The following is a 57,671-nucleotide window of genomic DNA, read 5'->3' as shown; positions in this document are numbered from 1 at the left end:
TACGATTTCACCGCCCATCTCGAAGACGAGCTCGACGCAGTGTCGCGCGGTGAAAAAGACTGGGTGCCGCTCCTGCGCGACTTCTGGACACCCTTCAAGGCCCAGGTCGACACTACTGAAGAGAACGTTAAGCGCCAGGATGTCACTCAGGAGGCGCTGGACGAAGCCTGCCCCAAATGCGGCAAACCGCTTTCAATCCGCCTCGGAAAACGCGGACGGTTCATCGGCTGCACCACGTACCCGGAGTGCGATTACACCCGCAATCTCAATGAAGAAGCGGGCGCTGCGACAGAACCCGAAGTCGTGGAAGGCCGCACCTGCCCCAAGTGCGAATCTCCGCTTATCTTCCGCCAGGGCCGCTATGGCAAGTTCATCGGTTGCAGCAATTACCCTGCCTGCAAACACATCGAACCCCTGGAGAAACCCGCCGACACGGGTGTGGAATGCCCACAATGCCACAAAGGCAGCCTGCTCAAGCGCAAGTCACGCTACGGCAAGATCTTCTACTCTTGCTCCACCTACCCGGATTGCAACTATGCGGTGTGGAACGAACCCCTCAGCGAACCCTGCCCAAAATGCCAATGGCCGGTGATGACCATCAAAACTACCAAGCGCCGCGGCACGGAAAAGGTCTGCCCGCAGAAGGAATGTGGCTATGCTGAGCCGTATGAGGTAGGGGAAACGGCGGAATCTTGAACCTGCAACAGCAGCTCACTCTTCGTGGCAATGCACGGACTCACCTGCTTGGTGAGTCCGCTACTGGCAGATGAGACGCTACCGTCGCACAGCCGGCATTATCCTGCCTACGGCAACAATCGCAACCACAGAGAAGGGAAATAAAATGGCGCAACTTTCCTAGCCCAGCTAGAATTGCCTCACCAGAACTGCCAATTTCCGGAATAGATCACCCAGATGCCAAGCAGGCCGTTGGTGATGGCATGTGAAAATACAGGAACCCAAAGATTGGCGCTGCGCTTGTATAGCCAACCATAGGCAATGCCGGCAATGATGCCAGCCAGCCACAGATTGTGCTCGATACCAAAAAGTACCGAGGTAATCACAAATGACTTAATGCTTATCTGATCTGGATTGAGGCGAAGAAAATCCGGATTATCTATCCAGCGCATCACAAACGAACGCCAGAACAACTCTTCCATGATGGGCACTATCAGGGCTGCGCCCATCAGACGAAAAGCCACCAGCATCCAGTCAATCTCACCCCCTTCGGAGACCGGATTGAACCCGCGCGACTCGCTGCCCATCGTCGCCCACGTTTGATCCAGGTTAATCCAGATCACAAAAACCACAATACCCGTGATCCCCGCAGCGGCCCAGTCACTCACCTTTGCGCTGACTGGCCTGGAAAGCTCAGAATAATGGCGCCATAGCCAGAGCAGTGCCAGCAACACCAACCCCACCTTGACAGGATATAGCCAGCGCAAATCCCAGTCTTTGATATAGCCCATATCCTGCAAAGTGGACATGCCGGAGGCAATGGTCAAAAAGGCAATATAAATCGCAAAGGGAAAAATACGGCTAAAGGCGGGGCGCGAAATTGGACTCATGAATGCGTTTTATCAGGGTGACGGTGAGGTATTATGTCACTCAACCTTCAGTGTTTTCTATCTCCCTTTGCCTGGGCTGGCTTTTTCCATTCTCTGGCTTTCAAGCGGTTGATGTGAGGAGTTCCAGCTCTTCTGGAGTTCCAGCTCTTCTGGAGTTACATCTCGTCCTGTTGGGTAGGCAAATTTCTAGGCAACTGGTGTACGAAGACAACGCGATCGAAGATTGAGCCGATGAAAAAAGTTGCGCGGATGCTGCGCAATCATCGGGCGCTGTTGCTCAACTGGTTCCGAGCCAAAGAGCAACTCTCCAGCGTGTCGTGGAGGGATTCAATGCCAAGGTAAAACTGACCTCCAGAAAGGCTTCAGCTTTCGAACGTTCCATGGTGCAGAAATCGCTTTGTATCATACGCTTGGCGCTTTACCCGAACCTGAATTTACCCACATATTTTGCTGAGGAGCCCAATATTATTCCATCGTTATCCACTATTCGCCGAACGCTTTTTCAGGTGTACCAGCAGCAATGACACCGCCGCTGGTGTGACACCGGGGATGCGCGCGGCCTGGCCGAGGGTGGCCGGGCGCTGTGTGGTGAACTTCTGGCGCACTTCGTTGGACAGGCCGCGCACCTTGCTGTAATCAATGTCTTCGGGCAGGGTTGTCTCTTCATTGCGGCGGCTGCGTTCGATCTCGTCGTACTGGCGGTCTATGTAGCCGGAATATTTGGTCTGGATTTCTACCTGTTCTGCTACTTTGGCGTTTGTCACTGAAGGTCCGGCCCCAGGCAGGGTCATCAGGGTATCATAGGTCACTTCCGGGCGGCGCAGTAGGTCCAGCAGGCTGTATTCGCGCGCGAGCTGTCCACCTATCACCCGTGCTGCATCGGCTTGCGGCAGCGTTTCCGGGCGCAGCCAGGTGGATTGCAGGCGCAGCGTTTCGCGTTCGATGGCTTCGCGTTTTTCCTCGAAGGCGCGCCACCGCACGTCGTCCACCAGGCCCAACTCACGCCCTGCGGTGGTGAGACGCAGGTCGGCATTGTCTTCGCGCAGCAGCAGGCGGTATTCAGCGCGGCTGGTGAACATGCGGTACGGCTCGCTGGTGCCGCGCGTGATCAGGTCGTCGATCAGCACGCCGACATAGGCCTCATTGCGGCGTGGGCACCACGGCTCTTGATCCTGTACCTGCCGCGCGGCATTCAGGCCCGCGATCAGGCCCTGTGCCGCAGCCTCTTCATAGCCGGTGGTGCCGTTGATCTGCCCGGCGAAGAACAGCCCGGAGAGGTGTTTTGTCTCAAGCGAGGGTTTGAGATCGCGCGGGTCGAAGAAGTCGTATTCGATGGCGTAGCCGGGGCGTGTGATATGCGCGTTCTCGAAACCACGGATGGAGCGCACCAGATCATGCTGCACGTCGAACGGCAGACTGGTGGAGATGCCGTTGGGGTAGACCTCGTGCGTGGTCAGCCCTTCTGGCTCGACAAAAATCTGGTGCGAGGTCTTATCGGCAAAGCGCACCACCTTGTCTTCCACCGATGGGCAATAACGCGGGCCTATGCCTTCGATCACGCCGGTATACATCGGCGAACGGGACAGCCCGCCGTGGATGATCTCGTGGGTGCGTTCGTTGGTGGCGGTGATATGGCACGGCACCTGGCGCGGATGTTCGGAAGGCGAGCCAAGATAGGAAAACACCGGTACGGGATCGTCGCCGGGCTGGGCGACAAGTTTGCTGTAGTCGATGCTGCGCCCGTCAATGCGCGGCGGCGTGCCGGTCTTGAGGCGCTCGACGCGGAACGGCAACTCACGCAGCCGCCGTGACAGCGCGTTGGCGGGCGGGTCGCCGGCGCGCCCGCCTTCATAATTGGACAAACCAATGTGGATGCGCCCGCCGAGGAAGGTACCCACCGTTAGCACCACCGCGCGCGCCGCGAAGCGCAGACCCATCTGCGTCACCACACCTGTCACCCGTCCATGCTCCACGATCAGGTCATCCACTGCCTGCTGGAACACGCGCAAGTTGGCCTGCTGCTCGACCGCCATGCGCACTGCCTGCCTGTATAGCACCCGGTCGGCCTGGGCGCGCGTGGCGCGCACCGCTGGGCCCTTGCTGGCGTTAAGGATGCGGAACTGGATACCGGCGAGATCCGCGGCATGTGCCATCAGTCCGCCCAGCGCATCGATCTCCTTGACCAAGTGGCCCTTGCCAATGCCGCCAATGGCAGGGTTGCAGCTCATTTGGCCCACGGTTTCGATGTTGTGTGTCAACAGCAGGGTGCGCATGCCCATGCGCGCGGCGGCCAGGGCCGCCTCGGTTCCCGCATGGCCGCCGCCGACGACGATGACATCAAAGGTGTCTTGGTGATTCATGGCTGATGTTCCAGCGTAGTGATTAATTTAAGCATTTTACCATTTTTGAGAGAAATGCCTGCTGCTAGATTTTGCGCAACAGGATGTATCTGAACCAGCCCTGTGCCATCGCCGACTATCGCCCCCCGATTGTTTTCGCTGATCGGCAGCAATAATTTTCAAAACCAAAAAATAATGTATTGCTGTTTCGTAGGGTTTTTTCTTTAGCGTTGATACCGAACGATAACCAACGGTGTCATACGCTGAGTGACACGAATTGGTGGAAGTTCAGCTCCAAAGAAGTACAATGATGCAAGGTGATGCAATCCGGTGAAACCATGAAATCCGTTCGAACCACTGTCTCTCTTTCGCAAGACCAACATAAGCAGCTTCTGGCCTTGGCTGAGGCCAATGGACTCTCTGTTGCCTGGATGGTTCGTCAAGCGGTAGGGGAATTCCTGGACAAAGTGGGTAAAGAGCAGAAATTTAGCCCGCTAAATGTCACGCCCAAGGAGAACCACCCTTGAACTTTACCCCCTACCAATCAGCCTACCTCGCACATTGGCTATCGCTGGAGGGCAAAGCAGAAGAGTCGCTCACGCAGACCATTGCCAGCGCCAAGGTGGATATGAACCCTCACCAGATTGAGGCGGCGCTCTTTGCACTGGAGTCCCCGCTCTCTCAAGGTGTCATTCTTGCCGACGAAGTAGGCTTGGGGAAAACCATCGAAGCCAGCCTGGTCATTAGCCAAAAGTGGGCAGAACATCGCCGCAAACTGCTATTGATTGTTCCCGCCACCCTGCGCAAACAGTGGAGCCAGGAGCTGGAAGAGAAGTTCTCGCTACCCACTCACATCCTCGAAGCCAAAAACTTCAACCAAGCCCGAAAAGATGGTGCAGGCAACCCGTTCGACGTGGAAATCGCCTTTGATCAGCAAGCAATTGTTATCTGCTCCTATGAGTTTGCATCACGCAAGGACAAAGAGCTTGCCATGATCCTCTGGGATCTTGTGGTGTTTGATGAAGCCCACAAACTTCGCAACATCTACAAAAAAGAGGGGGCCAAAACAGCTAAAAGACTCAATGACGCGCTTACCACCCGCCAAAAGGTGCTGCTCTCAGCCACGCCATTGCAGAATAATCTGCAAGAGCTATATGGCCTAGTGTCTGTCGTTGACCCTCACTTTTTTGGTGATCTCAACTCCTTCCGTTCGCGCTACTGCAAACCCAAGCTGGACGAAACCGAATTTGCACTGCTGCGCTCGCGGCTTACCAAGGTTTGCCACCGCACTCTTCGCCGACAGGTCCAGGAAGAGGGTGGTATCAACTTTACCCGCCGCTTCTCCATGACCGAAGATTTTCGCCCATCCAGCGATGAACTGGAACTCTACCGGCAGTTTTCCGAGTATCTGCAAGGCGATACTCTGGCAATCAAGAGCGGTGCTCGCCATCTGGTATCGCTCGTCATTCGCAAGATTCTGGCTTCATCCAGCTACGCCATTCAGGGCACCCTGGAAACCATGATTACCCGGCTGGAAAACAAACTCTCCGTGGCTGAAGCGCTGGAAGATTTTGATACGCTGGATGACCTGCTGGATGAAAGTGACATGGAGGAGCAGGAACTCATCGACCCCGAGATGCTGCAGGACGAGATCAACCAACTCAAAGACTTCAAATCCCTGGCCAGCAACATCTCCCGCAATGCCAAGGCCGACGCACTGTTGCGCGTATTGGGCCGCGCCTTTGATATGACCGAACGCCTGGGCGGTCAACGCAAAGCGGTTATTTTCACCGAATCTGTCAGGACCCAATCCTGGCTATTCAACCTGCTCGCTAACAATGGCTATCAAGACAAGATCGTCATGCTCAACGGCAGCAACAGTGACTCTACCTCCAAACAGATCTACAAAGAGTGGGAAGAGCGCCATCGCGGCTCCTCGCGCACCTCCGGCTCAAAAACGGCTGATATGAAGGCGGCGCTGGTAGACAAATTCCGTGACGATGCCGCCATCATGATCTGTACTGAAGCGGGGGCAGAGGGTATCAACCTGCAATTCTGCTCACTATTGATCAATTATGACCTCCCCTGGAACCCGCAACGGGTAGAACAACGCATTGGCCGTGTACACCGTTACGGGCAGAAGCACGATGTGGTCGTAGTGAACTTCATCAACAAAGGTAACCGTGCTGACGAGCGGGTATTTGAGCTGTTAAGCGAAAAATTCAGCCTGTTCGAAGGGGTGTTTGGTGCCTCCGACGAAATCCTCGGCTCCATCGAATCGGGTGTTGATATCGAGCGGCGCATTCTGGAGATCTACCAACAGTGCCGGAATGATCAGCAGATAGAGTTTGAGTTCAATCGTCTGCAGGAAGAGCTAAAAGAGGAGATTGAAGCCCGCACCAAGGAGACCCGAAAATCACTCTTCGAAAAGCTTGACGCCACTGTCATCAAGCAGCTCAACATCACCCGCGAAAAAACCAAACAGAAGCTGAGTGAGTACCAAGACAGATTGCTGCACCTCGCCCGTATGGCGTTGCCGCAGGCCCAGTTCAACCACAGCCGGGTTACTCACCAAGGCCAAAGCTATGACGTGGATTGGCGTAACGCTGCCGACACCGACGCCCAGTTTTTTCGCCCCTACGATGGCTTTGGCAAGACACTCATTGATCAGTGCGCAGCACAACTCAAATCGCTCAGCAGCAACCCTGAGCTGCTGTTTACCTACCAACCCCATGAAGATGGCCAATTCTCCGATCTGCTCAGCCTGGTGGGTAGCTCTGGTGAACTGGCAGTGGAAAAACTCACCTACACCATGCAAACCCAACAGCTGGAACATCTGCTGCTGGTGGCAATTACCGACAGCGGAGAGAGCCTGCCCAGCGATACGGTTGATCGACTGTTACTGCAACCCGCGCAGCAGGCCGGCACAGCCACTACGTTGCATCACGAAACAGCGCTGATCAACTTGCTCAACGAACAGGAGCATCAAGTAAAAACCCGCGTCGACCAGGATCTGAACCGCTACTACACCGATGAAACCGAAAAACTGGAGCGCTGGGCCGAGGACCGCCGCCTGGCGCTGGACATCCGCATCAAACAGCTCGACCAGGAGATAAAAGAGCAGCGCAAGGCCATCCGTCAACTGCCCACACTCGCGGAAAAACGTGACGCACAACGGGCACTCAAACAATTAGAGCGCGAACGCGACAATGCCATGCTCAACTATCATGAAGAGAAAAAACAGATCGAAGCTGAAGAGGATCGCCTGCTGGATGAAATTGATGACAAGCTGGCCATGACCCAACAGCGCGAACGCCTCTTTACGCTGCGTTGGAAACTAAACGGGTAAACAACGATGATGGAAAGAGAACGCTTGGTCAGAGAACTGCTCTACCAGATTCGCCTGGGTGAAGATTCCCGTTACGAATTCAAACGGGTCACATTTAAAGGCAATAAAGTCGATGGCCCCGAACAAAGTGACCTGGCCAGCGAATTTGCCGCCTTTGCCAACGCCAAAGGCGGCTATGTCATTCTCGGAGTGGATGATAAAACTCGTGAAGTTCTGGGTATCCCTGAAGATAAAATTGATGCTGTGCAAAAACGGATAACAGGCGCCTGTCAGGACAATATCACCCCACAACTTAACGTCTATACCCGCATCATCGAACTGCCCGATCACCAAGGCAACCAGCACCCAGTAATTTATGTGCAGATCGACAAAAGTCTATTTGTCCATACCAGCCGTGGCCGCTATTACCACCGCATCAACGAATCAAAGCGTGAAATGACCCCCGACTACCTGGCACGCTTACTGATGCAACGCAGCCAAGCCCGCATGATCTGGTTTGATGAACAACCCGTGCCCCGCACCACAGAGACCGATCTGGACCAGCCGCTGGCCCATCGTTTTTTACGTGGTGACCAACCCGCTGCCCTGCAACTACGCAAACTCAAGCTGCTAACCGAGGATGACGACAAAAACACCCGCCTCAGTGTCGCCGGCGTGCTCATGGCCACCACCACTCCCGAGCAATGGTTGCCAGGCGCCTATATTCAAGCGGTCTGTTATCGCGGCCAACACCGTGACGCCAATGACCAACTGGATGCACAGGATCTCTGCGGCCCACTGGATCAGCAGGTAATTCAGGCACTCGCCTTTGTTGAACGCAACATGAAAACCGCCGCCACCAAAATTATTGGCCGCAAAGACATCCCACAGTACAGCCTCAAGGCATTGTTCGAGGCTCTGGTCAACGCCGTCGCCCATCGCGACTACGCCATACCTGGCAGCAAAATCCGTCTTCACATGTTTAGTGACCGGCTGGTGATCGCCTCTCCCGGTGCACTGGTCAACACCCTGGAAGTGGATGATTTGGAGCTACGCCAAGCCACCCGCAACCAACTCATCGCCACCCTGCTGGCCCGCTGCACCATCGACAACCCCAATGTAGAACGCGCCATGATGATGGACAAACGAGGGGAAGGCGTGCCTCTTATCGTACGGGAATCAGAACAACTCTCTGGTAAAAAGCCGGAATACCAACTCGTGGGGGAAGAGCTGCAACTGACTATCTATGCTGCTACCACCCCTGGAGTCGGCGCATGACCATTGATCGTCCGACAGAATACCTCCTCAGCATCCTCCAGGAGCTGCGTAAACTTCCGAATGAAACTGAATGGGTGGAGTTCAAACATAATAACGACGAACCGGATGAGATCGGCGAATACATCTCCGCCCTATCAAACTCAGCCGCCTTGCTGGGGAAAATCAGTGCCTGGCTGGTATGGGGTGTAGATAACGACACCCACGACATCATTGGCACAATCTTCAAACCTGCATCGACAAAGATTGGCAATGAAGAACTGGAAAGCTGGCTGCTGCGCCTGCTCAACCCCAAAATCAATTTCCGCTTTCACACCCTGCAAGTGGGTGAGCAACCTGTGGTGATGCTGGAAATCAGTGCAGCCTCACGTCACCCCGTACAATTCAAAAACAACGAGTTCATCCGCATAGGCTCCTACAAGAAAAAACTCAAGGAGTTTCCTGAAAAGGCACGTGAGCTATGGCGCATCTTTGATCGAACACCGTTTGAGTTGGAAATCGCAGCTGAGAACATCAGTAGCGATGACGTGCTACGTCTGCTCGACTATCCAGCCTATTTCGACCTACTCTCACTGCCACTCCCTGAAGGACGGGACGGCATCCTCGCCGCATTAAAAGCAGATGAGATGATTACCACGGGCCAAAGCGGCAAATGGAATATCACTAACCTGGGTGCCGTGCTCTTTGCCAAACGGCTCGGGGATTTTCGCCATCTCAAACGCAAGGCGGTGCGGGTAGTGCTGTACAAAGGTGAAAACAAGGTCGAAACCATCCGCGAACAGGAGGGGACAAAAGGCTACGCTGCCGGATTTGAGGGATTGATCGACTTTGTTACCAACCTGCTACCCAGCAACGAAGTCATCGGCCAGGCACTGCGCAAAGAGATACCCATGTTCCCGGAGCTAGCCATCCGCGAGCTGGTGGCCAACGCCATCATCCATCAGGACTTTCACGCCACCGGCACCGCGCCGATGGTCGAGATATTCTCCAATCGCATGGAGATCACCAACCCCGGCCTGCCCTTGGTCAAAACCGACCGCTTTCTGGACAGCCCACCCAAATCCCGCAACGAAGCACTGGCTTCGTTCATGCGCCGAATCGGGGTCTGCGAAGAGCGCGGCAGCGGTGTAGACAAGGTGGTCTTCCAGACCGAATTCTATCAACTGCCCGCGCCGCTGTTTGAAACCACAGACGAGCACACCCGCGCCATCCTCTTCGCCCACCGCGACCTGAAAAATATGGACAAAGAGGACCGCATCCGCGCCTGTTACCTCCATGCCTGCCTGAAGTATGTGCAACGGGACTATATGACCAATACCACCCTGCGGGAGCGGTTTGGCATAGAGGACAAAAACCGCGCCACAGCCTCCCGAATCATCAAAGAGACATCAGATGCCGGATTGATCCGCTGCTATGACGAGACCGTTGGCACCAAAGCAAAAAAATACCTGCCATGGTGGGCCTAGCCATGAAAAAGCATTTGCTTGACGGGTGCTTGACAGAGCGAGGGGCTGGCCGCCCCTTGCAGAGCCGCTTTTTCTTCTATTTCAATAAGTTAATGACAGACAACTTGCTTGATGTCCATTTAATTCATAATGCCAAGAACCCACATCGAATCAGTAGGAATTTGCTTGATGGGTGCTTGACCAGCGCAGGGAACGGCCTTTCCTAAAATAGATATTCACACTAAAAATCAAAATGTTAACGTGTATTATTTTGGTTGATGGTTATTTGATAGAACGCCTATTACGCCACGGCTATAGCCAGTGGCCAAGAGAACGACTAAAAGCATGAGCACCAATAAACAGAAACTCGAACTCACCTGGATCGGCAAACACAAACGCCCACGCCTGGAGCCGCGCATCCTGCTGGAGGATAAAAGCCTCTCCTACCATGCCGAAGCGCCCAGGGCGATGGTGGATGACCTATTCGCCGAACCCGGCGACCTGCCCCAGCCTCATGACGACAACCTGCTGATCCACGGCGACAACCTGCTGGCGCTCAAGGCGCTGGAGCAGCAGTATGCGGGCAAGGTGAAGTGTGTCTTCATCGACCCGCCCTACAACACCGGCAGCGCCTTTACCCACTACGACGACGGCGTGGAGCACTCCATGTGGCTATCGCTGATGCGGGACCGGCTGGAGGTGATTCGTCGGCTGATGAGTGATGATGGTTCGTTGTGGATTACGATTGATGACAATGAAGCGCACTATTTGAAGGTGCTTTGTGATGAGGTGTTTGGGCGGCAGAATTTTATTTCAAACGTAATTTGGCAGAAGAAATTTTCTCCTCAAAATGACGCAAGATGGTTAAGTGATAACCACGATCACATTCTTGTTTATGCGAAACAAAAAGATCGTTGGGCTCCTATCCAGCTTCCTAGAACTGAGCAAATGGATCAAAGATACAAAAATCCGGATAACGATCCAAGAGGACCATGGGCATCAACTGACATAACACGGGCAGAGCACCGCGACCGTGACTATTGGGGAATGGAAACTCCTTCAGGAAAAGTCATTTTTCCCGCAATGGGCAGAAGCTGGAGTAGACCCAAAGAGAACATCGAAAAACTGGCAGCAGATAACCGCCTTTGGTTTGGCCCAAAAGGGGACAGGATGCCACGATTAAAGAAGTTTATTAACGAAGTTAAAGATGGGGTTACACCAATGTCCGTCTGGCTTCACAATGAGGTGGGCCACAATCAAGAATCAAAAAAAGAAATCGTTGCACTATTTGGAAGAGATGTTTTTAGCACCCCCAAACCTGAGCGCTTAATCGAGCGAATACTCCACATTGCCACCAACCCCAACGACCTCGTCCTCGACTCCTTCGCCGGTTCCGGCACCACTGGCGCGGTCGCCCACAAGATGGGCCGCCGCTGGATCATGGTGGAGCTGGGCGAGCACTGTAAAACCCACATCGTGCCGCGTCTGAAAAAGGTAATCGACGGCGAGGATCAGGGCGGTATCAGCAAGGCGGTCAATTGGCAGGGCGGCGGCGGTTTCCGCTATCTGCGCCTGGCGCCGTCGCTGCTCAAGCGCGACAGCTGGGGCAACTGGATCATCAACAAGGAGTACAACCCGGAGATGCTGGCGGAGGCGATGTGCAAACACATGGGCTTCAGCTACGCCCCCAGCCGCCAGCACTTCTGGATGCACGGCCACAGCACCGAGAGCGATTTTATCTATGTGACCACCGGCAGCCTCAGCCACGACCAGCTGCGTAAACTCAGTGATGAAGTCGGCCCCGAGCGCACCCTGATGATCTGCTGCAAGGCCTTTATGGCCGAAGGCGACTTCCCCAACCTGACGCTGAAAAAGATCCCCCAGGCGGTGCTGAAGAAGTGCCAGTGGGACCACGACGACTACAGCTTTACCCTCAACGTGCTGGGCGATGATGAGGAAGAGGGCTGGGAGCATGAGTCGCTGGATGATGACAACGAAGAGTAAACACAACCGTAGCCTGGATGGAACGAAGTGGAATCCGGGAGGCCGCTGGCGCCAACCCCCGGATTACGCCTCTGGCTTCATCCAGGCTACGAATAAAAATAATCACGTGGGCATTCCCACGCAGAGCATGGGAACGAGGATTTAAGAGTCATGATTGATAGTGGACAGAAGATCGCCAACCAGCTTACTGCCCGTCTTTCGTTGCGCGACCCGCAGCGGGATTCGCTGGACATTCTGGTGGATATTCTTGAGCAGCTGAATCTGAGCAAAGCCCCGGACCTGGCGCGCTGGTTATCTGTTATCCAGCCGCAATACCCGACGGTGAAGGCGTTTGAACGCAGCTTCCCCTCGCTCTGTTTTGCGCTGGCGACCGGCGTGGGCAAGACACGGCTGATGGGGGCGATGATCGCCTGGCTCTACCTCACTGGCCGCAGCAGCCACTTTTTTGTATTGGCCCCCAACCTCACCATCTACGAAAAGCTGAAGCAGGACTTTACCCTGGGCAATGCCAAGTATGTGTTTGCCGGTATCCCGGAGTTGGCGCAGACGCCGCCGGTGATTATTACCGGCGAGGACTATGGCGATGGCCGTGGCGTGCGGCTCGACTATGCGGTGCCGCAAACCCTCACCGCCGATATCTTTGCCTATGAGACTGCGCCCCATATCAACATCTTCAACGTCTCCAAGATCAACGCTACCGACAACAAACAGGGGGCCGCCAAATCCAAGGTGGCCAAGGTGCGGCGTTTGCAGGAGTGTATCGGCGACTCTTACTTCAACTATCTGGCGGAGCTGCCTGATCTGGTGGTGCTGATGGATGAGGCGCACCGCTACTACGCCAGTGCCGGGGCGCAGGCGATTAACGATCTGAACCCGGTGCTTGGCATCGAGCTGACCGCTACACCCAAAACGGTGGGCGCCAAGCCACGTGAATTCAGCAACATTATTTTTCACTACCCGCTGGCCAAGGCGCTGGAAGATGGTTATGTGAAGATCCCCGCCGTGGCGACACGTCGCGATTTTCGCGCCAGTGATTACAGCCAGGAGCAGCTGGAGAAGATCAAACTGGAGGACGGCATTCACCATCACGAATATGTGAAGGTGGAGCTGGAGACCTACGCCCGCAACAGCGGAGCCAAGCCGGTGAAACCATTTATGCTGGTGGTGGCGCAGGATACCCAGCACGCCAGCGAGTTGAAACAGCGGGTGGAGACGCTGTTCGAGGGGCGCTACAAGGGCAAGGTGATCGAGGTGCACTCCAATCAGAGCGGCGAGGAGTCGGACGAGGCGATGCAGCGGCTACTGGCGGTAGAGCACGATAACAACACCGAGATCGTCATCCATGTGAATAAACTCAAGGAGGGGTGGGACGTGACCAACCTCTATACCATCGTGCCGCTACGCGCCTCCGCCTCGGAGATTCTGACCGAACAGACCATCGGTCGTGGCCTGCGCCTGCCTTATGGCAAGCGTACTGGCGTAGAGGCGGTGGACCGTCTCTCCATCATCGCCCATGACCGTTACCAGGAGATCATCGACCGCGCCAATGATGAGGGGTCGATCATCCGCAAGACGGTTTATATCGGTAGTGATGAGGATGATTCCGGCATTCCCGACACCCGGCCGCAGATCATTACTACGCCCTCTTATGCGGTGATGGCGGCCACCGGCCAATCCGCCACCAACAATGATGTTGCGATTGCGGAAGAGCATGGCCAATACCGCAAACCATTCACTGCCGAACAGACCAAGGTCGCCGAGATCACGCTAAAAGTGGTGCAGGAGGAGGCGGCCCGCCTCACCTCATCCAGACAACTACAAGATGAAGGGGTGCGCCAGAAGGTGGTCGAACGGGTGCAGCGGGTGGTCCGTGAGAACATCCCCACTCAGAATGCTTTGCCCGGCATGGAACTGGAAGACGCTCTCACCGATGAGAAAGTGGCAGAGATTGTTCACAACGTCACCGAGCGGCTGGCGGAGCTGACTATCGATATCCCGCAGATCACGGTGCTGCCTACCCGTGAGGTCAATTATGGCTTTAAGGATTTTAATCTGGGTGGCCTTGAGAAGATCAACTTCCAACCGGTCACTCAGGAGATTTTGTTGCAACACCTGGAGGACAATCGCATCACCCGCATCAAGTGGGGTGCGGACGAAGCCAGAGAGGAGATTCTGGAGAACTACATCGTGCGTAATCTAATGGCGATAGATGCCATCGACTACGATGAACATGCGGGACTGCTCTACAAACTGGCCGGTCAGGTGATTGCGCGGCTTGGCAGTTATCTGGGCGGTGAGCGCGCCAAGATCGAAAACGTGCTGATCTATTGGCAGAAGCAGATCAGCGACTTTGTCTGGGCGCAGATGAAGGCCAACAGCTGGTCTACCCCCACGGACTACATCGGCCGGGTGACTCAGGGCTTTGATATCCTCCGCCCCACCACCTACATGCTGGCCGCCGGGGAACAGCCACGGGATTTCCGCGCCCCCATTACTAATAAATCACAGATCAAGCAGATGGTGTTCAAGGGCTTTAAGCGTTGCTGTTATCCCTACCAAAAGTTTGATTCCGTTGACGGTGAGTGGCGCTTGGCGCAGTTGTTGGAAAGCGATGACGACGTGCTGCGCTGGATGAAACCCGCACCAGGACAGTTTCGCATCGAATACATCAATGGTAAAAATTATGAACCCGACTTTGTGGTGGAAACCAAAAGCTGTTGCCTCCTGATCGAGCCAAAGCGCGCTGATCAGATTCCGCTGGAAGAGGTTCAACAGAAAGCCAAAGCGGCGGTGCGCTGGTGTCGTTTTGCCAATGAGAGCGCAGAAAAAACCGGCACTAAAAAATGGCACTACCTGCTGGTACCCGATAATGCGATTGAGCTGGGGCGGAGTATTGCGGCGTTGCAGTCTGAGTTTGTTCACATGTAGTGGCGCCATGGGCGTGAGAACTCGATTAATTGGGCTTCATTAGATTTTTTGCAAAAGAATGCACCTGAACCAGCCCTGTGCCATCGCCGGTGTGTCACTGACTACCGCCAATTGAGGGCACCCCGCCAGCAGGTCTTCAAATACCACATCGGTGCGCGTGGCAAGCTGGCCCAGCAGGGGGCTGATCAACCGCCGCAGCGGCGCGGCCTGTCCGGGGCGCAGGAACTTGTCGAGTATGAATATTCTGCCGCCCGGCTTGAGCACACGCGCCGCCTCCGCCAATGCCTGTTGCGGTTTTGGCACTACGGCCAGGATGAGATGCATGATAACGGCATCGAAGGTGCCATCGGCATAAGGCAACGCCATAGCATCACCCGCATGTAGTGCGACGCTTTTGCCAATACACTTCTCACGAGCGCGGCGCAGCATGGCAAGTGTGTAGTCCACCCCGATATATTTGGCGCCCGATGGCAGCAAAGGAATATCCAGGCCGGTACCGATGCCGTCGATGAGGATGCTCTGCCCGGTAACATCGCCCAGAGTGCGTAAACTGGCAGCACGCGCCGTACGCGTTGCGGCGCTGATCATAAGATCGTAAAGGGGAGCGAATAGGGTATAGCTGTGGCTTAGGCTCATATTTTCAACCGGGAAAGGTTTCACGAGTATAAATAAAGAGTCTACCATCGAATTTTCAGATGAAGTCCATCAGCGAGGAGCGTAGCATAATCCCGGCAAATCCAGCGGCGCGGGCTATCCGTAAAAAGGGCGATGCTGGGGTTCTGCGCATGTACGGATAGACGGGCACGCCACGAGTGGCCGTGCCAGCATCCAGAAACCGCGCACTAAGCGCTGATTCATTTGTTACGCCACAGAGAAATAGGCTTGACGCCTGCCGTTACATTCGGCAAACATGTATCGAATTTGAATAAACATCGTAGCTGCAGCGCAAAGCCGGGCATTACCATAGCCAAAGGAAACCATCAAATGATACGCAGCATGACCGCCTTCGCGCGCCAGGAACGGAATACCGAATGGGGCACCCTCGCGTGGGAGCTGCGCTCGGTCAATCACCGTTTTCTTGAGGCATCCATCCGCCTGCCCGAGGAGCTGCGCGGGCTGGAGCCGCAGGCCAGGGAACACGTTGCGCTCCGGCTCAACCGCGGCAAGGTAGAGTGCCATCTGCGGTTTCAGTCAGCGTCTCAGGCGCCCACTGAGCTTGTGCTCAACAAGGAATTTGTCAGTCGCCTGGTGCAAACCAGCCGCGAGGTGGATCGCCTGCTATACAGCTCGGCCCCTGTCAACTCCCTGGATATCCTGCGCTGGCCCGGCGCGCTGCAAGCGGTCGAGATCAATCTAGAGCCAGTATGCGAGGCCGCCCTGTTATTACTGGATGAGACGCTAGCAAGCCTGACGGAAGCCCGTGCCCGGGAAGGAACCAGGCTTAAGGTGATGCTTGAGCAGCGTTGCGATGCCCTATCGGCGCTGGTGACGCAAGTGCGGGCGCGCCTGCCGGAGATCAGGGCGCGGTTTCGTGAGCGGCTAGCCGGCCGCCTGGCCGAAATCAAGGCCGAGCTGGACCCAGCGCGTCTGGAACAGGAGATGGCACTGCTGGCCCAAAAAATAGATGTAGACGAAGAAATGGAACGGCTGGGCAGCCACGTCGAAGAAATGCGCCGAACACTGAGTCAGAACGAGCCCGTCGGGCGGCGCCTGGATTTCCTCATGCAGGAGCTAAACCGCGAAGCCAACACCTTGGGTTCAAAATCGGCGGATATCGAAACCACCCGCGCCTCGGTGGAGATGAAAGTGCTTATTGAGCAGATGCGCGAACAGATACAGAATATTGAGTAGCAATTTTTATTGAGCCTATTAAGCCGGGATTTATGTCAAACACCAACAACGTCCCTGTACCCCAGGGAACTTTATACATCATATCCGCACCCTCCGGCGCGGGAAAAACCAGCCTTGTTAAGTCTTTAGTTGAGAAGACTGCGGGGATCAGCGTATCCATATCACACACCACCCGCCCGATGCGCCCAGGCGAACAGGATGGCGCACATTATCATTTCGTTGATCAGGCCACGTTTGGCGCCATGATCGAGGCTGGAGCCTTCGTCGAATATGCCCGTGTATTCGACAATTTTTATGGCACCTCGCTGACCGGCGCGCTGGATAAAGTGCGCGAAGGCGTCGACGTAATCCTGGAGATCGACTGGCAAGGCGCGCAGCAGGTGCGGCGGAAAATTCCGGAGAGTGTCGGCATCTTTATCCTGCCGCCGTCGCGTGCCATCCTGGAACAGCGCCTGCGCGCGCGGGGCCAGGATAGTGATGAGGTCATTGCGCGGCGCACACGCGAAGCGGTCGCTGAAATGTCACATCACGCCGAATTTGATTATCTGGTGGTGAACGACGACTTCGACACCGCCCTGGCGGATTTGCAGTCCATCGTCCGGGCGCGGCGGCTCAGAATGGCAGCGCAGACCGCGCGCCAGGAAAAGCTTTTGGCGGACCTACTGACGGCCACCTGAAAATACATGCGCGCCACACACCGCAACATAGTATAATTTTAGACCCACAACCCTTTAGGAGTCCTGCTTATGGCACGTGTAACGATAGAAGACTGCCTTGCCAACGTCGATAACCGTTTTCAGCTTGTGCTGGTGGCAGCCAGACGCGCACGACAGCTCGCCTCGGGCGCGCAGTCGATGGTCGCCTGGGAAAACGACAAGGCGACAGTGGTGGCGCTGCGCGAAATCGCCGCAGGCCGGGTAGACCGCTCTATTCTGGATGAGGTTGTCGCCGCAGAGCACGCTGGTGTATCCCAGGTCCAGGAAGAGGAGCTGCAGGGAGAAGTATAGGTTCAGTGTGTCAATAAACACGCCCAGATCAACGTACGATTTTCCACTTACCGCCAACGCCGAGACCAACGCTGGCGTTGCTACCGATGGCGTGCAGACCGCCCCGGCGTTTTCAATAGATGACTTGTGCGTCATGCTCGGCACCTATCTCGAGCATGACCAAATAGCCCAGATCCGCCGCGCCTATCAATTTGGCGAAGCGGCGCATGAGGGGCAGCAGCGCCTCTCCGGTGAACCCTATATCTCCCACCCACTGGCCGTGGCGCGCATCTTGGCCGAGATGCGTCTGGACCACCAGAGCATCATGGCCGCCATCCTGCACGATGTCATTGAGGACACCGGCACAGCCAAGGAGTATCTGACCAATCAGTTTGGCGAGGAAGTTGCCGACCTGGTAGACGGCGTCAGCAAGCTCACTCAGATCAAATTCCGCTCCAAGGCCGAAGCCCAGGCCGAAAATTTTCGCAAGATGGTACTGGCCATGGTGCGCGATATCCGCGTCATCCTGGTCAAGCTCGCCGACCGGCTGCACAACATGCGCACGCTGGGGGCTATGGCACCCGATAAACGCCGCCGCATTGCAAATGAGACCCTGGAGATTTACGTTCCCATCGCCAATCGCCTGGGACTCAACACGATGCGCCAGGAATTGGAAGAGCTTGGGTTTGCCTCCCTCTACCCCCTGCGTTACCGTATCCTTGCCGAGGCAGTGCGCAAGGCGCGCGGCAATCGCAAGGAAATCTTGCAAAAAATCGCAACCGCCATTGAAGAGCGGCTCAACCAGGAAGGCCTGGCGGGGCGCGTCCAGGGGCGCGAGAAACACCTCTACAGCATTTACCAAAAGATGCGCAACAAGCACCTTTCCTTCTCCGAGGTGTTTGATGTCTATGCCTTCCGCATCATCGTCGACAGGGTGGACGCCTGTTACCGTGCGCTGGGTATTGCCCACAACCTTTACAAGCCTGTACCTGGCAAGTTCAAGGATTACATCGCCATCCCCAAATCGAATGGCTATCAGGGCGTCCATACCGTTCTGTTTGGACCTTATGGCGTGCCCATTGAAATTCAAATACGTACCGAAGACATGGACAAGGTGGCCGAATCGGGCATCGCCGCGCACTGGTCATACAAGGTGGGCGACAAGGCCGGTGGCGCACAGGCGCGCGCCCGCGAGTGGCTGCGTGAACTGTTGGAAATTCAGAAGAGCGCCGGCAATTCGCTGGAATTCATTGAAAACGTCAAGATCGACCTGTTCCCGGATCAGGTCTACGTATTCACCCCCAAGGGCAGGATCATGCGCCTGATGCGCGGCGCCACCGCCGTGGATTTCGCCTACGCAGTGCATACCGATGTCGGCAATAGCTGCGTTGCGGCGAAGATTGATCGGCATCTGGCGCCGCTCAGCACCCCGTTGAACAACGGCCAGACCGTCGAGATCGTTGCCGCCCCTGGCGCGCAACCGAACCCGGCCTGGCTCAACTTCGTGGTGACAGGCAAGGCACGCGCCAACATCCGCAATTATCTGAAGAACCTCAAAAGCGAAGAGGCAATCAGTCTGGGCAGACGTTTGCTGGACAAGTCGTTGGCCGAGTTCAACACTGCACTCGCCAAGTTGCCGCGCGAACGCTTCAACCTGGTGCTGGAAGAATTCAAACTCAAGTCGATCGAAAGCCTGTACGAGGATATCGGCCTGGGCAACCGTATGGCGGCCTTGGTGGCGCGCCGCTTGGCGCCATTGGAAAAAGAAGCAAGCGAACGCAGCCGGGGGATCAAGGATGTCCTGACGCGCTACGTGCCGGGATGGCTCAAAGGAGGCGAGCGCGCCACGCACCGACCACTGGTGATCAAGGGCACGGAGGGTATGGTGGTGACCTTCGCCAAATGCTGCCATCCCCTCCCGGGTGACCAGATCCTGGGATTCGTCACGGCGGGAAGGGGCATTGTGATTCACACCGAGTCCTGCAAAAACGTTGCGGAATTCCGCAACCGCCCGGAAAAGTGGATCGACGTGCAGTGGGCGACTGGCATCACCAGCGAATTCCCCGTTGAAATCCGCGTCGACGCACTCAACCAGCGTGGTGCATTGGCCACCGTAGCCGCCGCCATTGCGGAAATGGGCGCCAACATCGACAATGTCAGCATCGAAGAACGTGACGGCAAATACAGCACACTCACCCTGATCATCGAAGTGCGCGACCGTATACATCTGGCCAAAATCATGCGGCGGGTGCGCTCAATAGAAATGGTTGCGCGGATTCTGAGGACCAAGGGATGAACAGCGGCGGGGCAGGAAATGAATGACATAAAACAGCTTTGGCATGAATGGAAGCAGCTCCCTTTTCCCGCCGCAGTTGCCGGAAAAATGATAGAAGGCCGTGCTCCGGAAGAAATTTCGGCTACCGCCTCCTGTTGTATTAGTGTTTATCTGGACGCCAATGGCGCACTTGATGCCGAGCATGCCGGAATGTTGAGAAAGTGCATGTCAGACATGCAAATCGTAAACCCAAAGTGCGTTGGGGACTCCCAAGTATACTTTGGGAAGCTTTATAGACTGTGCGATCTCGTTTCTAGCCAATTACCGTAGCCGACGGCCCCGTTATTTTAAGTGGCGCACTGCAAGTGGGGCAGTATTTCCATAGCACTAACCGTTCAGCGGGCTCTAGCGCCAAGGTAATGTCACTGCGACAAGCCGGGCACTGTCCACAGACCGATACGCTCACGAACCGCAGGCGCAATAAAGAAAATATTTGATAGGGGACGAACAGCATAAGAAAAAATGCATAAAAAATATTTTCTCCCTGAATCAACATCAAGATCATGCTGATCAACAGGAGTGGCGCAGTCTGCTTCAATCCGAACATCATTCGTCCAAACAATGTATGGACGATGTAAAAATATAACCCTGAACTCTCCCGGCCAAGCGCATCATTGCGCATAACCACCTGTTTCTGCTCGAACTCGTTACTGAGAAACTTTGATAGCATTTTTTTGCGCTCGTTCCGGGGAAAACTTTGCCGTGAGAGGAAAAGCACCCCGCCTACTCTTCACCCACGAACTCACATACTCGGGAAATAACCTCCGAATTGCGCAGAATGCGGCGATGCCCCAGGCCGTCTGTGCTGAACAGCTCGATCTTTTTGCCACACTTGCCCTCAAATTCCAGGGCATGTGAATAGGGAATTTCCATGTCATCCCTATCATGCACAACCAGGATGGATGCCGTCTCGGCTCTTGCCATTTCGGCCATGTCCAATTGATCCCATCGCAGGCGACCATTGTATTTTTCTTCCAAAATACGCATCATTCTACCGATAATATTGGGTGGGATGTTTAGTAACTCTCCAAAACGGTCGGTAACCCATGATCCACGTGAAAAGCAGCCAATGAGCGCAATCTTTTTTACTTGAAAAGCATACTGCTTCTTGGAGAAAAGAATGTTGCCCGCGCCAAATGAATGTCCAATAATTGCGTGAAATGGGCCGTGAATTTTTATTAATGTATTAATGGTGGCTGAATACTCCATCATGTCGGTTTGGCGGCCAGTAGAACGGCCATGTCCCGGGGCATCAAAAGCCATCACCGCATATCCCTTTGCCAGAAAAGGCTTGATAAATGCCGCCAATTGGGTCCCACGCCCACCCCATGAGTGGCAGAGCAATACTTTTTTATTCCCATTGCCCCATGCGTAGACCACAACAGATTTTCCGGCCACTTGCACCCTGCTTTGCTCAGAAGTACTCACATACTCTTCCTCCCTTGCGGGAATGCGATATCGCTGTGGGGTGAGGAAAATATGCAGACAACATCTTGCAGCGAAGCGAGGAAAAGCAGGCGAAATAATCGGAAATATGAATCGAATGACGCCCATTGCAGGCTTAGCTGAAAACCCCGCCTCGTTTTGACGCGACTGCCTAGATGTAACACGAGTTGATCTCATACGATTTCCGCATACCTTCTTTAAGCAGACCCAGGGGCATGGCCATTTACTTTATGCTGGACCCTCACGCGACAACCGGTACAAGCAGTGCTGCCGAAGCATGCTGCCCACGGGCACACTAGGATGCTCGAAGGTGCCAGACTCTCGCATACCGAGACGCTCCATAACCGCGCGCGACTTGAGGTGGTGAACTGCGCAGAAGGATACGATTTCCGGCAAGCCGAGAAGATCGAAGCCAACACGAAGAGCGCCCCCTGCAGCCTCTGTAGCAAAGCCTTTTCCCCAGTGTTGAAAGGCGAGTCGCCAACCCACTTCTACACAAGGGGAGAACGGAAGTTCGGGAATCGGGATGTGTAGCCCAACAAATCCGATGATATCTTGAGTGGCCTTGGATTCGGCTGCCCAGAAACCCCAGCCACGTTCTTCAATGAGTGATTGGCAACGGTCAGCCATCGTGTCGCTGTCGATACGCGTGAGTAGCGACGGAAAGAATGCCATGACCCTTGGGTCTGAGTTGAGCGCGGCAAATGGTTCGCGGTCGGAGGGTTTCCACTGACGCATATGAAGACGCTCGGTCTCGAACTCGATTAGCTCAGCCATGTGTCGACATGCTCATTTCTCTGGCGCCTAACTATCCGCAATATCCAGCAACCCCAACACCCCCTCCAACCCGCAATGATTAAGCACCGCCCCGGCCTGTGCCTGCACGGCGGGCTTGGCGTGGTAGGCGATGCTGAATCCGGCGATTTTCATCATCTCCAGATCGTTGGCGCCGTCGCCCATCGCAACAGCCTGGGCGGGCGAGATGCCGAGTTGCTTGCACAAATCCAGCAGAAATTCGGCCTTGCCTGCCGCGCCGGTGATGTCGCCAAGGATGCGGCCGGTGAGGCGGCCGTCAATAATCTCCAGCACATTGGCGCGGGCATAGTCGAGATTGAAGCGTTCCTTGAGGCGTTCGGTGAAGAAGGTGAAGCCGCCGGACACCAGGCCAATCTTGATGCCCTGGGCGCGCAGGCCGACGATCATCTGTTCGGCGCCGGGATTGGCTCTCAGGCGCTCGTTGTAGACGTGCTCCAGCGCATCCGCGTGCAGGCCTGCGAGCAGAGCGACACGCTGTGTGAGCGAGGTCTCGAAATTGATCTCGCCACGCATCGCCGCAGACGTTATGGCGGAGACCTGGGGTTTGACGCCGATGAAGTCGGCGATTTCGTCGATGCACTCGATGTTGATCAGCGTGGAGTCCATATCAGTGACCAGCAGGCGCACCTGATCGGGATGGAAGTCCTGTGGCAGCAGATTGATGTCGAAGTTGGCAGTGGCGCGCAGCGCCGCCACAGCTTCGGCGGCAATGGGCGCTTCCGAACGCAGCCTGTAATAGCCGCTGCCCTGCTCAATGTCGCAATGTAGCTGAGCGGCAATGGCACGGGCCGTGTCTTTGGTGAGATTGGAACCTTGAAGTATAACGGTAGGCATGGTTTGTTTAATTTTGGAGGTTGGTAGGGGTGTCATTGTACAACAGGCTGTTACTCCCCCAAAAACAGGCCCAGTAAATCATTCAGAAAGCGCCTGCCCAGTTCAGTGGGGCGAATGGTGTGGATATCCCATTCGATCAGTCCTTTTTCTTCCGCCTGCTGCAAGCCTTGTTTCACGATGGAGATCGGTTGGCCGGTATGTTCGGCGAATAAAGCCACCGGAAAGCCATCGGTGAGGCGCAGGGCGTTCATCATGAATTCCAGGCCGACATCGTTGCGCTTCAATGCTTGCGTTCCGCCGATGCGCGCCGGGGTAGCCGCCTTGGCCAGGTAATCGCGCGGGTTTTTGACTTTCCAGCTACGGGTGATGCGTTGGTGCTGCGCATCGCTGATCTTGCCGTGCGCCCCGGCGCCGATGCCCAAGTAGTCGCCGAAACGCCAGTAATTCAGGTTGTGGCGGCACTCATGGCCGGGCTGGGCGTAGGCGGATACCTCATATTGCCGGTAACCGTGGGTTGCGAGTCGGCTTTGGCACTGTTCCTGCATCTCCCACAGTGCGTCATCCTCCGGCAATGCGGGAGGGTTGACGTAAAAGGCAGTGTTCGGCTCAAGGGTGAGCTGGTACAGGGAAATATGCGCGGGTTGCAGGGCGATGGCGTTCCTGATGTCGGCCAGCGCCTGGGCAATGGACTGGCCAGGCAGGCCAAACATCAGATCAAGATTGAAGTTATCAAAGCCGACGGCGTGTGCGGTTTCCGCGGCAGTAAACGCCTCGCGCGCGCCATGGATGCGCCCTAACTTTTGCAACATTTCGGTGTCGAAACTTTGTATACCGAGTGACAAACGATTGACGCCAACGGCGCGGAACTCGCGGAATTTACCGTATTCCCAAGTGCCGGGATTGGCCTCCATGGTGATCTCGATTCCAGGCTTGCAGGGCAGTCGCGCGCGAATTTCAGAAAACAGGCGGTCGAAGGCGGCGGGCGAAAACAGGCTGGGTGTTCCTCCGCCAATGAAGATGCTTTCAATAGAGCGTCCCCACACTGATGGCAGCTCCTGTTCGAGGTCGGCGATCAATGCCGCAATGTATTCGGCCTCAGGCAGGGCGTCCTTTGTCTCGTGCGAATTGAAATCGCAATACGGGCATTTGCGGACGCACCAGGGCATGTGTACGTACAGGGAGAGCGGTGGCAGGGCGGTGAAGTTGAACATGGCAATCCAAGTATGAATGAGGAATGGAGCGGCTGAATTCAAGGTCTGAATTCAAGGGATTGTAGCAAGCCAGGTAAATGGACGGGAATGTTGTTTTGATTTCGTTAGGCGCGTATATTGCGCGACTTGCCAGGTAGGACTAAGATTAGTTTAATATTCGATTTTTGATGTGTTTAGGCGCGACTTGCGAGGTATTTTCGCAGGTTCCGGCACTGACGCGCCAGCGGATTCAAGGGGTATCAGGTTATGTTTACTAAATGGTTGGTTGCCGTCGCGTTGATCTGCGCATCCGCGTTCTCTGTGGCGGGTGAGGCCGCCGCAAACAAACATGCCCATGGAAAAAAGGCTGCCGTTGTTGCAACGGTGCATAAATCCGTCGTCAAAAAAGCGGCAGTTAAAGCCGTAAAACGTCAGCGTGTCCGTCACGCCAAGTCTAGCGTCAGACATGTCACGCGCACCACGCATGCGCGGAAAGTAACACCGCGCAGATATGCGGTAGCGCGCAGTGATGACGGGAGGCTGGTGGTAATGTCGTCCATGGTATTGGTGGTCAGTCAGGACAACGAGCAAACAATTTACGCAAAGCACTCTGATATAAGAAGCCCAATTGCCTCGCTGACCAAGCTAATGACGGCGATGGTTGTTCTTGACGCGAATCTGCCTTTGAGTGAACCGCTTATGATCACCCAGGATGATGTCGATATGCTGCGGGGATCGAGCTCCAGATTGCCCGTTGGCTCCATACTCAGCCGTGAAGACATGTTGCATCTGGCGCTGATGTCCTCGGAAAACCGCGCCGCTTCCGCGCTTTCACGTGCCTATCCTGGCGGTCGCCGTGCATTTGTCGAGGCCATGAACCGCAAGGCGCGTGAGATCGGGATGACACAAGGCCACTTTATCGACCCCACCGGGTTACATGCCGAGAACAGCGCCACCGCTCAGGATCTGGTCAAAATGGTCAAGGCCTCTTACCAGTATCCGCTGATCCGCCGCTTCAGCACCTCCGAATCCTACGACGTAGCGCTCAACGAACACTCTCTGCCCGTGCATTTCAGAAACACCAATGCCCTGATAAAGAACGACAACTGGGATATTGGCCTGAGCAAAACGGGGTATATAAACGAAGCGGGGCGCTGCCTGGTGATGCAGGCACGGATAGCGCAGCAACCGGTGATTATCGTGCTGCTCGATTCACAGGGTACCTATGCACGTATTGGCGATGCCAATCGCCTGAAGAAATGGATAGAAACCAAGGCGCTGCGCGCATCAAGCAGGACAGCGAAGCTTGGCTGACAGCCTGCTGGATCTTTACACTGTTTTCAGGTTAGTGCGCTGAGCAGTTGACGCAGGGCTTGACCGCGGTGGCTTAAGCGGTTTTTCACCTCTGGCGCAAGCTCCGCACCGGAGCAATTCCGCCGTGGCACGAGGAACACCGGATCGTAACCAAAACCATGGGTGCCGCGCGGTGCGAACAGAATGCTTCCTTCCCAAGTGCCCTGGCAGATGATCGGAGTGGGGTCGAGGGCGTGCCGCATGTAAACCATGAAGCATTGGAAACGCGCTGACCGCTGCGGCTCCGGGACATCGGCAAGGTCGGCCAGCAGCTTTTCCAGATTGGCGCGGTCATCGGCGCCCGGCCCTGCATATCGCGCCGAGTAGATGCCGGGCGCGCCATCGAGAGCGTCCACCTCCAGCCCCGAATCATCGGCGATCGCAGGTAGGCCGGTGTACTGTGCCGCGTTGCGCGCTTTGAGGATGGCGTTCTCCACGAAGGTCAGACCCGTCTCTTCTATTTCCGGCACACCGAACGCCGACTGGGGCAACACTTCGATGTGCAGCCCCTCCAGCATTTCACTGATTTCACGGGCCTTGCCTGCGTTGTTGCTGGCCAGCACAATGCGCTTCATGTGTACGCTCCGTGGTTAGGCCTGCAAGACGGCCTGTTGTTTTTTGATCAGATCGCTGATGCCGGTTTTGGCCAGTTCGATCATGGCAAGCAGCTCGTCCATGCGGAAGGCATGGCCTTCGGCAGTGCCCTGGATTTCAACAAAAGCGCCCGCTTCGTTCATGATGACATTCATGTCGGTCTCGGCTTCGGAATCCTCTTTGTAATCGAGATCCAGCACCGGGAGTCCCTGGTAAATGCCCACCGACACGGAGGCGATAAAGCCGTGGATAGGGTTGCCTTTGATGAGGTTACGTTTGCGCAAATGAGTAATGGCGTCAACCAGGGCGACGTAGCCGCCGGTGATCGAGGCGGTACGTGTACCACCATCCGCCTGGATAACATCGCAATCTACGGTAATGGTGCGCTCGCCCAGCGCCTCCATGTTCACCACGGCGCGCAACGAGCGCCCGATAAGGCGCTGAATTTCCATAGTACGGCCGCCCTGCTTGCCCTGCGCCGCCTCGCGGCCCATGCGCTGACCGGTGGAGCGCGGCAACATGCCGTATTCCGCCGTTACCCAGCCCTTGCCGGTACCTTTCAGGAAGCGCGGGGTCTTCTCTTCCACAGTGGCGTTGCATATGACCTTCGTGTCGCCGAACTCCACCAGTACCGAGCCTTCGGCGTGCTTGGTATAGCGGCGGGTCAGTGTAATAGGACGTAATTCGTCTTGAGCTCGACCGCTGGGGCGCATGTGTTCAACCTTCTTAATGGAATGGAAAAATAACGGCGGATTATACCCTGAATTCCAATCGCCGTTTTTAAGATTGTTGTGCGGCGGTAGTTGCTAGTTCTGCTGTGTCCCCCATTACCCCATCACGGGGACATTGTTTTTGCTCTGCGTCCTTATTTTACGGGATACGTCAGCCGTCAGGCGCCAAGCACCATTACCCCATCCATCTCCACCGCAGCGCCCCTGGGCAAAGCCGCCACGCCGATAGCGGCACGGGCGGGGTACGGTTCCTGGAAATAGCTCGCCATCACCTGATTGACCACCGGGAAGTGGGCAAGATCGGTAAGGAATACGTTCAATTTAACCACATCCGCCAGGCTGCCATCGGCGGCCTCGGCAACGGCCTGGAGGTTGTCGAACACGCGGCGGATCTGTGCTTCGATGTCGCCCTGCACCATCTCCATGGTTTCCGGCACCAGCGGGATCTGCCCGGAGAGGTAGACTGTGCCCCCCACTTTGACGGCCTGGGAATAGGTGCCGATGGCCAGGGGCGCTTTACTGGTCTGGATGATTTGTTTTGCGTGCGGGTCTGTGGGTGGTGAATTCATTTGCGAGTTCCTTGAAAAATCAGGCCTGTTTCCCCGTGATCACCGTGAATCCCCGTGAAGGGGACAATGGGTGACAATGAAGCATTGCGCCCTTTACGGGTGGGGCAATGTTGTTTACTGGTTGTTGGTACATTTTTGAGACGTGTATTATACGTATACGCGCGGTGTAGCGACCATATTCAACCTGAAAACGAACATGAGTCGCCTGAAAATCCCTGGCCTGCTTTTCAGGTCAATCATGCCGACAAGTTAGCTGCTAGCCTCACCCCTTCCCCATCACTCCCTTATCCAGCAACAAATCCAGCGTAAACCTCACCCCAAACCCGGTGATATCGGTAGGGATATGCGCCAGGCCGCCTTTGCTATTCCCCGCCGCGAGGTCGATGTGCAGCCAGGGGGTGTCGTCCCTGACGAAACGGCTCAGGAAGCGTGCGGCGAGGATGTGGTCGGCTTCGCCGGTGAGGGTGCATTGCTTGATGTCGGCGATATCGCTCTCCAGCTCTTTGTCATAATCGGCATCGGTGGGAAAGGGCCAGACGCGCTCGCCGCTTTGGCGTCCGGCTTCGATGATGTCCGGGATCAGTGCGGGACGGTTGGTGAATGCGCCGCTGTAGCGTGTGCCCAGGGCGTAGACGCAGGCGCCGGTGAGGGTGGCGTAGTCGATGATAAGGTTGGGGTGTTCGGCGCTAGCCATCGCCAGGGTGTCGGCGAGTATCATGCGGCCTTCGGCGTCGGTGTGTACCACTTCGATGGTGGTGCCGTTGCTGGCGCTGACCACGTCATTCTGTTTGTAGGCCTTGGGGCCGATGTGGTTTTGCGCCAGCGCCAACCAGCAATGCACGGAAAAATCCGCCTTGAGCCGTGTCAGCGCCAGCAGGGTGCCGAGCGCCACGGCGCTGCCTTCCATGTCTTCGTGCATGCCGAACATGCTCTTGGCGGGCTTGAGGTTGTTGCCGCCGGTGTCGTAGCAGATGCCTTTGCCGATCAGGGCGAGTCTTTTTTTGGTGGCTTTTTCAGACCCCCGCTTTGTGTTGACGCCACGGTTTTTGGGCGAGTAGCACAACTGCACGATGCAGGCATCGTCATCGGCGCTACCCTGAGCAACGGCGAGAAACGCCCCGGCGCCTTGGCGGCGCAGGGTCTTGGTGTCGAAGAGGTGGATGTTCCAACCATTCTCCTCCGCCAGCGCGGTGACGCGTTCAAGGTAATGTGCCGGGGTTAGTTGGTTGGGCGGCAGTGCGGTGAGGTAGCGTGCCAGGTTGTTGCCCTCGGCGGTGGCCAGGGTACGCGAGAAATCGAGTTTGCCGCTGATGCCGTGGATATGGAAGGCAGTGAGCCGCTTGTCCGGGGCGGGTTTGCTTTTTAGCGAGGGCATGGCGTGGTTGCCCGCAAGCAGTGCTGCAACCATCGCCTCGGCGACGCGCGCGGCCAGCGCGTCCTCCAATCCCGGCATAAGCAAGGATATTTCCGCCGGGTTTTGCTCAAAATGAGTGCCGCATAGCTTGCGCGCCAACGTCAACAGATCGAAAGGGGAGATTTCCGGCTTGATGCGCGCCAGTGTCACGCGCGTGCCTGCCGCGTTGGGCAGGTCCGTGGTCAGCGGCGAGGTGTCATCTTTCTCCTTGCCGCGCGTCCAGCGCTGCTCAAGCACGTCGGCATGGGGAAACAGCGGCCACGCACCTTTTATGTCGGGCAATACAATTATCAGATTGCCTGAATTGTCGAGGCGAACCTCATCCGGCAGGCCTTTATGTTGTTTTATGTTGATTTTTGTCACTGATAACCCCTTTAAAAAGTCATGGCTTTCCTTGACCTGATGCGCCAAAACACTGATCATATCGTGCTTATTCATTTTCAGGTACTGTAAAAGGAGTCCCATGACCCCCGCTGACAAAAAACGGGTGCTGCGCGAGATGCTTTTCGCGCGCCGCTTCGAGGAGCGCTGCTATGAAGCCTATGTGGAACGTAAGATCGGTGGTTTTCTCCACCTTTATCCCGGACAGGAGGCGTGCGCCCAGGGTGTGATGGAAGCCGCGCGGCCCGGTCATGATTACGTGATCACCGGCTATCGCGACCACATCCATGCCATCAAGTGCGGCGCCGATCCCAAGGCCGTGATGGCTGAGCTTTATGGCAAGGAGACCGGCTCCAGCAAGGGGCGCGGCGGCTCCATGCACATCTTCGACGTGGAGCACCATTTCATGGGCGGCTACGCGCTGGTGGGCGGGCCTTTCCCGCTTGCGGCAGGCATCGCCAAGGGCCTCAAGATGAAGGGTTCGGACGCGATTTCCATCTGCTTCCTGGGGGATGCCGCGAACAATCAGGGCACCTTCCACGAGTCGCTGAACATGGCCAAGGTGTGGAATCTGCCGGTGCTGTACGTGTGCGAAAACAACCTTTACGGTATCGGCACGCGCATCGACCGTTCTACGGCGGTGGTCGATCAGTACAAGCGGGTGTGCGGTTATGACATTCCCGCCGTACAGGTGGACGGGCAGGATGTGGAGGTGGTGTATCAGGCCGCCAAGACCGCTGTCGAACACGTGCGTTCCGGCAAAGGGCCGTATTTCCTGGAGTTAATGACCTACCGCTACCGTGGTCACTCGATGTCCGACTCCAACGCCTACCGTGCCAAGGACGAGGAGCGCATGTGGGGCAAGCGCGATCCCATCATCATGCTGCGCGATCGGCTGGTCGATGCAGGTGAGATCAGTCTCGATGATTACAAGACGATGGATACCGAAATCCTTCACCAAATCGAAAGCGAGATCATCAAGTTTGCAGAAGAATCACCGGAACCTTCGGTGAATGAACTAGAAAAATATGTGCTGGCGGACAACGATCCTTATGTCCGCGGGGGGGTACGCTAATGGCCGTTATGATGTATTGGGAAGCGCTGCAGCGCGCCCAGGATGAAGAGATGACGCGCGATCCGCTGGTGATCGTGATGGGTGAGGATGTTGGTGTGGCGGGCGGCACCTACAAGGCCACCAAAGGCCTGTATGACAAATACGGCGCGGAACGGGTGATCGACACTCCGATCTCGGAAAACGGCTTCACCGGCCTTGCCATCGGCGCTTCGTTCATTGGCGTGCGGCCCGTTATCGAGATCATGTCGGTCAACTTCGCCTGGCTGGCGATGGATCAGATCTTCAATTCCGCCGCCAAAGTGCGTTACATGTCGGGCGGTCAGCTCACCGCGCCAGTGGTAATCCGTTCGCCGGGCGGCACGGCCCACCAGCTGGGTGCGCAGCATTCGGCGCGCATGGAGAAGGTCTTCATGGGCATCGCCGGTCTGCGCGTGGTGACGCCCTCCACCCCGAAGCAGGCCTACGGCATGCTCAAGGCCGCGATACGCTGCAACGACCCGGTGTTCATCAACGAACACGAGTTGATGTATAACATGAAGGGCGAGGTGCCGGACGGCGATTACTTCCATCCGCTGGAAGGCTCCGAAGTCGCCCGCCCAGGCCGCGACGTAACGCTGTTTGGCTACAATATCTCGGTTCACTGGTGCCTGGAGGCGGCGGAGTTCCTTGCCACCCATCATGGCATCGACTGCGAGGTGGTGGATCTCTTCACCCTCAGCCCGCTCGACCGCGCCGGGATCAAGGCTTCGGTGAGCAAGACCCACCGCGCTGTGATCGCCGAAGAGGCGGAGGCGCCGGTTGGCGTGGGTTCGGAGGTGATTGCGATCATCAACGAAGAATGTTTCTTTGAGCTGGATGCCGCGCCGTTGCGCGTGTCGGCCAAAAATGTTCCCATCCCCTACAACCACAAACTGGAAAAAGCCGCCATCCCCAGCGCCAAGGATATCGTCCACGCCGTGCTGAAGATGTTCGGGAAATAAACAATGGCAGAACCCTATGCAGTAAAAATGCCCCAGCTTTCCGACACCATGACCGAAGGCGTCATCGTGAGCTGGGAGAAGCAGATTGGCGACAAGATTGAGCGCGGCGACATCGTTGCCACCGTCGAGACCGACAAGGCGATCATGGATGTCGAGGTGTTTCGCGAAGGCTATCTCTCCGGCCCGCTCGCCGCGGTGGACGCCGTGGTGGCGGTAGGTGGGGCGATTGCCTATATCGTTGCAACGGCTGAAGGAGTCGCAAGCACGGCGGCGCCTGCTGAGCAAGCACACGTCCCTGCAACTGCTGCCCCCCAAGCCGCCGTTGCCACCCCCACGCCAAGCGCCCCTGCGGCGTCAGACGAGCCTGCGGGCGTGACGCACGTGATCAAAATGCCCCAGCTCTCCGACACCATGACTGAAGGCATGGTGGTGAGCTGGAGCAAAGCGCCCGGCGACAAGATCGAGCGCGGCGATATCGTCGCGCAGGTTGAGACCGACAAGGCGATCATGGACGTTGAGGTGTTCCGTGAAGGTTATCTCTCCGGCCCACTCGCAGCGGTGGACGCCATGGTGCCGGTGGGTGGTGCGTTAGCCTATCTGGTGGAGCAGGCGGGACAAGTGGTCACAGGCGTCGCTGCGCAAACTACTACTGCTGCAAGTGCATCTGCCGCCATTCCGGTGTCTGCGGCGGCGGTCTCCCGCCCCGTCAGCGCCCCAGAGATGGCGGCTGGCGCCCTGCCCGCACCCCGACCCGACAACAAGCATGCCACCCCCTATGCCCGTAAGCTGGCGGGGGCGTTGCACGTGAATTTGAACACCCTCCGGGGCACGGGCGCAGGCAGCGTGATCGTCGCTGATGACGTACTGCGCGCCCAGCCCATCGAACGTCCCACAGAAGTTGCGGCGCAGCCCGCAGCGCATATTCTGCCAGAAGTACAGGTGCCCGGACATGGCCGGGCCATGTCCTCCATGGAGCGTGCAGTAAGCCAGTCGATGACCGCCTCGCTGACCATGCCGACCTTCCATGTCACCATCAATGCCCGCCCCGATGCGCTGATCAAGGCCGCCAAGAAAAAGGGCGTCTCCGTCACCGTGGCGATTGCCAAGGCCTGCGCGCTGGCGATGAAGAAGCATCCCACCATGAATTGGGCCTACCAGCCGGTAGACAAGCTGGTGGAACGCGATGTTGTCGATATCGGCATGGCGGTTTCCGCCGATGGCGGCGGCCTGGTGGTGCCGGTGCTGCGCCATTGCGAATCGCGCAGCCTGGAAGAGCTGGATGCGTCATGGAAGGATCTGGTGGCGCGCGCCCGCGTACGCCGTCTCAAACCGGAAGAATACGCCAACCCCACCTTCATGGTGTCCAATATGGGCATGCTGGGCGTCAGTTATTTCGACGCCATCCCCACCCCCGGCACGGCGGCCATCCTGGCCATCGCCACAGCGGGTGACCAGGGTATGCCGCTCACCATCACCGCAGACCACCGCGTGGTCAATGGTGCCGAAACGGCCATGTACTTGAATACCCTCAAGCAACATATCGAACACCCGGAAGAGTGGATCGGCTATGTTGGCCCGGCTATTCCCGAAGGCAACTGGGATTACGACGTGGTGGTGATCGGCGGTGGGCCGGGCGGCGAAGACTGCGCCCGTGACCTGGCCGAACATGGCATCAAGGTGGCGATGATTAACGATTCGCCGTTCCCCGGTGGTGAATGCCTATGGCGCGGCTGTATTCCCTCCAAGGCGTGGCGTGCGGCGGCGGACCGTATCCGCGACCGCGCCCATGACGCACACTTGGGCGTGGAAGGCACCACCAAGGCCACCCTCAACTGGGAAGCCCTGGAGAAGACCCGCCGTTACGTGTTGGAAACTCGTGGCGAAATGGCACTCAAAACCGACACTGGCGTGAAGATCAAAGTCATCCAGGGTTTTGCCTGGTTCGAGTCCGATCATCGCCTGTTTGTTGATACCTCCGGCAACAACAAAGATCCGCATGCCCGTGCCCCATTGGGTGACGGCTCCAAGGGTGAGCACATCACTTTTGGCTGTGCAGTCATAGCCACCGGCGCGCCACCCTTCGTGCCACCTATTCCGGGGGCCGATAGCGGCCTGAAGAGCGGCGGTGTACTGACATCCGATACCGTGTGGGGCCTGACCAAAGCGCCCAAACGCCTCGGCATCATCGGCGGCGGCGCTATTGGCCTTGAAATGGCGCAAATCTTTCAGGATTTCGGCACTGAAGTGGTGCTGCTGGAAGGCCGCGACCGTATCCTGTTTGAAGTCGAACCGGAAATCGCCAAGAACCTAACAGCGATCCTCAATGACGATCCGCGCCTGACCGTTCACACCTCGGTCAAGATCAAGGAAATCAAGGGCGCGGCGGGTGATATGACTGTCATCTATGAAGACGACCAGGGCGGTGCCCAGTCACTCGGCTGTGAATACGTCCTGATGGCCACGGGCAAGCGCCCGGTGGTTGGCCCGCTCAAGCTGGAAGCCGCCGGCGTGGCGCTGGACGGCAGCGTCATCAAGGCCGATGCGCGTGGCCGTACCTCCGTGCCACACATCTTCGCCGTAGGCGATGTGATCGGCGGCTACATGCTCGCCCACACCGCCGGCCATCAGGGACGCGTTGCGGCGGCAAACATCCTGGGCGAGGACGCCAAATACGATCAGGACAAAGACTGCGGCGTGATCTTCACCCGCCCCGAGGCCGCCTTCGTCGGCCTGTCGGTGGAGCAAGCCAAGGCCAAGGGCATCGACGCCGCCGAAGTGAAGATGCCGATGAGCATCGACGCCAAAGCCATGATCACCGCCGAGACTCAAGGCATGATCAAGATCGTCGCCGACAAGGCCAGCCACCGCATCATCGGCGTGCATTTCCTCGCCGACCACGCGGACACGCTGATCGGCGAAGCGGTGATGATGGTCAGCGGCAACATGACCCTGGAGCAAGTCGCGCACGCCATCCACCCACACCCCACCCAAACTGAAATGTTTGGCGAAATGGCGCGGCGGTTGTTGTCGAGACTGCGGCGGAGTCAGAAGGTGGCGGGGAAAGCGGGGGCGTAGGCCCCTGTTTTTTTTGAATTGACTTAGGGCTAAAGTGGATCATGCCGAAATAGAATTGGGCCAATCCGGTGAAGCGATATGAGCCTTAGCTCGCCAGTGCGGAACACCCTGCTCCCGCTTCGCATCCAGGAGCAGTTGGACCAGATGTTTGCTGGGGGCGCTGGCTTCTCTGGAACGCAGATGCTCGACTTTTTTTCTCGGTACGACATCAACATTGAGTCGTATCCGGTGAGCAGTGCGCCGCAGCGGAAGACGTGGAATTCGTGAACAACTGGTTGATTGACCAGGGCGCGATCTCAGGTGCAACTGGCGCTAGCTTTGGAGTCACGACATCTCCTAGAAGGAGTGACGCCAAACCGGCCACTTTCCACGCGGCCAATCCTGAATAGGACGTGTTTGTCTCCCATGCGTCAGAGGATAAGGAAGATTTCGCTCGCCCTCTTGCTCAAGAGCTGAAACACCGGAAACTTCGGGTGTGGTTTGACGAGTCCACGCTTTGTGTGGGCGATAGCTTGCGACGTTCCATCGATGGAGGCCTCGCACGCTCTCGGTACGGAGTGGTGGTTATCAGTCCCGCCTTCCTGAACAAAGAATGGCCGCAGAAGGAGCTCGATGGGCTGATGGCACGCGAGATGGATGGTCGGAAAGTAATTCTCCCGGTATGGCACAACATCGATGCTGCCACTCTGCTCCGGTATTCGCCCCTGCTCGCCGACCGGCTAGCAACGTCTTCGAGCAAAGGCTTGGAGCAGGTGGTAGGCGAACTGCTTGAAGCGATGAACTGAGAACTCGATGGGAAACGGATCGTTAGAGCCTGCCATGTCGTGCGCGCTTTGCCATCGACCGCGGAAACTAATGAATTCGCACATCATCCCCGAGTTCTTGTATAAATCGTTATACGATGACAAACATCGCTTTCATGCTCTGTCGGGTATTCCAGAGCAAAGCAACTCACTTGCCCAAAAAGGGGTTCACGAACCACTGCTTTGTGGAGAGTGCGAAGGGTTATTTTCAGGGTGGGAGCGATATGCCAGCTTGGCCCTGAAAGGTGGCGTGGAGCTTTCCCATCGACGGGAGGGGAGCCGGGTTTATGTTGGCGGCCTCGACTATGCCAAATTTCGCTTGCTCCAGCTTTCGGTGCTATGGCGCGCCGGAGTTTCGAGTCTTCCGTTTTTTGAAAACGTGGGGCTTGGCAAGCACGCCGAAATCCTTCGCCAGTTATTGCTGCGAGGAGACCCAGGCCGCCCATTTCATTATGGATGCTTGATGTTTGGCATCAAGGTTGAAGACGAAGCTTTTACCCAGATCATAATGCCGCCCAAGCGGCTAAATCTCGCCGGGCACATAGCGTATCGATTTGTGTTTGGTGGTTTCGTGTGGTTCTTTCTTGTGTCGAGCCACGACGCCTCGCCGCCGCTGAGCCATGCCATCCTTCGCCCCCCCTGGTGAGATGATTATCGCAATTAAAGACGCGAGAGAGATGCAAGATCTTGTTCGTTTCTCTGGAGAACTTTTTCGCTTGGGGCGTCTTTAGTGAAAATCCAGCCATCCGTTCAAAACGCTCGCGCAAGAGAGTACCCAGGCGACCATCAACCAGCAGTGCAAACGCACTGCCCGTGTCTGCCGCCGACACCATGAACCGTTGATTAAAGGCTGGTATACATCCTTCAGGTAGTGATTAACAGCCACCATCGGGCGATACCCGCCAGCGCCAATTCCTTAACCAGCCGTTTCCCCGTGAAGCAATGCCTGATGGATGCGGAACATGCGCTGATAGAGCCAAGCTACTTCTTACTCTCCGTTGGCTTCCACTCCCGCGCCAGTCGCTGCGCCTCCGCAACCTGTTCAGGAAGCATGCGATTTGCCAGTTCATCGCGCAGGGCTGCGGTTTTTTCCTGTAATTCGCCGGATTTCTGTGCGGCGGCCAGATTAAGCCACTTGTGCGCCTGAACGAAGTCCTTCGATACGCCCCGGCCATTTTGATACATCAACCCGAGGCTAAACTGGCCCCCTGAGTTTCCTTGCTCTGCGGCCTTGCGGTACCACTTCACGGCCTCGGCAAAATCCTGCGGCACATCTTGGCCGATGGCATACATCGCCCCAACACCGAGCTGAGCTGCGGCATCACCCTGCGCAGCCAACTCTTTCAGCGATTCGATTGAGTCCGCCGCCACGATCCTGGCGAAGCTCAAGAGCACAACCGCCGCCAGCCATTTCAATCTCTTCATTAAACCCCCGCGCTCGTTGCGCCTTATCTATTGACCACAATATACGGCGTGCTCGGAGGGCATGCAACACGCTGCTGCGCCCAGGCTCCTAGCCACTCTTCCCTTCTTACTGTTATGCTAGGCCACATTTAATTTGGAGGATCCAGCTATGCAAGGCGACAAAAAGGTTATCGCTTACCTCAATCAGCAGCTCACCTGCGAGCTCACCGCCATTAACCAGTATTTCATGCATTACAAGATGCAGGAGAACTGGGGCTTCAAGAAGCTTGCCGAGAAAATCCGCGCCGAAAGCATAGAGGAAATGAAGCACGCTGAGCAGTTGATGGACCGCATTCTGTTTCTTGAAGGCCTGCCCAACCTGCAAGACCTGCACAAGCTCAACGTGGGTGAAAACGTCGAAGAACAGCTCAAGCTGGACTTGGCGCTGGAAACCCAGTCCAGGCCACTGCTTATCGAGGCGCTTCAATACTGCCGCACGCAGCCAGACGATGTTTCCAAGGCACTTTTCCAGGAGTTGCTCGAAGACACTGAAAAACACATCGACTGGCTGGAGACCCAACTGGACTTGATTCAGAAAGTCGGCATACACAACTACCTGCAATCTCAAATGTAATCCACCCCTGTGGTTCAGGGTTGCGCGAGCTCCCTGACAATGCCGCACTGAACGGGCCAAGCTTTGTACACGCTTGGCCCGTTGTTTTTTAGGCTGCGGATTCGTGGCACAAAAGGTATCATTAGCCATTTTCAGCAGAGGGTGGCTATGGAGACCTTAAAATCAGGCAGTGACGTACTGTTCATCCTTCTCGGCGCGATCATGGTGTTGGCGATGCACGCAGGCTTCGCGTTCCTTGAAGTCGGCACGGTGCGCAAAAAGAACCAGGTCAACGCGCTGGTCAAGATCGTCACCGATTTTTCCGTGTCCACCATCGCCTACTTCTTCGTTGGTTACGGCATCGCCTACGGTATAGACTTCCTGCATGGCGCACAGACGCTAACAGAAAAGAACGGTTACGAGCTGGTCAAGTTTTTCTTCCTGCTCACTTTTGCCGCAGCGATCCCGGCTATCGTTTCCGGTGGCATCGCGGAACGCGCCCGGTTTTACCCGCAATTGGCGGCGACCTTCCTGCTGGTGGCGCTGATCTATCCACTGTTTGAAGGCATTGCATGGAATGGGCGCTTTGGCATCCAGGATTGGCTGATGCAACAGTTCGGCGCCAAGTTTCACGACTTTGCCGGTTCGGTGGTGGTACATGCCGTGGGCGGCTGGATTGCGCTCGGCGCCGTTCTCCTCTTGGGTGCGCGCCACGGACGCTACGGGCGTGATGGCGCGATAGCAGCGCACCCGCCCTCCAGCATCCCCTTCCTCGCGCTGGGAGCCTGGATACTGGCGGTGGGCTGGTTCGGCTTCAACGTCATGTCCGCGCAAACCGTCGAGGCCGTGAGTGGACTGGTCGCCGTCAACTCGCTGATGGCCATGGTCGGCGGCATCCTCGCGGCATTGTTCGCGGGCCGTAACGACCCCGGCTTCGTACACAATGGCGCACTGGCGGGACTGGTGGCGATATGCGCCGGGTCGGATGTCATGCACCCGATGGGCGCACTTACCACTGGCGCCATAGCCGGTGCGCTGTTCGTATGGACCTTCACCCTTACCCAAAACAAATGGAAGATCGACGACGTGCTCGGCGTATGGCCGCTGCATGGGCTGTGCGGCACATGGGGCGGCATCGCCGCAGGGATTTTCGGGATGCAGGCGCTGGGTGGCGTGGGCGGCGTTAGCCTTGCCTCCCAGATCGTGGGGACACTGCTCGGCATCACCATTGCTCTCGCGGGCGGCTTTATTGTGTATGGCGCGCTAAAGAAGCTGGTCGGTCTGCGCCTGTCCCAAGAGGAAGAGTTCAATGGCGCCGATCTCAGTATCCACAAGATCAGCGCCGAACCACGTTACGGGGATTAGCCCCTATTTGGCTGCCCGCTCAAAAACCGACCCATGACACTTGGGGCAAGGCGGAATATGGCTGGTGGCATGAAAATGCAGTTGTTTTGCGCAGTTGACGCATTGCAGCGTGCCAATGCCGGTGATCTCGCCGGTATGATAGAGCGAAGCCTGCCGGGCGCGTTCTGCAAGCAGCAGCAGCTCCAGCTTGGTCTGGTCCGCCGCTGCTGCAAACACCTCCAGCAACCGTTCTTCGATAAGCTGCAAATCAAAACGCAACCAATCCTTTAGCTCACCGCCGGTGTCAGCCAGATACGTTCCTGCATCTTCCACATCACGGACCAGATAATCGCCGATCAGCTCCGCCTCCTCGCGCGTCAGCTCGCCGATCTCAACAGCCTTTTCTTTGACTGTCTCGATAGCATGCCTGATATCCTTGTAACCAGCATGCGCCATCAATGCCTTCACCTGCCCCATCATGCGGTCATAGGCGTGGACATGTTTTTCGTCGGGCGTGTGTTTTTCCTGGGTCATTGCCATAGCCTCAAAAGTAAGAAATCTTACATTACCATAGCATGGTTAATGTATTCATGCGCCGATCTCAAAAAATGCACCTTGCCATATCAAAACCTTATAATAGCCAGCAAAACCACCCACCATAGATAGCGGAATTGACGATGGACGAGCATTACCAACCCTCCAGTTGTGAAACCCAGGCGCAACGCTACTGGGAAGAAAATCGTACATTTAATGCGATTGAGGACTCCAGCCGGGAAAAATACTACTGCCTGTCGATGTTCCCCTATCCCAGTGGGCGGCTGCATATGGGGCACGTGCGCAACTACACCATCGGCGACGTCATCTCCCGTTACCAGCGTATGCAGGGCAAAAATGTGCTGCAACCCATGGGTTGGGATGCCTTCGGCCTGCCTGCGGAAAACGCCGCCATGAAAAATAACGTCGCACCGGCCCAATGGACCTACGACAACATCGACTACATGCGCAAACAGCTCAAATCGCTGGGCCTTGCCATCGACTGGGAGCGCGAAATCGCCACCTGCAAACCCGAGTACTATCGCTGGGAGCAATGGTTGTTTACGCGACTCTTTAAGAAGGGGCTTATCTACAAAAAAAACGGCATCGTCAACTGGGACCCTGCCGATCAAACCGTACTCGCCAACGAACAAGTCATCGACGGGCGTGGCTGGCGCAGTGGCGCTCTGGTCGAAAAACGCGAAATCCCCATGTACTACTTCCGCATTACTTCTTATGCCGAAGAGCTTCTGGCCGACCTCGACACCTTGCCTGACTGGCCGGAGCAGGTTAAAGCCATGCAGCGCAACTGGATCGGCAAGAGCCGTGGCATGGAAGTCCACTTTCCGTATGCGCCCTCACCCCAACCCTCTCCCCTTACGGGAGAGGGAGCTGCCAAAGAGGTGCTGAAGGTATTCACCACCCGACCCGACACGCTGATGGGCATCACTTATGTCGCCGTGGCGGCCGAACACCCGCTGGCTACCCAAGCCGCCGCCCATAACCCCGCGCTGCAAGCATTTATCGAAGCCTGCAAAAAAGGCGGTGTAACCGAGGCAGAGCTCGCCACACAAGAAAAAACCGGCATGGCCACCGGGCACTATGTGCAACACCCATTCACAGGTGAGCGGCTTCCTGTGTGGGTCGCCAACTATGTCTTAATGGGCTACGGCGAAGGCGCCGTCATGGCGGTGCCGGCCCACGACGAGCGCGACTTTGCGTTCGCCACCCAATACGGCTTGCCCATTAAAGCCGTCATTCGTCCTGCGGATGGCGAGCTTCCCATGCCGCTCACCGCCGCCTACACTGATTACGGCCTGCTCTTCAACTCCAACGAGTTCGACGGCTTCACCTTCGAGCAAGCCTTTGACAGCATGGCTGCGGCCTTGCAAAACAAAGCGCTGGGGCAACCAAAAATCCAGTTCCGCCTGCGCGACTGGGGCATCTCGCGTCAACGCTACTGGGGCTGCCCTATTCCCATCATCCACTGCACCGACTGCGGCGATGTGCCGGTGCCTGATGACCAGCTCCCGGTGGTGCTGCCGGAGGACGTGGTGCCGGATGGCAGCGGCAACCCGCTCTCCAAAATGCCCGAATTCTATGAAACACACTGTCCGCACTGCGGCAAACCCGCGCGGCGTGAAACAGACACCATGGATACCTTCGCCGAATCCTCCTGGTACTACGCGCGCTTCGCCTCCCCCCATGCAACAACCGGCATGGTAGATGAAAAGGCTCGCTACTGGCTGCCGGTGGACCAATACATCGGCGGTATCGAGCACGCCATTCTTCATCTGCTCTACGCGCGTTTTTTCCACAAGCTGATGCGCGACGAAGGGTTGGTGGCAGGCAATGAACCCTTCGCCAAACTGCTGACACAAGGCATGGTGCTGGCTGAAACGCTGTACCGCACTCATCCGAACGGCAAAAAGGATTACTACTTCCCACACGAAGTAACCCTTGAGCGCGACAACAAAGGCCGCACCACCAGCGCCATACTCAACACCGATGGTCAGCCTGTCACAGTTGGCGGCATTGAAACCATGTCCAAATCAAAAAATAATGGCGTTGATCCTCAGGAACTGGTCGACAAATACGGTGCGGACACCGCCCGTTTATTCATGATGTTCGCCGCCCCGCCGGAACAATCCCTGGAATGGTCTGACGCGGGAGTGGAAGGCGCTTTTCGCTTCTTGAAACGTCTCTGGAAGCGCGTCGCCGAGCACCTTAGCCACGGCCCTGCGCCCGCGCTGGACGCCAGCAACCTCACCGCCGAGCAGCGTGCGTTACGTTTACAGGTGCATGAAACCATCCGCAAAACCAGCGACGATATCGGTCGGCGTTACACGTTTAACACCGCCATCGCGGCAACTATGGAACTCATCAACGCACTCTACCGCTTCGAAGACACCTCAGAACAAGGGCGGGCCACCATGCAAGAAGCGCTGGAGTCCATCGTGCTGATTCTTTCACCCATCGTGCCGCACGTCACCCATGCACTATGGCATGAGCTGGGCCACACCGATGCAATCGTGAACGCACCCTGGCCACAACCCGACCCTGCCGCCCTGGTAAAGGACAGCATCGAGCTCGTCGTTCAGGTCAACGGTAAACTACGCGGTCGCATCTCCGTGCCCGCCACTGCATCACGCCCCGAAATCGAAGCCGTGGCGCTCGCCGACGAAAACGTCAAACGCTTCGTCGACAGCAACGCGATCAAGAAAATGATTGTGGTGCCCGGTAAGCTGGTGAACATTGTGGTGACGGGCTAAATTGAGATTAGCCGCAATCGGCTAAAGCCATAATGTATATCATCTCGCGGAGGACTTGCCCGCAAATGCAATGGATTTGCGCAGCCGTTGCGCGGCCATCCCGTCGTCGTAATAACTGTCGACTCGCCCGTCCGGCAGGTATCCGGCCTTGCGGTACAGCCGTATGGCCGCGTCATTGTCGGCGCGCACCTCCAGATGCATGGTGATGCAGCCCTTTGCGGCGGCGGCCTGTTCGGCGGTTTCGAGCAAGGCACGGGCAATGCCGCGGCCTTGGCAGGCTGGATCGACCACCAGCGAGTAGACACGCGCGCCGACGGAGCGCCGACGGTAAAGAACAACGGCGTTGCCGACGACACCTTGACCCCCATCGCACACCCAAATCGCGGCATGGCCGTGCGCGAGGAGATGCCGGAAACTTTTCCGGCTGATGCAGTCGCCGGGAAATACCGTTTCCAGCCGCACCAGTGCATCCAGGTCTTCCGGCACGGCTGGACGTATTATTTCAGACATCATCGCAAAATCAGGAAGGGAAACCGCCGCCCTCCGCAAGGTGACGTAGCGTAAACTTTTCTCCGAACAGAACGGGGCGGTAGCTCATTTTTACCCTGCGTAAATTTTCAAGGCCAAGGTCGTCGCCAACATTGATATGCACGCAGTCGCGATACATTTTGGCAAACTCGCGGAACAGGAACTGCGCTGAGCCGAGGATGGCGAAGTTGGTTTTTTCGACCAGCACGCTGGCCACGGTCGAAGTAATGCGCTCGCCAAAGGTGAATCCTTCGAGCGTATCGCCGATAAACAGGCACAAGCCCTGCAAATCCAGCCGGCCATAGTGCTCTATGGCCCGCTCAATGGCCTTGCGCTCCATCTCGACGGTATAAAAGAAATCGGCGATGGCGTCCCCATTAAGGTATTTGATGCGGTTTTTCAGCCAGGTGTCCATCAGGGCGCGGATCCCTTCCCAATGCTGTGGTCCCAGCACTTCCAGCCGGTGATCGGGGTAGCTGCGCCGGAATTGATTGATCTCACCGCGCTTGGTCTTGTAGGGGTTACCCTTGAGCTCGATCAGATCCTCCGTGGAGTAAATGTAGTCCGGCAGGGCGCGCTCCACCAGCCATTGGCTGTTGGTTAGCGCGGGGAGACCATCTTCGCCACTTTCGGCATTGGCATTGATATTCAACACTGTCAGGAAGTCGCGGTAAACATACTCCACCGTACTCAGATAGGGGGACGGGTTGTAGCTGTCCATGATCTCGAAGCACACTTCCAGCGCGCGCGCCTGGCGCGACGGATCACCCAGCGGCGGCAGCAGCATGGTCAGGCAATTGCCATTGAGGCTGAACAGACAGAAGCAATCTTCAATGATCTGGTAAAAGGCGCTCATCCGCGACAGCCAGATAATGTTATTGGCGAAGGTATAATCGGAAAGAGTGACTTGGAGGTGCTGCTGATAGCGATTGAAGAGAGGTTTGACTTCGATAGTGAAGGGGCAGAGCCGGTATCCCTCAATTGCGAGATAATTTTTAGGGAAAAGTTCGTTGGACAGTACCGCGATATTCCTTACGGATGTTCGGTCGGTCTCGCTCCATTTGAGACGGCTGGCATATACGTTACTACCGGGGGGTTCGTCTGTTTGGCTGAGCATTTATGTCTCCTTGATTATAAAGTGAATACCATCGCCAACAACAGGAATGGCGTTGCGCACTATAGCGACAGCTTTCCGGCAAACCTTAGCCATGCCTGAGTCCAGCAGGCTTTTGGCATAATGCTGAACACGCCACTTGCCTTTAATAGAACAAAATGAAATGCTTGTAAAGTATTCTTTGCAAGATTCATCAAGAATCCCTGTCTCAATACGGCTACAACCTGCACATGAGCTACTTTACTAAGCGTTACCACCCGCCAGGCACCCCACCGGGCGTGCTGACTGCGGACGAATCCGCCGCATCCAGGCCGATCAACATCCGCCTCATTGATTACGATGCAACGGAATATATCGAGAAAGAAAATGTAACCTTCGAGGAATGCCTGCCTCATCTCGTCCACCCCGCCATGACCTGGATCCACCTGCACGGCCATACCGAACCGGCGCTTCTACGCAAGATCGGCGATGCGTTCGGCCTGCATCCGCTAGCCCTGGAAGACGTGCTCAATACCGGGCAACGTCCCAAGTCTGAGGCTTATGACAACCAGCTGTTCGTCGTCATGAGCCTCCCTGTGCGGCGCAACGGCTCGATTGTCACCGAGCAGGTCAGCATGTTCGTGGGCAGCAATTTTGTGGTGAGCTTTCACGACGGCCTGGAAGATCCTTTCGAACTCGTGCGCAAGCGGCTGCGCAACCACAGCGGCCACATTCGCGCGGACGGCCCGGATCATCTGCTGTATGCGCTGCTGGACGTGATCATCGACCAGGGCTTTCCGGTGCTGGAGGATGTCGGGGAATGGATAGAAGAACTGGAAGAGGAGTTGCTGGACAAACCCAGCAAACAAACCCTGCATACCATCCATCATATCAAGCGTGAACTGCTGCTGCTGCGCCGCATGTTGTGGCCGCAGCGCGAGGTGCTCAATTCGCTGCTGCGTGGCGATCACACTCTGATCCAAGAGAGCACCAAAACCTATCTGCGCGACTGCTACGACCACACTATACAGATTATGGATTTGCTGGAAACCTACCGCGACATCATGGCGAGCATGCTGGACGTTTATCTCTCCAGCGTCAGCATGCGCCTCAATGATGTCATGCGCGTGCTGACGGTTATCGCCACGCTGTTCATTCCACCCACCTTTGTCGTTGGCGTATATGGCATGAATTTCGACCATGCGGCCAGTCCGTGGAACATGCCGGAGCTTGAATGGAAGTATGGCTACCTGTTCGCCTGGCTGATCATCGTCGGCATGATGGGAGGGATGCTGGTGTACTTCAAGCGCAAGAACTGGTTTTGACGCCACAGCTAATCAAGATTGTAATCAATCCGGTACATCACCAGTATCAAAACCACCGTGCCGATGGCCAGCCATAACGGTCCAAACAACCACAGCACCAAGGGCACGGCAAGATAATAACCACGCATACCCAGCGAATAATGATTCATGCCGTGGGCCAGCATGTTTGCCACGAAAGCCGGGGTAATCAGCGGATCCCGTTCGGTGGGAATGTTAATCATGAAGCCGACGCGGTTATAGGAGCGGATGGCCAGGGTAAAGTTAAAAAATGCAAAAAAGAAGGTGACGATCAGAAACAGCAGTTTTACCAGCCATATTCCACCACTTTCATGGCTTACCCTCATTATGAGTTGAGGCGTCCCACCGATACCACCCGTGATGAATGCTGCGTTGAGTATGCCCAGGCTAATTAATATCGCGGCACTGGCCAGAAAGCTTGCCGCCATACTCCAGTTGCGTAGCGTCTGTATCGCCAGGATATCCAATTGCTTCTCCATGATGGTCTCCACCCATACGCGGCGCGTATGGGTATTCAGACCAATGGCCGTCGCCAGCGGTGTGCGGTGGATCCTATATATCAAGTGAAGGTGATACGCCACCAGCGCGACAAAGGAGAGCGTGGTAAGCCCTTGCTCTAACCAGGGGTCATCAAACATCTTCTGCGCCTAAGAGCCTGTCTGTGAATAAATCATCCCTGCGACGGGAGCCGGTTTTACGCAGGGCAAGGAAGCCTGAGTGCAGTGTGCTTGTTGCACATGAGCGAAGCGTGACGCCGCACTGCGTAAAACCGGCCCCGTCCCTCCGGGTTGCGCCCCAAAACGCGCCATGCGGCGTTGCTCGCCGCTCATTTGGCGCAACCAAACTTCGCGGCTCGCGCCATGCCTGGCGCGTTTTGGGGCGGCAACGCAGGGATGATTTATTCACAGACAGGCTCTAAACTATTCACCTGCAATCATCATTTCTTCAATCAATATCGAGCCGGTGCGTGTCCCGCCGCGCATCTCGACATCGTTGCCCACCTCGACAATGCGCATGAACATGTCGCGCAGATTCCCGGCGATGGTGATCTCCTCAACGGGATATTGAATCTCGCCGTTTTCCACCCAGAAGCCCGCCGCGCCGCGTGAATAATCGCCGGTTACGGCGTTGACACCCATCCCCATCAACTCGGTGACCAGCAAGCCCTTGTCCATGCGCCGCAGCAATCCATCCAGATCAAGCGCGCCCGGATCAATGATCAAATTATGCACGCCACCCGCATTGCCGGTGGTCTGCATACCGAGTTTGCGCGCCGCGTAGCTGTCCAGGATATAGCCCTGCAATACACCGTCGCGCACAATGTCACGCGCCTGCGTCGCCACGCCTTCGTTATCAAACGGTGTGCTGCCCAGCGCCCGTTTCAGATGCGGTTGTTCGTGGATGTGAACATGGGCAGGGAAAATCTGCTTGCCCAAATGATCCAGCAAAAAGGTCGCCTTGCGATACAACGCGCCACCACGTATCGCGCTGGTGAAATGCGACAACAGGCTGGTGGCGATTTCAGCGGCGAAGATCACCGGGACCTGGCAGGTGGGCAAGCGGCGCGCATCGAGACGGCGCAGGGTGCGTTGCGCGGCACGCCGCCCCACCTCCGCCGCCGCCTCCAGCTCCGCGCTGTCGCGCGCCACAGTGAACCAGTAGTCGCGCTGCATCCCCTCACCCTCCCCGCCAATCACCGCGCAGCTCAGGCTGTGCCGTGTGCTGGGATAGGCGCCGATGAAGCCGTGGCTATTGCCGTACACCCGGTAGCCTTGGTGGCTGGAGACACTACCGCCCTCGGAATTGGTGATGCGCACATCCATGCCGCGCGCTGCATTCTCGCATTCAATTGCCAGCTCGATGGCCTGCTCGGCGCTGATACCCCACGGGTGGCACAGATCAAGATCGGGAACTTCGCGCGCCATGAGCGCTGCATCGGCCAGGCCCGCATACTCATCTTCTGCGGTATATTTGGCGATACTGCACGCCGCCCGCACCGCCTCGCGCACCGCCTCGGGCGTGAAGTCCGATGTGCTCGACGAACCCTTGCGCCCGCCAAAATAGACCGTAACACCCAACCCCTTGTCGCGGTTATACTCGATGGTTTCCACCTCACCCAGACGCGCCGTCACCGACAAGCCGGTTTCAAGACTGACGCCCGCCTCCGCCGCACTCGCGCCCTGCGCGCGCGCCTCGGCGAGGATGTCGCGCACCAGGTCTTCAAGCTGGGCATTGCTCGGGTTGGTGTTGCTGGAAGGCGTGATCTGTGACATTGTGAATACTCTCTCGAAGCTGAATTAAGAAACCATATTGCCTTTATGATAGACGACGATACAAGCCCCGAAGCAAAAAGCAAATCCCAGCTCAAACGGGAGGCCAGCGCTCTGCAAGAACTGGGCGAGGCGCTGGTGAAATTGAATGCCAGCCAATTCAAGGCTATGCCTCTGCCGGAACACCTGCGTGCCGCCATCGTTGCCGCGCGCGCCATTACGGAGCACGGAGCACACAAACGCCAGTTACAGTATATCGGTAAATTGATGCGCGATGTTGACCCCGCGCCGATCCAAAAGGCGCTGGATGCGTTCAATAACCGCAGCCAGCAAGCCACCACGCAATTTCACCAGCTGGAACGCTGGCGCGACCGCTTACTGAGCGAAGGTGACACCGCGCTCAGCGAATTTCTCACAGAATACCCCGGCGCCGACAGCCAGCAGATCCGCCAGTTGCTGCGCAATGCGGCTCGCGAGGTCACGGCCAACAAGCCCCCGGCAGCGGCGCGGGCGTTGTTTCGGTATTTGCGGGAGGTTTCGGCCGTGGACGGGACGGAGGAAGAGGAGAAAAATCAGTAGGAGGGCATGGATACAACCAAATTCCAGCTTTTCACTGACAGGAACGTCTCGCCCTCCGACTTCGCATCCCTTATGGGCGCGGTCGGGTGGGGCGAGGATTCCTCCTATGAGACGGCAGCGGTTAAAAACGCCTTTTCTGCCGCAGCATTCGTGACCCATATCCGTGAGCTACTTGAACGCATTGAACGACGGTGTGTTCACTGCGTTCGTCGATGGGGTCGTTGTTCATCCTTCCGTCCAGCGCAGGGGCATTGGCAAAGCACCGCTGCACGCCGCCGAGACGTATTTCGTTGGCATCCCTTTGTACGTCATGCCCTTTGAGGACCAGCAAGAATTCTTCCGGAAACAGGGGTATTCGGCAACCAGACATGCGATGTGCGCATTATCCATCTGAATGGGGTGATGCAGCTCCGATATAGGAAGGCTGCAAATGCCGGCGAAACTGTTCGTAGCTGAACAGATTTCGTGGGGCCGAATAGCGATCCGGCGTGCGACGTTCTCCTGCCTGGGTTGCTTTACCTCCGACGCACAAGGAAGTGTGTGTATGCCGTCATCGCCACGATTCCAACTGCCGTTTTTAGGTTAAACTGTGCCCCTTTTCCCGGCGACTGTCCTTCCGTGCAACTTCAATTCGATGTCCTCTCTGCCGCGCTTGACGCGTGCATGCTTGCCGATCAACAGCCGTTGCGCCGCCGTCTTGACCGGCTGTGCCGCGACCATGCCGCAGGGCGGTTGAACCAAGGGGCCTATGCAGGCCTGAGCGCTTCAATAGACGCTTCGAGAGATCGCCGCGCACGACGGCTGGCGGCCTTGCCGATACCGGAATTCCCCGAAGATCTACCCGTCAGCGAACAGCGTGAAAAGATCGCCGCAGCAATCCATGCGCATCAGGTGGTGATCGTGTGCGGCGAGACCGGTTCGGGCAAGACCACACAATTGCCCAAAATCTGCCTGTCCTTGGGCAGGGGAGCGGCGGGCTATATCGGCCACACCCAGCCGCGGCGCATTGCGGCACGCAGCGTGGCAATGCGCATCGCTCAGGAACTGCACAGCGAATTGGGTGGCTTGGTGGGTTACAAGGTGCGCTTTCACGAAAAGACCAGCGATGCGGCTTGCATCAAGCTGATGACCGACGGCATCCTGCTCGCCGAGACCCAGGGTGACCCAAACCTCACCCAGTACGATACCATTATCATTGACGAGGCCCACGAACGCAGCCTCAACATCGACTTCCTGCTCGGCTATTTCAAGCAACTGCTGCCCAAGCGTCCCGATCTCAAATTGATCATTACCTCAGCTACCATCGACCCGGAACGCTTTGCCCAGCACTTTACCGACGCTCCCATTATCACGGTGAGTGGCCGCAGCTATCCGGTGGAGATGCGTTACCGTCCGCTGCTGGCCGAAAACGAAGACCAGCAAGACCGTGACGTACAGCAGGCGATCCTCGATGCCGTGGACGAACTATCGCGCCTGGGGCCGGGCGATATCCTGATCTTCCTGAGCGGCGAGCGCGAGATCCGCGAGACGGCGGAAAACCTGCGCAAGCACCATCCGCCCCACACTGAAATCCTGCCGCTCTATGCGCGCCTCAACGCCGCCGAACAAGAGCAGGTGTTTCGCCCCCACACTGGTCGCCGTATCGTGCTCGCCACTAACGTGGCCGAGACCTCGCTTACCGTACCGGGCATCCGTTATGTCATCGACCCTGGCCATGCGCGCGTCAGCCGCTACAATCCGCGCACCAAGGTGCAGCGCCTGCCCATCGAGCCAATCTCGCAAGCGGCAGCGGATCAGCGCGCGGGCCGCTGCGGCCGCGTGAGCAGCGGTGTGTGCATCCGTCTTTATTCTGAACAGGATTATGAGCTGCGGTCACGCTACACCGATCCCGAAATCCGGCGCGCCAATCTGGCGCAGGTGATTTTGCAGATGAAGGCGCTGCGATTACACGAGATCGAGCACTTTCCGTTCATGGATCCGCCCGACTCACGTCATATCAAGGACGGTTATCAGACGCTGATTGAGTTAGGCGCGCTGGATGAACAGCGCCACCTCACCGAACTGGGCCGCCAGCTCGCCAAGCTCCCCGCCGATCCGCGCATCGGACGCATGATCCTCGCGGCGCGCGACGAACACTGTCTGAGCGAGGCCTTGATCATCGCGGCCGCCTTGAGCATCGCCGATCCGCGCGAGCGTCCTTTGGAGTCTCAACAACAGGCCGATACCTGCCACCGTGCTTTCAGCGACGAGCGCTCGGACTTCCTGAGTTATCTCAGGCTGTGGGACGCCTACGAAGAACAGGCGCGCCACTTGTCCCAAGCCAAGCTGCGCCGCTGGTGCGCTGAGCGCTACCTGTCTTATGTGCGCATGCGCGAGTGGCGCGACATCCATACCCAGCTTTATACCGTGGCCAAGGAAATTGGGCTGCGCCTCAACGACATCCCCGCCGATTATGCCGCCATCCATCGCGCGCTGCTGGCGGGGTTGCTTGGCAATATCGCCGTCAAGGGCGACGATCGCGAATACCTGGGGGCGCGCAACACCAAGCTTGCGATTTTTCCCGGCTCTGCACTCCACAAAAAACCGCCCAAGTGGATCATGGCCGCCGAACTGGTGGAGACCGCGCGCCTCTATGCCCGCACCGTGGCGCGCATCGAACCCGAGTGGCTGGAGCGCGTCGGCGCGCATCTGTTGCGGCGCAGCCATTTTGAGCCGCACTGGGAGAAGGGCAGCGCCCAGGTGGTGGCCTACGAACGTGTCGTACTGTTCGGCCTCACTGTGGTTGAAAAACGTCGTATAGTCTTTGGCCCCATTGATCCGGTAACGGCGCGCGAGATCTTCATCCGTGCCGCCTTGGTCGAGGGCGAGTACCGCACCAATGCGCCGTTCTTCACGCACAACCGCGATTTACTGACGGAAGTCGAGGAGCTGGAGCACAAACAACGGCGGCGTGATCTTGTCATCGACGAGCATCAGCTCTATGCATTTTACGATGCGCGCATTCCTGCGGGGATCTATAACGGCCCGCTGTTCGAACGCTGGCACAAGGAACAGGAGCGCACCAATCCGCGTCTGCTGTTCCTGACCCGCGAAGATCTTATGACTGAGGGCGCGGTGGCCGCGAGCTCGGAGCAGTTTCCTGCGCATCTGGAGCTGCAAGGCCTGCGCTTGCAGTTGGAATACCGCTTCGAGCCAGGCCATGAAGAAGACGGCGTCACCGTTATCGTCCCCGTCTCGGTGCTTAACCAGCTCCAGCCCGCCCGCTTCGATTGGCTGGTGCCTGGGCTGCTGCGCGAAAAGGTCACAGCGCTGCTGAAGTCCCTGCCGCAAGGACTGCGCCGCCACTTCGTACCCGTGCCCAACTATGCCGACATCTGCCTGCAAACCCTGACACCTGGCACGCCAACCCTGATTCAATCCATCACTGCCATTCTGGGCAAAATCACAGGAATAGAAATTCCCGCCGAGGCCTGGCGCGCGGATGCGCTACCCGCGCACCTGCGCATGAATTTCAAGGTGGTGGACGCTAACGGCCAGGTGATTGCCATCGGCCGCGACCTGGCCAAGCTGCAACAGGGCCATCGCGCGCAGGCCCAGGCCGCGTTTGCCGAATTGCCGCGCAACACCTTCGGCCGCAGTGGGATTACCGCCTGGGACTTCGGCGAGTTGCCTGAGCAGATCGAATTCCAGCGCGATGGCCTGACCCTCATCGGCTACCCCGCCCTGGCCGAGGAAGGTGATGCCGTGGCATTGCGCCTGTTCGATACCCGCGAGGCCGCACACCACGCCATGCAGCGCGGCCTACTGCGCCTGTACATGACGCAACTACCACAACAAATCAAATATCTGGAAAAGAACCTGCCCGGACTGCAGACCATGTGCCTGCACTATGTGCCGCTCGGGCGTTGCGAAGAACTCAAGCAAGATCTGGTCGCTGCCGCCGTTACACGCGCCTTTCTCGACACTAGCCTGCCGCGTACCCAGCAAGCCTTCGAGCAACGCAAGGAACAAGGCAAGGCACGCCTGCCCACTCTCGCCAATGAGATTTGCACCTGCATCCAGGCTACACTCGCCGAATATGCAGCGATACAAAAAGGCCTCAAGGCCCCGCTACCACCCGCCTGCCAGCCCGCATTGACCGACATCAAGGACCAACTGCAACGCCTGATCTACCCAGGTTTCGTCACACGAACCTCCTGGCCGCGACTACAGCACCTGCCGCGTTACCTCAAAGCCACCCGCCTGCGCCTGGAAAAACTGCCGCGCAACCCCGCGCGCGATCAACAGCTTCAAGGTGAACTCGCGCCCCTCTGGCAAACATACTGGCAACATGCTTCTGCTGCCACTCTGGAGGAATACCGCTGGCTGCTGGAAGAGCTGCGGGTATCGCTGTTCGCGCAAGAACTCAAAACAGCGGCACCTGTCTCGGCGAAGCGGTTGCAGAAGATGTGGCAGGAGCTGCAATCGCAGAAGGTCTAGCCCTTTTTCAGGTTCTTCGTGCTCGCAAGGCTCAGTATCACCGATGTCGCCAAAATTGCCGCGACCACACCCAGCGCAAGCAGCACAGGGATTTTATATAACTCCACGATCAGCATCTTGACGCCAATGAACATCAGCACCAACGCCAAACCGTACTTAAGCAGATGAAAGCGCTCGGCAACATCGGCCAGCAGAAAATACATGGCGCGCAGGCCGAGAATGGCGAAGATGTTTGAGGTGAAGACGATAAACGGATCTTCCGTCACCGCGAAAATCGCCGGGATACTATCCACGGCGAATATCAAATCGCTAAACTCGATCAACATCAGCACCAGAAACATTGGCGTGGCGTAACGGATACCTTCCTTCATCACGAAGAATTTTTCCCCATGATATTCGTTGGTGATTTTCATATGGCTGCGCATCCAACGCAGCAAGGGATTCTTCTCCAGGTTCGGCTTTGCGTCGGCGAAGAAAAACATCTTGATGCCGGTAACCAGCAGAAACATTCCGAATAAATATAAAATCCAGTGGAATTTTGCGATGAGCATCGCACCGAGCAGGATCATCACCGCACGCATGATAATCGCCCCCAGCACACCATAGAGCAGCACGCGGCGCTGGTATTCGGGGGGCACGGCAAAATAGCTGAAGATCATCAGGAAGACAAAAATGTTGTCGACTGCGAGGGATTTTTCGATCAGATAACCGGTGAAAAACTCCAGCGCCTTTTGGTTGGCGATTTCCCGCCCCATCTGACCATCGAGATACCACCACAGCGCGCCATTGAAGATCATCGCCGTAGATACCCAGACGATGGACCATCCCAGCGCCTCCTTCACAGACACCTTGTGCGCGCCCTGCCTACCGAGCAGAAACATGTCCACCGCCAGCATCACCAGCACAAGGACAATAAAGCCCGCCCACATCCACCAGGAACCGATCGACTGCATCTCCATGCTATTTCACCTTGTGTATTTTGTTTGCTGCACTGTGATTAACGCAGAGCGTAACGATAATCAAATCGTTGCATAAGTAAAAGTCAACAATATCTATCTATTGTATAAGGTTTTGTTATGTATGGCGCGGCAAACACCAGGCATCGCGCAAGTTTTTCCCCTATCGCACCTCGCCAAACGTTGCCGCCACCCAGTCCCCCAGGTAATGGGTCATGACAATCACTGCAACGGCAATCGTCAGGTGCTCCATCACCACCTTGATCGGTTTTTCGCCGACCGCCCGCGCGATGGCATAACTCAGAATACAGATCAGACTTAATCCCCAGACGACAGCGGCGATGATGGCAGTGGGTAGATCCAACAGCAGGACAGGCACCAGAAAGGTAAGGGCAAACACCGCTTTCGACGCTAATGTTGCCAGCGTCGCCTCCCATACCTCGCGCGCGGAGGATTTGTTCTTGTATTCCTCGGAGACATGCACCCCCAACGCGTCGGAGAAGGCATCGGCTATCGCTATGGTCAAAACTCCGCCCATCACTGCCAGTCTGGAATGAGTGCCGGAATGCAGACCCACCATCAGCCCAAGCGTCGTTATGACCCCGGAAATCAGACCGAAGGTAAAACCCGCTTTTAAAGACTCTTTCACCGGCAAACTCCTATATCTTCAGAACATGACGGTAAATCACCCGCCTTCTCGCAGACCTGACCACGTATATATAAGCCATCATATTACACGGCCAGCCGTATTAAAAAGACCAGCCGGGAATTGGGACGATAACGCAAAAGGGATAGAAAGACGCCCTGAATCGGTCTACTATTCAGTTTAATGGCCGGGCGCTGACAACAACCAGCCCCGCCAGATTGGCTCATCGCCACTTTTACCGTCAGGATGACGAAAGCATAAGGGATCGCACTGTTGACTACGGAGCTGCTAAAACCACTGGATATCGTTAATGCATACCTGGAGGCGGCGATAGCTTTCGATTATGCGCGTGCCCGTACTTATCTTGCCGATGAGGGCTTTCACTACGTCACCCCATTAAATGAATTCGAATCTGCCGACCAATTTATTGCTTATGCCGAACTGGCGTCACCCATTGTGCAGCGGGTGGAGTCGCGCAAAGTTTTTGTAAACGGCGATGACGTTTGCCATATTCTCAACGTCACTTCTCAGATCTCGGAAAAGCGTTCAAGTACGCTGGTGTTTTGGGCTAATGTCCAGGATGGAAAAATCAAGACACTAGAGATGATCTTTGATGCGCATGAATATAAGATGTTACTTGTGCTGGATGAATAGTGCCGCAATCCCATAGGGCGCGCTGCGCCACGACACAACGGCATCACAACGCCCATAAAACCTCGGGGCACGCTGTTAAATCACGGTAGCGAGGTAGCCCGGAAGGAGTGAAACGGATTCCGGGGTTATTCGTCAAAGGAATCCCCCTGGGCATGATCGCCCGCCCAGTCAAGCGGGTACACACCCCGCGCCGCATAGCGGTGAAATGTGGAATACGGCCAGTCCGCCACGCGCGTGACATGCCCATGTTTCACGGGATTCCAGTGAATGTAATCAACGTGTTTTTCAAAATCCCGGTCGTCGCGGATGGTGTGTTCCCAATAGCGTCGTTGCCAGAGATCGTACTCACCCTTGGCATTGCGCCGCGTGACCACCCCCGCCGCTACGGCGCATCGCGTAAACCGGCTTTTCAACAGGCGTATCCGCCCCGGATAGTCGTCATCCCCCGGCGGCAGTGTCCACAGCGCATGAAAATGTTCCGGCAGCACCACCATCGCCGCGATTTCAAACGGACGTGCGCGCACCACCGACGACAACACCTTGCGTAGATCATCAATCCGATCCACCAAGATCGACGACGACCGATCACGCAATGTGACCGTAAAGAAATAGGTCCCACCGGGAACCCGATTGCGCCGATACATGACCATCGACAGAGTTTAACCGCATAATGAGCAACCATGCAGCCCCGATGAAGCGAAGCGTAATCAAGGGCGGCGCTGGCTCAGACAACCGAAAACCCCGGATTTCATTTCATTCCATCCGGGCTACTTGCTATCCAGTTTGATGAGCGGATGCCGCAACATTAATGAATTCCGTTTACACAAAATTCAGGACACACCCATCCTACCGCGCTACAGCTATCCACTATTTTGCGACAAATACCCTTCGATACATTTTGCTAACGCTGGCAAATCGCTATTAGCCTTAAAACCAAAGCTGGGGTCATTCTCCGCTAGCATTGTCAATATTTCTGTATCACTTCTATATTCACCAGCGTCTTCCAAATCTTTGACACGTTTCGGTACCAACACCCAATTTCTACCACTGAAATATAAAACCCAATTTACATTACCTAGGAAAGATTCGACTGCCATCGTAATCGCACTTTCGGCTAATCTTATATCATCGGCCGCCATTACATCAGCGTCATATCTCCAAATAATTATTGGTGGGTACTGATTTTGATCAGGGCTCTTTAACGCACCGTAACGAAACCATGCAAGCACAAAAAACCGTTCTAATACATCGATGATTTCTCTACCTGTCATTTGATGGTTGCTCCGGGATTCAAACCATTGATCATTTGCTGCCAGTCACCTTTAGGTACCGGAGAACTGCTTAAACGTGGATCGTAGAGATATTTCCCATCAGTAAACACTTCGTGATACTTAAATCCTCCGCCGACCTTTCCGTATTCAAGAAGGTTTAAATCGCTTCCATTTGCTCCAGTCACCCTCAAAATCTTTCCATTTCCACCGGATGCATTAAACAATTTTTCTGCTATCTCAGAACAATCAGTTCCACTACAGATCCTCATGTTATTCATTTGTTCTACAAGAGATGCATTTGGTGGATGCGCAGAATTCGCAGCTCTAAACGGTTTATCGATTCCGGGTATTCCCTTTGCAACCCCCGTCGAAAGCACCCGCCCCTCTGTCGCCAAGATGGGAGGGATGCTATCAGACGCCATTCCCAGTATAAACAGCCCGGTAGACAGCGTGTTCCACAATCGGCCAAGTATGGTACCGGAGGATGGGAAGGAGGCGGCGATAGAGTCGCACGTTCCCTTGCCTGCGCAATATGAAACGTAACCCGTTTCAGTTCCAGCCAGATCAACGAGCGTACCTGGGTTATTCTCAACATAGGTGTAAAGATTCAACCCCCCCTCAAACCCAATCGGATCCGCCTGGAGGAAACGCCCAATGGCTGGATCATACACCCGCGCGTTCATGTGGATCAAACCCAGGCCGTCGAGGTGTTCGTGGCCGGTGTAGCCGTGGTGGGTGGTTGCGCCTGCGATGGGCGCGGTGGCGTCGAGCCAGTTGCCTTGGCGGCGCTTGCCCCAGGCGTCGTAGCTGAAGCGTTCTGCTAACGCGCCGGTTTCGTTGGTAATGGCATCCACCGAGCCGAGGTGGTCTTTGTGCAGGTATCGGGTGCTGCTGGTGTTGTCGCTACGCGTGGTGTAGAGGGCGATGGGGATGTTGCCGGCGTAGAGGTAATGGCGGTGTTCGATGAGGCCGCTGGCTTTGGTGGTTTTTTCGTAATGAATGCCGTCGTCCCAGCGCGGGTTGAGGTAGACGGTGGTTTCGCCGCCTGCCACCTGGGTGGCGCGGGCGTGGTCGGCGTCGTAGGTGAAGGTGGACGTCGCTGTGCCTTGGGTGATGGCGCTGGGGAGGTTGAAGGAGGTGTAGGCGAAGCTACGGCCGCCGCCGGTACGCAGGTTGCCGTTGGCGTCGTAACTGTAGCTGCCGATCAACGCACCGGCTTTTTTGATACTGGTGACGGCGTGGGGACCGGCGGGGGTGGTTTCGCCGTAGAGATATTGATCCCCCATGTCGGATTTGGCGGTGATGTTGCCGTCCGCCGAATAGGCATAGCTCTTGGACGCGGGGCCGGTGACGCTGGTGAGGCGGTTGAGTTCGTCGTAACCGAAGCTTTCGGTGAGGCTCTGGACGTTGTCCTTGCGCGAGGTGAGGTTGCCGGTGGCGTCGTAGGCATAGGCCAGGTTTTGGATGGTGCTGCCGGTGGCGATGCTCTTGACTCGGCCCAGGGGGTCGAAGCTGCGTGTGGTGGCGAGGCCGTTGCCCAGCGCTTCCTGGGTGATGCGGCCTTCTGCGTCGGTGGTGAAGCTGTTGTAGACGGTGAGGCGTTGGACTTCGCAAGCTCAGCACCAACCCACCGCATTTAATAGGGTACGGCGCCCGCGCACATCATAGACCATGAAGGTCTCGCGGCCAGCCGGGTCTTTGATATACTGGGGATCTCGCAGCAAACCATGATTCACTATGAGGCGGGACGGCAGCGGATCGCGGTGGCACCAAGAGCCTGGAGATTACCGTCGAGGGGCGGCTCGAAGACGGCTAAGAGTAAGTGCGGCCCCGCCTCAACACTGGAGAAACAGATCGAGCAGATCAGCC

The 57,671-nt window shown here is 56.6% G+C and carries 50 protein-coding genes (1 of these 50 only partly in view); 28 read left to right on the top strand and 22 right to left on the bottom strand.

From position 1 onward, the window contains the following. Positions 1-696 carry the end of a type I DNA topoisomerase gene (gene topA / locus M3A44_04665; GenBank protein ID MEQ6340949.1) on the top strand. 1,614 nt of this gene lie to the left of the window's left edge, so 696 of the gene's 2,310 nt are visible here — the last part of the coding sequence; its start codon lies off the left edge, out of view; the stop codon is at positions 694-696. A 179-nt stretch (positions 697-875) separates the two neighbouring features. Here the strand turns inward: topA and M3A44_04660 are convergent, their stop codons facing one another. Next, positions 876-1,565: a CAAX prenyl protease-related protein gene (locus tag M3A44_04660; GenBank protein MEQ6340948.1), complete on the bottom strand. Its 690-nt coding sequence runs from the start codon at positions 1,563-1,565 to the stop codon at positions 876-878. Positions 1,566-1,724: 159 nt separating this feature from the next. On the opposite strand from M3A44_04660, the gene M3A44_04655 reads away from it, so the two are divergent. Then, entirely contained in the window at positions 1,725-1,907 is a 183-nt protein-coding gene (locus M3A44_04655) for a transposase (protein ID MEQ6340947.1), read from the top strand. A 134-nt stretch (positions 1,908-2,041) separates the two neighbouring features. Here the strand turns inward: M3A44_04655 and mnmG are convergent, their stop codons facing one another. Beyond that, positions 2,042-3,925, bottom strand: a complete 1,884-nt coding sequence (mnmG, locus tag M3A44_04650; GenBank protein MEQ6340946.1) for a tRNA uridine-5-carboxymethylaminomethyl(34) synthesis enzyme MnmG — start codon at positions 3,923-3,925, stop codon at positions 2,042-2,044. Between the two features lie 317 nt (positions 3,926-4,242). On the opposite strand from mnmG, the gene M3A44_04645 reads away from it, so the two are divergent. From M3A44_04645 to M3A44_04620, 6 genes are all read left to right on the top strand, one after another. Beyond that, positions 4,243-4,431, top strand: a complete 189-nt coding sequence (locus tag M3A44_04645) for a ribbon-helix-helix domain-containing protein (GenBank protein MEQ6340945.1) — start codon at positions 4,243-4,245, stop codon at positions 4,429-4,431. Next, positions 4,428-7,253 carry an SNF2-related protein gene (locus M3A44_04640; GenBank protein MEQ6340944.1) on the top strand — a complete coding sequence of 942 codons (2,826 nt, stop codon included), beginning with the start codon at positions 4,428-4,430 and terminating at the stop codon, positions 7,251-7,253. Before M3A44_04645 ends, M3A44_04640 begins: the two co-directional genes overlap by 4 nt. A gap of 6 nt (positions 7,254-7,259) precedes the next feature. Then, entirely contained in the window at positions 7,260-8,510 is a 1,251-nt protein-coding gene (locus M3A44_04635; protein MEQ6340943.1) for a putative DNA binding domain-containing protein, read from the top strand. After that, positions 8,507-9,973 (top strand): putative DNA binding domain-containing protein, encoded by a 1,467-nt coding sequence (locus tag M3A44_04630; GenBank protein MEQ6340942.1) that lies wholly within the window; start codon positions 8,507-8,509, stop codon positions 9,971-9,973. Before M3A44_04635 ends, M3A44_04630 begins: the two co-directional genes overlap by 4 nt. Positions 9,974-10,297: 324 nt before the next feature. After that, complete coding sequence (locus M3A44_04625; GenBank protein MEQ6340941.1) at positions 10,298-11,956, top strand: site-specific DNA-methyltransferase; 1,659 nt, start codon at positions 10,298-10,300, stop codon at positions 11,954-11,956. A 150-nt stretch (positions 11,957-12,106) separates the two neighbouring features. Next, positions 12,107-14,884, top strand: coding sequence for a DEAD/DEAH box helicase family protein (locus M3A44_04620; protein MEQ6340940.1), 2,778 nt, complete (start codon positions 12,107-12,109; stop codon positions 14,882-14,884). Between the two features lie 39 nt (positions 14,885-14,923). On the opposite strand, the gene M3A44_04615 is transcribed toward M3A44_04620, so the two are convergent. After that, a complete protein-coding gene (locus M3A44_04615; GenBank protein MEQ6340939.1) occupies positions 14,924-15,520 on the bottom strand; it encodes a class I SAM-dependent methyltransferase in 597 nt (198 codons plus the stop codon). A 348-nt stretch (positions 15,521-15,868) separates the two neighbouring features. On the opposite strand from M3A44_04615, the gene M3A44_04610 reads away from it, so the two are divergent. The 5 genes from M3A44_04610 (at position 15,869) to M3A44_04590 (ending at position 20,326) form a co-directional block, all read left to right on the top strand. Further along, positions 15,869-16,735 carry a YicC family protein gene (locus M3A44_04610; protein MEQ6340938.1) on the top strand — a complete coding sequence of 289 codons (867 nt, stop codon included), beginning with the start codon at positions 15,869-15,871 and terminating at the stop codon, positions 16,733-16,735. A gap of 32 nt (positions 16,736-16,767) precedes the next feature. Then, a complete protein-coding gene (gene gmk, locus M3A44_04605) occupies positions 16,768-17,412 on the top strand; it encodes a guanylate kinase (GenBank protein ID MEQ6340937.1) in 645 nt (214 codons plus the stop codon). A 69-nt stretch (positions 17,413-17,481) separates the two neighbouring features. After that, positions 17,482-17,742 (top strand): DNA-directed RNA polymerase subunit omega, encoded by a 261-nt coding sequence (rpoZ, locus tag M3A44_04600; GenBank protein ID MEQ6340936.1) that lies wholly within the window; start codon positions 17,482-17,484, stop codon positions 17,740-17,742. 133 nt (positions 17,743-17,875) lie between these two features. After that, positions 17,876-20,017 (top strand): bifunctional GTP diphosphokinase/guanosine-3',5'-bis pyrophosphate 3'-pyrophosphohydrolase, encoded by a 2,142-nt coding sequence (spoT, locus tag M3A44_04595; GenBank protein ID MEQ6340935.1) that lies wholly within the window; start codon positions 17,876-17,878, stop codon positions 20,015-20,017. Positions 20,018-20,035: 18 nt separating this feature from the next. Next, positions 20,036-20,326, top strand: a complete 291-nt coding sequence (locus M3A44_04590) for a hypothetical protein (GenBank protein MEQ6340934.1) — start codon at positions 20,036-20,038, stop codon at positions 20,324-20,326. Between the two features lie 453 nt (positions 20,327-20,779). Here the strand turns inward: M3A44_04590 and M3A44_04585 are convergent, their stop codons facing one another. From M3A44_04585 to hemW, 4 genes are read right to left on the bottom strand one after another with little or no spacing between them, the layout of a single operon-like run. Continuing rightward, the gene (locus M3A44_04585; protein ID MEQ6340933.1) at positions 20,780-21,679 is read right to left on the bottom strand and encodes an alpha/beta hydrolase; all 900 of its coding nucleotides are present in this window, start codon (positions 21,677-21,679) and stop codon (positions 20,780-20,782) included. Positions 21,680-21,730: 51 nt separating this feature from the next. Then, entirely contained in the window at positions 21,731-22,279 is a 549-nt protein-coding gene (locus M3A44_04580; GenBank protein ID MEQ6340932.1) for a GNAT family N-acetyltransferase, read from the bottom strand. A 27-nt stretch (positions 22,280-22,306) separates the two neighbouring features. Continuing rightward, the gene (serB, locus tag M3A44_04575; GenBank protein ID MEQ6340931.1) at positions 22,307-23,152 is read right to left on the bottom strand and encodes a phosphoserine phosphatase SerB; all 846 of its coding nucleotides are present in this window, start codon (positions 23,150-23,152) and stop codon (positions 22,307-22,309) included. A gap of 50 nt (positions 23,153-23,202) precedes the next feature. Then, positions 23,203-24,363, bottom strand: a complete 1,161-nt coding sequence (hemW, locus tag M3A44_04570) for a radical SAM family heme chaperone HemW (GenBank protein MEQ6340930.1) — start codon at positions 24,361-24,363, stop codon at positions 23,203-23,205. Between the two features lie 246 nt (positions 24,364-24,609). Here hemW and pbpG point away from each other — a divergent pair, with 246 nt between their 5' ends. Beyond that, on the top strand, positions 24,610-25,656 hold the full coding sequence (pbpG, locus tag M3A44_04565; protein ID MEQ6340929.1) for a D-alanyl-D-alanine endopeptidase: 1,047 nt from the start codon (positions 24,610-24,612) through the stop codon (positions 25,654-25,656). A gap of 26 nt (positions 25,657-25,682) precedes the next feature. On the opposite strand, the gene rdgB is transcribed toward pbpG, so the two are convergent. The 4 genes from rdgB to M3A44_04545 all read right to left on the bottom strand — a co-directional run bounded on the left by rdgB (position 25,683) and on the right by M3A44_04545 (position 29,366). Then, entirely contained in the window at positions 25,683-26,270 is a 588-nt protein-coding gene (gene rdgB, locus M3A44_04560; GenBank protein ID MEQ6340928.1) for an RdgB/HAM1 family non-canonical purine NTP pyrophosphatase, read from the bottom strand. A 15-nt stretch (positions 26,271-26,285) separates the two neighbouring features. Then, on the bottom strand, positions 26,286-27,002 hold the full coding sequence (rph, locus tag M3A44_04555; GenBank protein ID MEQ6340927.1) for a ribonuclease PH: 717 nt from the start codon (positions 27,000-27,002) through the stop codon (positions 26,286-26,288). A gap of 176 nt (positions 27,003-27,178) precedes the next feature. Then, positions 27,179-27,589, bottom strand: a complete 411-nt coding sequence (locus M3A44_04550; protein MEQ6340926.1) for a RidA family protein — start codon at positions 27,587-27,589, stop codon at positions 27,179-27,181. A gap of 262 nt (positions 27,590-27,851) precedes the next feature. Then, a complete protein-coding gene (locus tag M3A44_04545) occupies positions 27,852-29,366 on the bottom strand; it encodes a leucyl aminopeptidase family protein (protein ID MEQ6340925.1) in 1,515 nt (504 codons plus the stop codon). 100 nt (positions 29,367-29,466) lie between these two features. On the opposite strand from M3A44_04545, the gene pdhA reads away from it, so the two are divergent. From pdhA to M3A44_04520, 5 genes are all read left to right on the top strand, one after another. After that, positions 29,467-30,459: a pyruvate dehydrogenase (acetyl-transferring) E1 component subunit alpha gene (gene pdhA, locus M3A44_04540; GenBank protein MEQ6340924.1), complete on the top strand. Its 993-nt coding sequence runs from the start codon at positions 29,467-29,469 to the stop codon at positions 30,457-30,459. Continuing rightward, positions 30,459-31,439 carry an alpha-ketoacid dehydrogenase subunit beta gene (locus M3A44_04535; protein ID MEQ6340923.1) on the top strand — a complete coding sequence of 327 codons (981 nt, stop codon included), beginning with the start codon at positions 30,459-30,461 and terminating at the stop codon, positions 31,437-31,439. Before pdhA ends, M3A44_04535 begins: the two co-directional genes overlap by 1 nt. 3 nt (positions 31,440-31,442) lie before the next feature. After that, entirely contained in the window at positions 31,443-34,514 is a 3,072-nt protein-coding gene (locus M3A44_04530) for an FAD-dependent oxidoreductase (protein ID MEQ6340922.1), read from the top strand. A 392-nt stretch (positions 34,515-34,906) separates the two neighbouring features. After that, positions 34,907-35,299: a toll/interleukin-1 receptor domain-containing protein gene (locus M3A44_04525; protein ID MEQ6340921.1), complete on the top strand. Its 393-nt coding sequence runs from the start codon at positions 34,907-34,909 to the stop codon at positions 35,297-35,299. Positions 35,300-35,369: 70 nt separating this feature from the next. Then, positions 35,370-35,963, top strand: coding sequence for a hypothetical protein (locus tag M3A44_04520; GenBank protein MEQ6340920.1), 594 nt, complete (start codon positions 35,370-35,372; stop codon positions 35,961-35,963). Between the two features lie 335 nt (positions 35,964-36,298). On the opposite strand, the gene M3A44_04515 is transcribed toward M3A44_04520, so the two are convergent. Further along, the gene (locus M3A44_04515; protein MEQ6340919.1) at positions 36,299-36,742 is read right to left on the bottom strand and encodes a sel1 repeat family protein; all 444 of its coding nucleotides are present in this window, start codon (positions 36,740-36,742) and stop codon (positions 36,299-36,301) included. A gap of 148 nt (positions 36,743-36,890) precedes the next feature. Here M3A44_04515 and bfr point away from each other — a divergent pair, with 148 nt between their 5' ends. Further along, the gene (bfr, locus tag M3A44_04510; GenBank protein MEQ6340918.1) at positions 36,891-37,355 is read left to right on the top strand and encodes a bacterioferritin; all 465 of its coding nucleotides are present in this window, start codon (positions 36,891-36,893) and stop codon (positions 37,353-37,355) included. A gap of 147 nt (positions 37,356-37,502) precedes the next feature. Continuing rightward, positions 37,503-38,699 carry an ammonium transporter gene (locus tag M3A44_04505; protein ID MEQ6340917.1) on the top strand — a complete coding sequence of 399 codons (1,197 nt, stop codon included), beginning with the start codon at positions 37,503-37,505 and terminating at the stop codon, positions 38,697-38,699. Between the two features lie 3 nt (positions 38,700-38,702). Here the strand turns inward: M3A44_04505 and M3A44_04500 are convergent, their stop codons facing one another. Then, positions 38,703-39,212 (bottom strand): zinc ribbon-containing protein, encoded by a 510-nt coding sequence (locus tag M3A44_04500; protein ID MEQ6340916.1) that lies wholly within the window; start codon positions 39,210-39,212, stop codon positions 38,703-38,705. A gap of 143 nt (positions 39,213-39,355) precedes the next feature. Between M3A44_04500 and leuS the strand changes: the two genes are divergently transcribed. Continuing rightward, positions 39,356-41,983 carry a leucine--tRNA ligase gene (leuS, locus tag M3A44_04495; GenBank protein ID MEQ6340915.1) on the top strand — a complete coding sequence of 876 codons (2,628 nt, stop codon included), beginning with the start codon at positions 39,356-39,358 and terminating at the stop codon, positions 41,981-41,983. Positions 41,984-42,022: 39 nt separating this feature from the next. Here leuS and M3A44_04490 read toward each other — a convergent pair whose 3' ends face one another. Both M3A44_04490 and M3A44_04485 read right to left on the bottom strand, forming a co-directional pair. After that, entirely contained in the window at positions 42,023-42,496 is a 474-nt protein-coding gene (locus M3A44_04490) for a GNAT family N-acetyltransferase (GenBank protein MEQ6340914.1), read from the bottom strand. 7 nt (positions 42,497-42,503) lie between these two features. After that, complete coding sequence (locus tag M3A44_04485; GenBank protein MEQ6340913.1) at positions 42,504-43,628, bottom strand: phosphatidylglycerol lysyltransferase domain-containing protein; 1,125 nt, start codon at positions 43,626-43,628, stop codon at positions 42,504-42,506. A 227-nt stretch (positions 43,629-43,855) separates the two neighbouring features. Between M3A44_04485 and corA the strand changes: the two genes are divergently transcribed. Continuing rightward, positions 43,856-44,929: a magnesium/cobalt transporter CorA gene (gene corA / locus M3A44_04480; GenBank protein MEQ6340912.1), complete on the top strand. Its 1,074-nt coding sequence runs from the start codon at positions 43,856-43,858 to the stop codon at positions 44,927-44,929. 8 nt (positions 44,930-44,937) lie between these two features. On the opposite strand, the gene M3A44_04475 is transcribed toward corA, so the two are convergent. Continuing rightward, positions 44,938-45,585, bottom strand: coding sequence for a DUF599 domain-containing protein (locus tag M3A44_04475; GenBank protein MEQ6340911.1), 648 nt, complete (start codon positions 45,583-45,585; stop codon positions 44,938-44,940). Between the two features lie 282 nt (positions 45,586-45,867). Beyond that, positions 45,868-47,220 carry a metalloprotease PmbA gene (gene pmbA / locus M3A44_04470; protein ID MEQ6340910.1) on the bottom strand — a complete coding sequence of 451 codons (1,353 nt, stop codon included), beginning with the start codon at positions 47,218-47,220 and terminating at the stop codon, positions 45,868-45,870. A 45-nt stretch (positions 47,221-47,265) separates the two neighbouring features. Here pmbA and M3A44_04465 point away from each other — a divergent pair, with 45 nt between their 5' ends. From M3A44_04465 to hrpA, 3 genes are all read left to right on the top strand, one after another. After that, a complete protein-coding gene (locus M3A44_04465; GenBank protein MEQ6340909.1) occupies positions 47,266-47,796 on the top strand; it encodes a DUF615 domain-containing protein in 531 nt (176 codons plus the stop codon). Positions 47,797-47,959: 163 nt separating this feature from the next. Beyond that, a complete protein-coding gene (locus M3A44_04460) occupies positions 47,960-48,190 on the top strand; it encodes a GNAT family N-acetyltransferase (protein ID MEQ6340908.1) in 231 nt (76 codons plus the stop codon). Positions 48,191-48,459: 269 nt separating this feature from the next. After that, positions 48,460-52,275 (top strand): ATP-dependent RNA helicase HrpA, encoded by a 3,816-nt coding sequence (gene hrpA / locus M3A44_04455; protein ID MEQ6340907.1) that lies wholly within the window; start codon positions 48,460-48,462, stop codon positions 52,273-52,275. Here the strand turns inward: hrpA and M3A44_04450 are convergent. Beyond that, positions 52,272-53,228 (bottom strand): TerC family protein, encoded by a 957-nt coding sequence (locus M3A44_04450; protein ID MEQ6340906.1) that lies wholly within the window; start codon positions 53,226-53,228, stop codon positions 52,272-52,274. The genes hrpA and M3A44_04450 overlap by 4 nt on opposite strands. Before the next feature lie 166 nt (positions 53,229-53,394). Beyond that, complete coding sequence (locus M3A44_04445) at positions 53,395-53,880, bottom strand: hypothetical protein (protein MEQ6340905.1); 486 nt, start codon at positions 53,878-53,880, stop codon at positions 53,395-53,397. Between the two features lie 270 nt (positions 53,881-54,150). Here M3A44_04445 and M3A44_04440 point away from each other — a divergent pair, with 270 nt between their 5' ends. Further along, the gene (locus M3A44_04440; GenBank protein MEQ6340904.1) at positions 54,151-54,531 is read left to right on the top strand and encodes a nuclear transport factor 2 family protein; all 381 of its coding nucleotides are present in this window, start codon (positions 54,151-54,153) and stop codon (positions 54,529-54,531) included. A gap of 125 nt (positions 54,532-54,656) precedes the next feature. Here the strand turns inward: M3A44_04440 and M3A44_04435 are convergent, their stop codons facing one another. From M3A44_04435 to M3A44_04425, 3 genes are all read right to left on the bottom strand, one after another. Further along, positions 54,657-55,181, bottom strand: coding sequence for a transposase (locus M3A44_04435; GenBank protein MEQ6340903.1), 525 nt, complete (start codon positions 55,179-55,181; stop codon positions 54,657-54,659). A 210-nt stretch (positions 55,182-55,391) separates the two neighbouring features. Beyond that, positions 55,392-55,802: a hypothetical protein gene (locus tag M3A44_04430; GenBank protein MEQ6340902.1), complete on the bottom strand. Its 411-nt coding sequence runs from the start codon at positions 55,800-55,802 to the stop codon at positions 55,392-55,394. After that, positions 55,799-57,010, bottom strand: coding sequence for a hypothetical protein (locus M3A44_04425; protein ID MEQ6340901.1), 1,212 nt, complete (start codon positions 57,008-57,010; stop codon positions 55,799-55,801). The genes M3A44_04430 and M3A44_04425 overlap by 4 nt, the downstream gene beginning before the upstream one ends. 30 nt (positions 57,011-57,040) lie before the next feature. Here M3A44_04425 and M3A44_04420 point away from each other — a divergent pair, with 30 nt between their 5' ends. Then, positions 57,041-57,442, top strand: coding sequence for a hypothetical protein (locus M3A44_04420; GenBank protein ID MEQ6340900.1), 402 nt, complete (start codon positions 57,041-57,043; stop codon positions 57,440-57,442). Positions 57,443-57,671: the final 229 nt, after the last annotated feature.

Source organism: Gammaproteobacteria bacterium (genome assembly GCA_040183005.1).
GTDB lineage: Bacteria > Pseudomonadota > Gammaproteobacteria.
Note: the sequence above shows the minus strand (reverse complement) of the source record. Positions and strands in the feature narration are given on the sequence as shown.

What these genes read in the sequence shown, in the direction of transcription:
- M3A44_04660 (MEQ6340948.1), bottom strand. Translation starts at nt 1,565, where the DNA reads ATGAGTCCAATTTCGCGCCCCGCCTTTAGCCGTATTTTTCCCTTTGCG.
- mnmG (MEQ6340946.1), bottom strand. Translation starts at nt 3,925, where the DNA reads ATGAATCACCAAGACACCTTTGATGTCATCGTCGTCGGCGGCGGCCAT.
- M3A44_04645 (MEQ6340945.1), top strand. Translation starts at nt 4,243, where the DNA reads ATGAAATCCGTTCGAACCACTGTCTCTCTTTCGCAAGACCAACATAAG.
- M3A44_04635 (MEQ6340943.1), top strand. Translation starts at nt 7,260, where the DNA reads ATGATGGAAAGAGAACGCTTGGTCAGAGAACTGCTCTACCAGATTCGC.
- M3A44_04630 (MEQ6340942.1), top strand. Translation starts at nt 8,507, where the DNA reads ATGACCATTGATCGTCCGACAGAATACCTCCTCAGCATCCTCCAGGAG.
- M3A44_04625 (MEQ6340941.1), top strand. Translation starts at nt 10,298, where the DNA reads ATGAGCACCAATAAACAGAAACTCGAACTCACCTGGATCGGCAAACAC.
- M3A44_04620 (MEQ6340940.1), top strand. Translation starts at nt 12,107, where the DNA reads ATGATTGATAGTGGACAGAAGATCGCCAACCAGCTTACTGCCCGTCTT.
- M3A44_04615 (MEQ6340939.1), bottom strand. Translation starts at nt 15,520, where the DNA reads ATGAGCCTAAGCCACAGCTATACCCTATTCGCTCCCCTTTACGATCTT.
- M3A44_04610 (MEQ6340938.1), top strand. Translation starts at nt 15,869, where the DNA reads ATGATACGCAGCATGACCGCCTTCGCGCGCCAGGAACGGAATACCGAA.
- gmk (MEQ6340937.1), top strand. Translation starts at nt 16,768, where the DNA reads ATGTCAAACACCAACAACGTCCCTGTACCCCAGGGAACTTTATACATC.
- rpoZ (MEQ6340936.1), top strand. Translation starts at nt 17,482, where the DNA reads ATGGCACGTGTAACGATAGAAGACTGCCTTGCCAACGTCGATAACCGT.
- spoT (MEQ6340935.1), top strand. Translation starts at nt 17,876, where the DNA reads ATGCTCGGCACCTATCTCGAGCATGACCAAATAGCCCAGATCCGCCGC.
- M3A44_04590 (MEQ6340934.1), top strand. Translation starts at nt 20,036, where the DNA reads ATGAATGACATAAAACAGCTTTGGCATGAATGGAAGCAGCTCCCTTTT.
- M3A44_04585 (MEQ6340933.1), bottom strand. Translation starts at nt 21,679, where the DNA reads ATGAGATCAACTCGTGTTACATCTAGGCAGTCGCGTCAAAACGAGGCG.
- M3A44_04580 (MEQ6340932.1), bottom strand. Translation starts at nt 22,279, where the DNA reads ATGGCTGAGCTAATCGAGTTCGAGACCGAGCGTCTTCATATGCGTCAG.
- serB (MEQ6340931.1), bottom strand. Translation starts at nt 23,152, where the DNA reads ATGCCTACCGTTATACTTCAAGGTTCCAATCTCACCAAAGACACGGCC.
- hemW (MEQ6340930.1), bottom strand. Translation starts at nt 24,363, where the DNA reads ATGTTCAACTTCACCGCCCTGCCACCGCTCTCCCTGTACGTACACATG.
- pbpG (MEQ6340929.1), top strand. Translation starts at nt 24,610, where the DNA reads ATGTTTACTAAATGGTTGGTTGCCGTCGCGTTGATCTGCGCATCCGCG.
- rdgB (MEQ6340928.1), bottom strand. Translation starts at nt 26,270, where the DNA reads ATGAAGCGCATTGTGCTGGCCAGCAACAACGCAGGCAAGGCCCGTGAA.
- rph (MEQ6340927.1), bottom strand. Translation starts at nt 27,002, where the DNA reads ATGCGCCCCAGCGGTCGAGCTCAAGACGAATTACGTCCTATTACACTG.
- M3A44_04550 (MEQ6340926.1), bottom strand. Translation starts at nt 27,589, where the DNA reads ATGAATTCACCACCCACAGACCCGCACGCAAAACAAATCATCCAGACC.
- pdhA (MEQ6340924.1), top strand. Translation starts at nt 29,467, where the DNA reads ATGACCCCCGCTGACAAAAAACGGGTGCTGCGCGAGATGCTTTTCGCG.
- M3A44_04535 (MEQ6340923.1), top strand. Translation starts at nt 30,459, where the DNA reads ATGGCCGTTATGATGTATTGGGAAGCGCTGCAGCGCGCCCAGGATGAA.
- M3A44_04530 (MEQ6340922.1), top strand. Translation starts at nt 31,443, where the DNA reads ATGGCAGAACCCTATGCAGTAAAAATGCCCCAGCTTTCCGACACCATG.
- M3A44_04520 (MEQ6340920.1), top strand. Translation starts at nt 35,370, where the DNA reads ATGAATTCGCACATCATCCCCGAGTTCTTGTATAAATCGTTATACGAT.
- M3A44_04515 (MEQ6340919.1), bottom strand. Translation starts at nt 36,742, where the DNA reads ATGAAGAGATTGAAATGGCTGGCGGCGGTTGTGCTCTTGAGCTTCGCC.
- bfr (MEQ6340918.1), top strand. Translation starts at nt 36,891, where the DNA reads ATGCAAGGCGACAAAAAGGTTATCGCTTACCTCAATCAGCAGCTCACC.
- M3A44_04505 (MEQ6340917.1), top strand. Translation starts at nt 37,503, where the DNA reads ATGGAGACCTTAAAATCAGGCAGTGACGTACTGTTCATCCTTCTCGGC.
- M3A44_04500 (MEQ6340916.1), bottom strand. Translation starts at nt 39,212, where the DNA reads ATGACCCAGGAAAAACACACGCCCGACGAAAAACATGTCCACGCCTAT.
- leuS (MEQ6340915.1), top strand. Translation starts at nt 39,356, where the DNA reads ATGGACGAGCATTACCAACCCTCCAGTTGTGAAACCCAGGCGCAACGC.
- M3A44_04490 (MEQ6340914.1), bottom strand. Translation starts at nt 42,496, where the DNA reads ATGATGTCTGAAATAATACGTCCAGCCGTGCCGGAAGACCTGGATGCA.
- M3A44_04485 (MEQ6340913.1), bottom strand. Translation starts at nt 43,628, where the DNA reads ATGCTCAGCCAAACAGACGAACCCCCCGGTAGTAACGTATATGCCAGC.
- corA (MEQ6340912.1), top strand. Translation starts at nt 43,856, where the DNA reads ATGAGCTACTTTACTAAGCGTTACCACCCGCCAGGCACCCCACCGGGC.
- M3A44_04475 (MEQ6340911.1), bottom strand. Translation starts at nt 45,585, where the DNA reads ATGTTTGATGACCCCTGGTTAGAGCAAGGGCTTACCACGCTCTCCTTT.
- pmbA (MEQ6340910.1), bottom strand. Translation starts at nt 47,220, where the DNA reads ATGTCACAGATCACGCCTTCCAGCAACACCAACCCGAGCAATGCCCAG.
- M3A44_04465 (MEQ6340909.1), top strand. Translation starts at nt 47,266, where the DNA reads ATGATAGACGACGATACAAGCCCCGAAGCAAAAAGCAAATCCCAGCTC.
- hrpA (MEQ6340907.1), top strand. Translation starts at nt 48,460, where the DNA reads ATGCTTGCCGATCAACAGCCGTTGCGCCGCCGTCTTGACCGGCTGTGC.
- M3A44_04450 (MEQ6340906.1), bottom strand. Translation starts at nt 53,228, where the DNA reads ATGCAGTCGATCGGTTCCTGGTGGATGTGGGCGGGCTTTATTGTCCTT.
- M3A44_04435 (MEQ6340903.1), bottom strand. Translation starts at nt 55,181, where the DNA reads ATGGTCATGTATCGGCGCAATCGGGTTCCCGGTGGGACCTATTTCTTT.
- M3A44_04430 (MEQ6340902.1), bottom strand. Translation starts at nt 55,802, where the DNA reads ATGACAGGTAGAGAAATCATCGATGTATTAGAACGGTTTTTTGTGCTT.